We start from the raw sequence: 57671 nt of genomic DNA on the forward strand, positions 1-57671 counted from the left end.
AGGCTTTCGCCAAGAAACAGCCATGCAAATACGATGACGATAGCTACGCTCAACTTGTCGATGGGAGCGACTCCGCTTACAGGACCGAGTTGGAGGGCCCGGAAGTAACACAGCCACGACAGGCCGGTACATAAGCCAGATAGAACCAGGAATATCCAGCTTCGCCGCTCGATGGCAGGCAGTCCGCGATGAGCATTGAGGCCGAGAACGATGGCCCAGGTGAAGAAGAGGACGACCGTCGTCCGGATCGCCGTGGCGAGGTTGCTGTCGATGTGCTCGACGCCTACCTTGGCGAGCAGGGCAGTGCCTGCGGCAAAGACGGCGGAGAGAATTGCCCAGAAGATCCAGCTCATAGTTCATCGCCGCCAGTTTGCAGAAACTACATGGTTATGGCTTCGAGGTCGATTTTTTCCCACTCCCCGCGCTCGATACCGGCGCGAATCTGGGCAGGCGTACGGCCCTTCTTCGTCTCCAGATAGGCGTACACGCCTTCCTTCATGCAGGTGGCGCACTCGGCTCCGTGGGCTACTTCAAAACAGCTATGCAGGCTGTTATGGCCCATTGCGCGATCGCAGTGGCAGTAGCAGGGCTCCTGGTGCAGAACACTGGGAATCTTGGCGGCCATCTTGTAGGCCGTGACCTGGAAGGGGTGAGAGAAGTTGGGGCCGGTGAGTTGCGCTCCCTTCAAGATCGGGGGCAGCGGGTGGCTTGGAGGTGCCGCGTTGTAGGCAGGAACGTCGTTTGCGGGGTCGGAGAACTGAGCTGAGGCAGCTAACGTGACGAAGACCAGGGCGACACAACCGAGGAGACGCTTCATAGCTCCGATGATAACCGCTGGAATGTCTGCTGTGAAAGGGAGGGGGCAGGTTACGGCCGCCTTAAGAAAAAAGGCGGCATGAACGGTATTTTGTCCATGCCGGGAGGCCAGTGACGCAACTTGCTCTCGAACGAAACTTCCGACCGTCCGAGTAATCTTTAGAGTCGCCCCTGTGGGGTTCACTCTTGAAACATCCTAGCACGAGAATTTGCAAATGTACAAATATTTGCATCAGCGCTCTAAAAATATGTAGAAAACTGTAGAAAGTTTTTGGTTGCATTCCTTCAATGTGTTTCGTCGCAGCCCTTAATGTTGTTTCGTTGTATCACTTTAGGCCGTTTTTTGGGTCCCGAGCGCCTCATTGAGGCTGGCTGCCATGTCCGCATCCTTTGCGGTAATGCCTCCGGCGTCGTGGGTTACCAGTGCCAGCCGCACCCGGTTGTAGCGGATATCGATGTCGGGATGGTGTCCGGCGGCCTCCGCCAGGACAGCGACACGGTCCACGAACTCCATCGCCGCGATGAAATCTGCAAACTTCCAGTCCCGAACCAGCTTTCCCTCTTCCAGCTTCCATTGGGAAAGAGCGGCGACTGCATCCCGTAACTCCTGCTCATTCAGCTTTTGCATGGCTACTCCTTCGGCTTTGCTTTTGATTTGCGGGCGGCGACCCAGCCGGGCTTGGTGGTCTGACGGCTGCGGCCTAGCGCCAGGGAGTCGGGAGGAACATCTTCAGTGATGCAGGATCCGGCGGCGATGTAGGACCGGTCGCCGATGGTCAGGGGTGCGACCAGAGTCGAGTCCGAACCGACGAAGACACCATCGCCAATTGTCGTCGTGTGCTTGTGGACGCCGTCATAGTTGCAGGTAATGGCTCCAGCGCCGACGTTGACCCCGGCTCCGATCACGGCGTCGCCGAGGTAGCTGAGGTGGTTGGCCTTGGAGCCGCGCCCCATGCGAACCTTCTTGGTCTCGACGAAGTTGCCGATATGGGCTGCTTCGCCGATCTCGCTGCCGGGCCGCAGGTGAGAGTAAGGCCCGAGCAGGGCGTCAGAGCCAACGACAGCCTCGTCGAGGATGCAGCCGTTGCGCACGAGGACATTGTCCCCAATCACCGAGTTCTGGATGACCGAATAGGAGCGGATGCAGCAGTCTTCGCCGATACGCGTGTTGCCCAGCAACTGCACGAACGGTTCGATGATCGTGTCCGGGCCGACCTGCACGCCGGAGTCGATGACGGAGGTCTCCGGCCGGAAGATGGTTACGCCCTGGGCCATCAGCTTGCGGGCGGTTGCAAGCCGCATCGCCGCGTCGAGCTGCATCATTTCGGCGATGGTGTTGGCTCCGAGCACCTCCTCTATGCTGTCCGCCTTCATGGCGACGACGCGTTTGTGGTCTGCCACCAGCAGCGCTGCGATGTCCGTCAGGTAGTACTCTCCGTGAGCGTTGTCGGTGGAAAGGGAATCGAGGTAGGCGAAGAGGCAGGAGGTGTTGAAGCAGTAGATGCCGGAGTTGATCTCGGGCGCCGCGAGCTGACTCGGCGTCAGCGATTTCTGCTCGACGATGGCGGTTACTTCAGGACAGTCCGCCTTCACTCGCAGCACGCGGCCATAACCGGTTGGATTGGGTGGGACGGCGGTAAGGATCGTCATCGCCGCACGCTCACGCAGATGCAGTTTGCAGAGGTCGGCCAGGGTCTCCGGACGGATGAGCGGCACATCTCCTGAGAGCACCAGCAGTTGTGCGGGAGGAGTCTCGCCGGTTGCCGCGAAGTGGGCTTTTACCTGCTGCAGGGCGTGGCCGGTGCCACATTGCTCGGGCTGCAGCACAAAATCCACCCCGGTGGAGGCAACCGCGGCTCGTACGCGCTTGGCCTCGTGGCCGATGATGCAGTAGATGCGCTCGGGCGGAGCGATCGTTTTGGCTGCGGCGATGACATGCAGCAGCAGGGCTCGCCCGCCGATCTCGTGGAGGACCTTGGGCCGCTTGGACTTCAGCCGCGTGCCTTTGCCCGCGGCCATGATGGCGATACCGAATGCGCTTGTATCCATACGGTGTTTATCCTCTCATGAGGAATCCTCTCCCGTCGTTGGGGAATTGTACGGATTCCGTCAGGCGCGGCAGAGGTCGATGACGGCGGGGCCGTAGGTGTCGATCTTCTCGGGACCGAAGCCTCGGACTGTGCGGAGATCGCTCAGGGATTGGGGCCTGGCAACGGCGATATTGCGAAGGACCGTATCGCTGCAGATGAAGAACGAAGGTAGCCCAGCTTGTTTGGCGGTTTCACCGCGCCATGTCTTGAGCTTGGCATCGAGGGCCTGCTGCGCTTCGGTAAGCTGCTCTGGGACTGATGGGGGTGGAGCGGGCCGCTTGTTTTCGCGAACGGCTGAAACGGTGGTTGTTGCCGGGCGCTCGCGTTCCTCGAGTCGTTCGTGGCGACGTTCCTGTGGACGTTCCAGGGGAAGCCTGGCGGGACGGGGCTGGGCGATTTTAGGGGCCGGTGGAGGGATAGAGGCGACGGCTTCGCCCCGGCAGACCGCAAGAATCGCCGCTCCATAGCGATCGACCTTGGCAGGCCCCATACCGGGAACGGCGTTGAGGCTGGCGAGGTTCTTCGGAGCGTGGTTGGCGATGGCGCGCATCACGGCGTCCGCGAGGATCATAAAGGCTGGTGTCTTGGTGGGTTTGGCCACTTCGGTGCGCCATTGGCGAAGCTGCTCGAAGAGCTGTTCCGCCTGGGGATTCAGTGGCTGCTTCTCCGCTGCCGGTGTGGCGCTGCGAGGTTTGCTGCCGGACTTCTTCTTTGAGGAGGGAGCGTCGGAGAGGCTGCCGCGAATCCAGACAGTGTCGAGGGTCGCATCGTCGGGCTCTCGGCCTTCGTGCGTGATGCTGGCCTTCTTGTACGTGATGTCCTTACCCTCCGGGTTGCGGAAGGTGTCGTTCACGATGCTGATGAGGCCGGAGCGCGCCAGACCGTCGAGAAGGGAGTCGAAGTCCTTGCGATCTTTCATCAGGTGCAGATCGGTGAAGAGTTTGCCGGTGCTGGTGCTGCGCTTGTCCAGCGCGGAGAGGATCTCGCGAAGCCACTCCCGCTCCTGGCCACTGGGTTGATGGGCGGCATTCGCGCCCGCGCCGCTGGGGTTGCAGACGTCGCAAATGCCGCAGCTCTGGGTCTTGTCGCTGGTGTCGCCGAAGTGCTGCACAAGGGCTGCCATGCGGCAGGTGTTGGACTCGGCGAAGGCGATCATGCGGTCGATCTGGGCGCGGCGGATGGCGACCTGCGACTCGTAGCCTGCCTGCCACTTGGTCTCTCCGGTGCCCTGGTCTTCAGAGAGACGAACATCGCCTGCCATGTCCATGAGAGCGACACCCGCGGCGAGAAGTTTTTCGATGGTACGGTCAAGGGTCTCGCGGTCGATCTTCAGCTTGTGTTGGAGCGAATCGACCTGGACAAATTCATTGGTGAGAGCGCCCGCAACGCGTTCGAGATCCGAGGTTGGCGGATAGTTCTTTTCGAGGAAGAACTCCTGCAGGCGGCGGTCGGCGAAGCCGTGGAGCAGCACTGTGCGCGAGGGCTTGCCGTCGCGTCCTGCGCGTCCGATCTCCTGGTAGTAAGCTTCGACGGAGCCCGGCAGAGCGACGTGAATCACGGTGCGGACGTCAGCCTTGTCGACGCCCATGCCGAAGGCGACCGTGGCGACGACGACATCCAGCTTTCCCCCGAGAAAGGCGCGCTGCACGCGGTCGCGCGTACCTGCTTCCAGGCCTGCATGGTACGCGGCGGTGGGGAAGTGTTTGTGGAGTTTTCCGGCGAGCTCTTCCGCCGATTTACGCGAGGAGGCGTAGATGATGGCGGGGCGTGCGGAGGACTCCTTGAGCAGCTTGATGGCGAACTCGTCGCGCTGCGGCTTGGAGAGCTCTACGACCTCTACGGCGAGGTTGTGGCGGCGGAAGCCGGTGATGAAGATCGCAGGCTGCTGGAGGTCGAGCTGCGCCGCGATGTCGCGCTGAACGGTTGGCGTCGCCGTCGCGGTCAGCGCGATGATCGGCGATGGCCGCAGGGCCGGAAGGTGCTGGCCCAGGGTTCGGTAGTCGGGCCGGAAGTCGTGTCCCCATTGCGAGATACAGTGGGCTTCGTCGATGGCGATCAACGCGGGCTTGCGCTTGGCGAGCATCTCGGGAAAGCCGGGGACGCGCATGCGCTCGGGAGCGATGAAGAGGAAGTCGAGCTCGCCGGCGAGGTAGTCGCGGCAGGCCTGGCGGGAGTCGTCCCGGGAGAGGCCAGAGTGGATGCGGGCAACGCGCAGGCCGAGGGCTGAGAGCTTGGAGGACTGATCGTCCATCAGCGCAATCAGCGGTGAGATGACGAGAGCTGTGCCTCCCAAGGCCAGGGCAGGAAGCTGATAGCAAAGGCTCTTGCCCGCGCCGGTCGGCATGACCAGCAGGACGTCTTTGCCGGAAGCGGCGGCTTCGCAGACCTGCTGCTGGTGCGGTCGAAACTCGCGATGACCAAAGACGCTGTGGAGGAGTTTCGGGAGATCGCGAGTTGGCGAAGCGGTAGCCATGTGCCTCGGCTATCTTCGCATATTCTTTGCCTCAGTAAAATGTCACTTCAACTCGTCCGTGCCTTTCCCCATTTGAACAGTGCTGGGAGGGACAAGAGCAGCAAGGCCGTTACGCCTATGGAATAGGCGATGGCCTTCCAACCAGAGACGTATCCCTCCCTGAGGGCTAGCACGACGAGCAGGGATAAGACAGGCAGATTCAAAGCTACAGCCGTGACGACACCCGGCGTATATCTGCGCAGCGCAATAGCGCCTGCAACGTGGGGGATCAGTACGTTAGCTAGCATGGCCACCATGTAGCCAAAGGTTAGATAAGTCCAGACTGTTTGTTTTCCCGAGACCACGCTTAGACCCGTCACAACAAAGGCAATGACAGTCAGAATCGTTGCCGCCAAACGGAAGACACCCGCTGAAACAGGTGTCTTCCAAAGGCCTGCGCGCTCCGACCAGCCCGGAAGCCACAGAGCCTCCTCAGCGTTGTGAAGTGTGACCACAAGCGGGAAAGCCCATGCAAGAGTTCGGAAACTCATCTCCATCCCATGACTTATCGTTCGTCTGCGTTCGATGAGTCAACCCTATCAGGGAAGGTCCCGGTTACGCCTGCATGATTTTGTCCGGGGTCATCGGGTAGTTTCGGACACGCTTCCCGGTGGCGTTGTAGATGGCATTGGCTACAGCTGCGGCTGCTCCTGTGATGCCGATCTCACCGATGCCTCGCGAGCCCAGGGGATTGAACTTTGTGTCGGGGATGTTGAGAACGCTGACATCGATGTCGCCGATGTCGGCGTTGACAGGGACGTGGTAGTCGGCGAAGTTTCCGTTCACTGTACGCCCATAGACCGGATCGATGACCGCTTCTTCATGCAGGGCAAATCCGACGCCCCAGACGATGCCGCCCATCAACTGATTGAGGCCGGTCTTGTTATTCATGAGCGTGCCGATGTCGTAGGTTCCGACAACGCGCCGCACCTGCACCATGTGCGTGTCCTTGTCGACGGCGACCTCCGCAAAGACTGCGCCGAAGGACTGTGTCGTCATCGAGTTCTTGTCCGGGCCGGGTTCCGCAGAGCCTTCGGCTTCGATAGGCGCTGCGCCATTGCGCGTAAGCAGAGCCGTGAAGCTCTCTCCGGTCGCGGGATTCGACTTCAGGAAGATGTGTCCGTCCTTCGTGTCGAGGTCCGTGTCCTTCGCGTTGTAGAGAGGTGAGTGCGCGTCCTGCATCGCAAGCTGGAACAGCTTGAGTTTTGCCTGCTTTGCTGCGGCATCGACGGCAGGAAGTACCGAGGCCGTCGACTGCGACCCTCCGGAGACTGGAGCCTTGGGTAGCGCGGAATCTCCTAGTTTGACGTCGACCAGTGTGGGGGCGAGTCCCAGTGCTGCTGCTGCCGTCTGCGCCATGATGGTGTACATGCCCGTACCGATGTCCTGCGTGCCGGAACCGGCGAAGACGCGGCCGTTGGGTAGGATGCGGACAATCGCCGCCGCAACAGATCGGTTCGCAGGATAGGTCGCTGTCGCCATTCCGTAGCCGATCTGCTTGTTGCCCTCGGTCTTCTGGCCTGGTTCTGCATTGCGCTTTGACCAACCGAAGTTTTCGGCGGCCTGGGTGTAACACTCGCGGAGATGCTTGGAGCTGAAGGGCCGGTTTCGGGAAGGGTCGGTTTCGGCATAGTTCACCAACCGGAGTTGAACGGGGTCCATCTTCAACTTGTGGGCGAGTTCGTCCATGGCGATCTCGAGCACGGCCGTTCCGGTAGCTTCACCGGGGGCGCGCATGTAGGTCCCCATGCCGAGATTCATCTCCACCATCTTTTCCGTGGTGGCGTTGGCTTCGCTGTTATAGAGCATGCGACTGGTGCCGGCGGAGTGCTCCGCGAAGTCGTCCATCACAGAGGTGCTCATGATGGCATCGTGCTGAATGCCGACAATCTTGCCGCTGGCGTCTGCACCGATCCTGATCTTGTTGACCGTGGTGGGCCGCGTGCCGACGGGGCCGAACATCTGGTTGCGTTCCAGTACCAGCTTCACCGGCTTCTGCACGACCTTTGCCGCCATCGCCGCAAGTGTTACATGCGACCATGCCGTGCCCTTGCTGCCAAAGCCGCCGCCGGTATACGGGCACTGCACGTGCACATTCTCCAGCGGAAGATTGAGGATTCTAGCCAGCGACATCTTTACGCCGGAGATGTACTGTGTCCCGTCGTAGACGTTGAGCTCTTCGCCCTCCCACCAGGCGATCGTAGCGTGCGGCTCCATCGGATTATGGTTCTGGAGTGGTGTGGAGTAGGTTTCTTCGACGGTGACGGTTGCCTTTGCCATGGAGGCTGCGAGATCGCCGCGCTGGGTGCCTGGCTGCTCTCTGCCGCCCTGCTTGGGAGGGCGTGCCTCGTCGAGACGGCCCATGAAGTTGAGCTTCGCAGGCTGCTGGTTGTACTTGACCGTCAGCATGCGCGCGGCTTGTCTCGCAAAGGGGAGGGAGCTTGCGAGTACAACGGCGATCGGCTGCCCGTTGTAGTGAACCTCGGTGTCCTGGAGGATGCTCAGGTTGTGCGGCTTGGCGGAGGTTAGTTTGGGGACGTTGAAGGGCGTGAGGATTGCGATGACACCGAAGGCCCGTTCCGCTTCTTTCTGGTCGATGGAGGCGATGGAGCCGCTGGGGATCGTCGAGTGCACAATATAGGCGTAGACCAGATCCTTCTTCGGGAAGGGCTCGGTAAACTCGGCCGCATACTTCGCTTTGCCTGTGACTTTGGCGATGCCGTCATAACGATGCTCGAGCTGTCCTTCAGGTGTGGGGCGTGCCTGGTTGTTTCTAATCATGCTTGAGCTCCTTTGCTGGCTTGTGTAAGGGCATGGACGATACTCTGCTTGGCGAGCTCGACCTTGAAGGCATTGTGTTCGTAGGGCTTGGCTCCGGCAACGGCGAGTTCCGCAGCGTGCTGGAAGGTCTCTCTGGTTGCGGGTTTTCCGGCGAGGGCGTGCTCGGCTTCCGGGGAACGCCAGGGCTTATGTGCCACACCGCCCAGCGCAAGGCCGGCAGATTTGATCGTGTCTCCGTCCATCTCCAGCCCCGCGGCTACGGAGACCAGCGCAAATGCATACGATTGACGGTCGCGAACTTTGAGGTACCAGGAGTTCTTCGCGAACTTTGCCGGAGGCAAGGTGACAGCGACGATTAGCTCTCCGGGATGGAGGTTGGTATCCACTTCGGGAGTTGTTCCGGGCAGTCGATGGAAGTCGGCAAGGGGAAGCGTTCGCTTATCTTTAGCGCTTTGAATCTCAACCTTCGCATCCAGGGCGGCGAGCGCGACGTTCATATCGGAAGGGTTCGTGGCGATGCAGGTATGGGCCGAGGTTGCTCCTTCGTCGGTCTGGCCCAGGATGGCGTGAATCCTGTTGAAGCCCTGGATCGCTGCACAGCCGCTGCCCGGCACACGTTTATTGCAGGCGGGGAAGGCGGTATCCATGAAGTAGAAACAGCGGGTGCGTTGCATCAGGTTTCCGCCGGTGGTTGCCATGTTGCGGAGTTGCGGACTCGCACCCGAAAGTAACGCGTGCGAGAGCAGGGGATAGTGCGCGACGATAGCGGGGTCATTCGCCAGATCGGAGTTGCGAACCAGCGCGCCAATGGTCGCTCCGTTCGCATTGACCAATACCTTGTTCAGGCCGATGTGATTGATGTCGATCAGCGTAGAGGGGGACTCGACGCCATCTTTCATCAGGTCGACGAGGTTGGTGCCTCCGCCCAGAAATTTGGCGTTATGAATAGCGATGGCCTGAAGAGCAGCGTCGGGAGCTTCCACACGTTGATAGGCGAAAGGATTCATGCAGCACCTCCCATGCCGGTAAGGGAGCGTACCGCTGCCACGATGTTTGGATACGCGCCGCAACGGCAGATGTTGCCGGACATGCGCTCGCGAATCTCGTTGTCGGTAAGCTCTGGCTGTGCAGTTTTTCCTGTCTCGAAGCTGATGCGTGAGAGGTTGCCGTGTTTGCCCTCTTCGAGCAGTGCCGTCGCCGAACAGATCTGTCCGGGAGTGCAATAGCCGCACTGAAAGCCATCGTGTTCCAGGAAGGCTTCCTGTACTGGGCTCAGATGCAGGGCGTCGCCGAGGCCTTCGATCGTCGTTACCTCTGAGCCTTGTGCGGCGACCGCCAGGGTCAGGCACGAATTGACGCGGCGGCCATTCAACAACACGGTGCAGGCGCCGCATTGACCGTGATCGCAACCCTTTTTGCTGCCGGTAAGCTCCAGGTTCTCGCGCAGCAGGTCGAGCAGCGTTGTGCGGGTATCGACCGTAACCCGGTGCACCTGCTTGTTGATCGACAGGCTCAAGGGGAACATCTGCGGCGCGGACGGAGACGGCTGCTGGGCCGCTGCGACTCGCGGCAGCCCGGTGGCGATACCGGCAGTCAATACTCCGGAGACAGTTAGGAATTGGCGACGATTTAGTTCAATGTCGTTTCGTTCAACATCGTTTAGTTCAACATTATGGGTGGATAGCTCTTCTGTATCCGGCGTGTCAGCGACTTCAGCGCATGGCGGCATGGCAACCTCATTTCTCTTTCGATGCAGGGAATACGGACTTGCGGTTGTTTGCAAAAGATGGCAGAAAGACTGCGGCCGGAACGCCCGTTCAGGATCTGCGTAGCGTACTGGGAATACGATCCGTCCTGCGGGGTTAGACGCTGGAACTTCGGACTTAGTCTATGCTCAGTAACAATCTGTATTTTCTTTGCCTGGGAGGGCTTGAGTGAAGCTTACGGATCTACGTTTGTCCGCAGCGTTATTAGGGGTAGCATTGTCGCTTGGTTCTATCGCTGGAGCGCAGGAAACGCGCCCGCATCGTCCCGCTGAAGCTGGGGCGGACGCAAAACCGGCATCTGATAACGATGCCAACACTTTGCCCATTCCGCCCGAAACCACAACTATCAGCAAGCACGACTGGAGCGCGGGCGGTCGCACGGTTCACTACACCGCAACTGCCGGCAACCTGCTGATTAAAGACGACAATGACAAGGCCAACGGCAGCATCTTCTATGTGGCGTACACGGAAGATGGAGTTCCCGCGAAGAACCGCCCGATTACCTTCCTCTACAACGGCGGGCCGGGTTCCGCGACGATCTGGCTGCATATGGGCTCGGTGGGGCCTGTCCGCGTCGTCACCGAAAGCCCCAAGGCAACCGGTCCGGCGCCCTTCGAGTGGGTGCAGAACCAGTACAGCCTGATCGATAAGAGCGACCTGGTCTTCATCGATGCGCCGCTATGTGGTTTTTCGCGCGCCGTGGGTAAGGGAACTGCCAAGGATTTCGCGGGCGTAGACCAGGACATCAAGGCGTTTGAGAAGTTCATCACGCGCTATATCACCGTGAACCAGCGCTGGGGATCGCCCAAGTTTCTCTTTGGCGAAAGCTACGGCACGCCACGTTCAGCGGCGCTGGTCGCGGCGCTCAACAATGATGGCATCGAGTTCAATGGTGTCGTTCTGCTCTCGTCGGTTTTGAACTACAACGTTCGCGAACCGGGCTATGACGTTGAGACGAAGACCTATCTGCCCAGCTATGCGGCTATCGCCTGGCACTACAACAAGGTCCCGCACAATGGCGAGATGAAAGACTTCGTCGAGCAAGCTCGCAAGTTTTCACGCGGCCCTTATGCCGAAGCGCTGGAGCAGGGCGATCGTCTGCCCAAGGCGGAGTTCGATGCGATTGCGGCGAAGGTTGCCTCCTTCACCGGCCTCAGCGTGCAGTACGTCAAGGAGTCCAAGCTGCGCATCGCTCCGACGCGCTTCCGCAAGGAGTTGCTGCGCGACGATGAGGAGATCCTCGGCCGCTACGATGCTCGCTTTGAGGGCTTCGATGTCGATGCCGCCGGTGAGAACCCCGGTTACGATCCTTCGGACACAGGCATCAGCGGTGTCTTTGTAGGGGCCTTCCACGACTACATCCAGAGCGAGCTCAAGTACACGAGCTCAGAACCCTACAACCTGCAGGGGCCGGGGATCAATCAGAACTGGGACTGGAAGCATCATCCCTCCGGCGGCGCCCGTGGCGGCGGCGAACAGAGCCAGCCGGATACGGTTATCGATCTGAGCGATGCCATGCGCAAGAACCCGAAGCTGAAGGTCTTTTCTGCTAACGGCTGGTTCGATCTTGCTACACCATTCTTTGGCACGGAACACGATATCGCGCAGATGATGCTGCCTGACACGATTCGCGACAACGTGAGCTTCGGCTACTATCCGGCGGGTCACATGGTCTATTTGAATGTGGACGCGCTCAAAGAGATGCATGCCGATCTAGAACGCTGGTACCCAGAGGCTGCAAAGCACTAGAGTTTGTTTGGTCTGGAAGGTTTGATTGCGCCAGTGTTGTTGTTTCTCGGGTGCGATCAAACCTTCTGACAAGCCGACTTATGAGGGCCTACTTTTTCTGTTTTGTAATGCCCGCTCTTTTGTCTTGGGCACGAGATTGCATCCATCCGATATTTGCCGGAAAGACCCAATTTCTATATGGTGATGGCTTTTGGCGGTAGTGTCTGATTAATCTGTCGATATTTTCTTTGTATCCATATGCAACGATGAATGGGTGGAGAGCCACTTCGCTTTCAATCTTCGCAACCCAATAGCCCACGTCTTGCAAGTCTTCGACAAGAAAAAGCCGCCGGTCCAAAGCACTCGCAACCATGCTCATCCAAGAGAGAAAAGAGTCCATCGACGTCCTGTAAATCTGTATTCTCGGGTCTTCGCTCATTTCAGTGAACCGTAGATTGGGGCTGAGCGCTTTGGCAAAGACTTGCCGATCATGGTCAATTAGCTGCTCACCATCTGTCAGATAAGGTCTGAGACTTTCAGGTAGTATTAGCTTCCCTCCATTCCAGTCGAGGCAACGACCGGCAAAGGAAAGCTCTGGGCTATTGTTGAAATCTTTGAGATACGAATTCGCAAGTTCTGCGCGCTTCCAACAAACGCCTTTCCAGCTATTGAATAACGAGACGCCGCCGCCCACGAGGCCGACAAAAGCTCCAACGTACGCTATTGCAGTGGCTGCATCGCTAGGCATGGTCCATTCAGTCTAAGCCAACTTGGCTTCCACCTGCTGCATCGGCGGTAGTAGCGATTCGACTCGTGCTGCGCAACCGGAAGCGCAACCTTTATTTCGCTGAGCAGTTCTTCGTCCCGGTATCGGCAACGCTCGCGATCATCCACCTTCCGTCGACACGAACCAGATTGAATAGGTCTGTTCCGCAGTGATCAACCTTTCCATCGACCAGGAAGTCGAATGGCGCCCACACCACGGCGAGATCGTTATCGATACGGATCAGTGGATTGTGAATGCGTTCTTCGATCTGTGTGGTGCCGGGTTTCCCTACACGCTCCGCGAAGGCTTCAAAGGTCATCTGCGCGGGTTTTCCGTCGCGCATCAGTACCATCGTGCCACCCGGTAGCGTGGGTGCTTTGATTGCCGCGGCATCTCGTTTCGACATGCCCTCAAACATCGCATGGATCGGCGTCAGCACAGCTTGCTCCTCCGCCGATTGCGCAAAGACGTGGATGGCGATGCTCATTGCCAGAATCATGCCGAAAAAGAATGCGAACTTCCTTGTGTGCCTGTTCATGCTCGCCATTCTATCTTGAGATCAACGGCGAGAAACGCGCCTCTCGTAACTGATGTTTATGACGACGAAAAACAAACAATACCGTCTTTTTTGTCAGTTTCTCTCGTTCTCTTTTGCGGAAGAACGAATGCTTCACCACCCCGGCGCTATTCAATTACCGTTTCCGAACCTCTGGATGACGAGGCGCACGCTCTTTACTTCTTCCGCCGTCGTCGCGCGTTGCAGACCGCCTGCTTGCGGTACCGACAACCGTAGCACGAGCCGTCTGCCGCTCAAAGCCTCTGCGGGCACTGGAATCGTATAGGTTCCGGCGGCTTGACCGGAGCGTATCCCGAAGGGAGAGATGGTACCCAGATCCTTTCCACTCTGTGTCGTGAGCTGGATCTGATTGTGGCCGATCATGCCAACCGCCACAAGCAGCCAGGCCGTCTCGCCCTTCCGCAGTGCATGCGGAAGGACGAGTGTCATCTCGCGAGCTTCACCGGCCTGCTGGGACTGCGCCCTTGGAGCCGGTGTTGAACCAGCTTGCGGTGTGACGAACGCGAGGATGACAGACAACGCTAAGACAGACATGGCCAATAGACTACAGCGATTGCACGGTTACAGCACGAAGCACCGAGGCGCCTCCGCCAGAAGGCACGGCCCGGATGGTCACTGCGACATTCCCAGCCGCTGCGCTCAGATTGGCGAAGGCCTCCTTCCGCTTTGGCAGCGGAACAATGAAGGTCGCATCTTCGGTCATTCCGGACATATGCATCATGCCGCAGAAGAAGGCGACCTTGCCGGCATAGTAAGGACTATCTGGGGTGACGTTCGTCGCGTCCGCCGGTGCGCCTACCAGTACATCGAACTCGCGATTGGGCGATTTCTCCGTCGGACGAGGCACGGTGACCAGCGCGAAGAGGGATGTTTCCGTATCGCTGTCCAGATGGGTTTTGATCGAGGCGGCGCTGAGTGTCAGCGTGGCGGTGTTTGCCTTCATCAATCCTTTCACGGGCGCGGCTGACTGCTTCGCGGCCAAGACTAGGGGCCGTTTCCCGATGATCTCTTCCCCGAAGCCCGGTTCATAGTCGTACCCGAAATGGGACATATTGATGTACTCCCTCGCGATACTAGGACCGACTTGCTTGCCGTTGCCATCCACGTAAAAGAGGAAGGGTTCCTTTTCGTAAGACGGGAGCTGCCGGCTATCGGGAAGATAGGGCAGGTTGAGGGCCTGCTGCTTACGTGTCCACACGTCCCATAGCCGGTCCATGTTGCTGTGGTGCAGGAAAAAGATGGGATCGACAGGGGAGAGGTTGTTGGTCATATTGCCCCAGGGTCCGTTGGGGATGGGCGTTCCCGGTCCCGCGCCGCCGCCGATGTAGTTATGCGTGCTGTTGTGAGGGAGTCCTTCCAGGGTGGAGAAGACAGTGCCTTGACTTGGCGCCGTGTTGTGCGAAGCTGTCGTGGAGCTGTTGAAGCCGATCTTGATCGGGTTTGCGATGGGGATATGTTGGTAGTAGGTCGTGGCGAAGTTCGTTGGCTCAAGTCCGGAGTAGACCGTTTCCTTCGATACGTTCTTTTTGACCGAGGCACTCAGCTGAGCATTTCCGAGAGTGAGATAACGCGCAATCTTGGTCGGCGCGAAGGCCGTGTTTTCAGGATTAAAGTGTCCCGGATGTGATAGATGTCCCGTCATCGGGGTCGGAGTCCAACCCGATACATCGTTCCACATGTCGTCGAAGGTCTTGTACCCGCGGATATTCAACTGCTGGATCTGGGCCTGGCTGAGACCCTTCCAGTAGTTCTTGAGGGAAGGCTGAATGAAAGCTGTAAATGTATCGAGGTCCTTGGTGTACGGCTCGAAGGCGGAGGCGACCGGCGTCAGCACGTCGTTGAACATCGTGTCCGGAATCTGCGACAGTTGGCTCCAATCCCAGTAGGGCATGGCGAAGTTTGGATCGCCGCTCATGGTGCGGATCGTCTGCTCAAAGTAGCCTAAGTACCCGCGGTGCCATACGTAAAACCACCAGTTGCCGTGCGGGCAATCCATTAGATGGATGAAGGCGTTGCGAAACCAATTTTGCGGATGATCCGGCGGCAGCTTCAACATTGCCTGAATGGCCTTTGCATAGCTGTAGAGAGCCTGCTTGCCTTGATTGCTGGTGACGTTGTAGCGGCGGTACTTTGCAGGGGCTTGGGCCAGGGCAAGATGCCGAGAGAGAGCGGCGGTTCCGACGGTGGCGAGAGAGGTCTTCAGGAAGTCACGGCGAGTCGTTTCAAAGTAAATGCTCATTGTTTTTTTCACCTGAAACGGGCGAGCAGCCGAGCCGTGCGATAGGTAGAGTTCCGCAGAAAGCAGCTCTGGTGCGGGGTCCCGTTGTATCGAATTTGGATTAAGTTACCGTGCGCCCCAGGGAAGGGAAGCACGGGGATTTCTGGTTGCCAGAGGCCCGAGCTCACTAAAACTCTGCGAGAGAAGCAAGTGCGACTACAAACGCTTGAAATCCCGGCAATAGATGCCCGGCGAAAGACGAGGCCAATTATGGAAGAGCACTTTCCCAATGTCAAGAAAAGAAATAAGAAGATTGCTTCACTCTATCGGTTTAATCTTCGACCGAGACCTATTGTTACGACATAGCGGAGGAAACTATCAAGACTAGCTAGAGGGACTGCTAAGTGCAGGCCTGCGTTATTAATCGTTCATAAGCAACAAGAAAAAATGTATGAATGGAGATGTTGCGGAAACACCCCTGCTATGTATAATTCGGCACATTCTTACAATTCCAATTTGATGCAACGCTGATTCTGTCCGCACGAAGTTGTTGAACTTTAGCGAATATCGCTTGATAGGCTGCAACCTCTAAGCCTTAGAAACTGCTCCACGCTTGAACACACCAGAGCTTTTCAATCGTTACAGATTCTTCGATTTGATGAGGAACGCCTATGAAAGTGAGAGTCAGAACGATCTGCGTCGTGCTGCTCTATATTGCGGCACTAAGTCTCTACCAACCACAACCTATCTCGGCACAGCTATCATCCCCGCGAGCACCGCAGGTGCGCATGAAGTTACACGACTTCACGAAGGGGCCTGATGGTGTGCGTGTCAGGAGTTCCTAAGCTGCGACTGGCGTGGTAGCACTGCGCGTTACAGTGACAAAGCCGCCATCCCTTGCTGCATTCCGTGCTGCATTCCGTTCCTGGGCCAAGCTTTCCATTGAAGCCGAATTTCGGCAGACCGGGCCCCCATTTATCTGCGCTTCGGCTTTATCTCTATCGCAACAGAACCGGGCGGTCCGCGTTCATCGCGGAGCCGTTCCTTTAGGAGTCAATAGATGAGACTACGCATTTTGTTGTTGTCGATGTTTTCTGTGTTGCTGTGCCAGCCTCTCCTCGCACAGCAGAGCCCCCAACCCTTTGCAGCGCCACCAACGCTCCAGGAAAAAGCACTTCCGGGCAAGACTCTTTCTCTCGCCGCCTCACAACCTAAGCCGGGCTGTAATCCTTCCGGAGATGTTACTCACAACGGGAACCTCGTCACGCTCGATCTCAATGTGGTCAAGCGGCCCAACAAGATCTACAACCCCGGCACCGGATCCATGGATGATGTGAATCTTCGCTCCTACGGCGGATGCCTGACTGGGCCTCTGCTCGAAATAAACCCTGGCAACACGCTGCGTGTGTTTCTTCACAATCAACTGGAGCCGCCGCTACCCGGCGCACCTGAGTGCCCGGATGGCGGCCCGAACTGCTTCAGCATCATCAATCTTCACTTCCATGGCATGCACGTCTCGCCTGCGGGCAACAGCGATAACGTTCTGTTGAACATTGCTCCTATGACGAATTTCCAGTACGAGGTCAATGTGCCGGAGGACCATCCTGCCGGCACCTTCTGGTATCACGCACATCGTCATGGATCGACCGCTTTGCAGGTAGCGAGCGGAGCCTCCGGTGTACTGATCGTGCGCGGCAACCGGCCTTACACGGGCTTTACTCCCGGAGACATCGACACCATTCTGCACGACGCCAACAACAAGCCTTTTACAGAGCAGGTTTTTCTCTTCCAACAGATTCCCTATGCCTGCTTCAGCGATCCCCCAGCGGATCAGAAGATCATCAAAAATCTTGACGGTACCTGGAAGTGTCCTGCCGGAGACACCGGTGTGGTCGAAAACTTCGACAAGCAACTCTCTTCGCCCACGGTCTGGGACAACAACGGACGATTCACGAGTATTAACGGCGTCGTGCAACCTGCCATCACCAACGTTAAGGCAGGGGAGATACAGCGCTGGCGGCTTATCCACGGCGGCATTCACGACACGGTAAATCTGCAGATCGTTCCGATGGTATCGAGGGGACCTGCAGCCGCGCTGGCGCTACGTGGCATCTTCTCCGGAACGCCAGCGCAGCAGGCCAAGACCATCGCGGAAGTCTGTCCCATTACTCAGCCTGACTCAACCAAGCCTGTTGAGTTGGTCCCGCAGTTTGAGATTGCTTCGGATGGCCTGACGCGTACTGCCATTCATCCCATCGGCGTCGCTGAAAAGAGCGTTAGTGGAGGCATTGGCAGTAACTTCCTGCAACCGGGCTACCGCAGCGACGTGCTGATGGTCTTTCCGCACCCCGGCACCTACTGTGTCCTGAACCAGGCGGCAACTCCGGAAGAGCGTGCCAACGCCAGCATCAAGGGCGGTCCCGGTGGTCAGGGACCCAATGAAACACAGTTGCTCGCCACGGTCATTGTGAAGGCTGGAATCACGGTCCCCGCCGATCAACTCACTAAGTATGTCGAGCAGATCCTGGTCAGGAACAACAAAAATCTTCCCGCGAACGCGCTGAAAGGTCTGGCTGATGGCGACCTGACGCCCTGGCGCGGCATGCCGGAGTCCGGTCCAGCCTCTAATGCCTCCGATCCTCTGCAGGTCGCCTTCTATATCGGCGATCTTCCTACTCCTCCTGCCGAGCCCACCACCCCTCCGGGGGCTTTCGGCTTCTACATCAACTCCAAGGAATACAGCCCTAACCGCATCGACTTCACGCGTCAGGTGGGAGCTACCGAGGACTGGGTGCTCACTTCCTATGGCGAGCCCCATATCTTCCACATCCACGTCAATCCCTTCGAGGTCATGGACGTTACCTACAAGGGCAAGAGCATCTATGGAGAACACGGCGAATGCCTGGTTCCACCTGACAGCGTCGGTCTTGTAAATCAGTACTGCGGGATGTGGCACACCTTCAAAGACACAGTCTTCGTGCAGAACGACTACAAGGTCCATATCCGTACCACCTATGACCGCTATATCGGTGAGTTCGTCATCCACTGTCACATCCTGGATCACGAGGATGGGGGAATGATGACCAACATCGAGATCGTTCCCGACCTCGGCGCTCCAGGCAACGGCATAGGCATGCCCGAGATGCACCATATGAACCATAACGATCAGTAATCACTGGCGACAGCCAAAAGGAGGAATTCAATGAGCAATCCTTTCGCAGGTACCTGGACTTATCGCAGTTTTCTCAACGACCCGGGCCTTGTCGGCGACGACAAGGACAAGCTGGAAGCTCTCCTCTTCGCCGAGGGGGTGTGGACCGTAGAAGACACAGCCGTTCCTCAATTCAAAGGAGTGCTGAGTTTCGGGCCGGGTGAAGCCATGGATCTCACCGGCATGATTACCGTTGAACCAGGCCGTCCAGCCCACGTGCACATTAACGGCAAGGGGCGGCCGGGTACAGACACGGAGCACTATTTCTACGACTACGATGGCTCTCTGACGGAACACTGGCCCAACGGTGTGAAGCAGGTGCCTGCGATCACCGGCTCGACCATTCGCGTAAAACCGCATGATGGCAAACCGGCAGGGGTAGTCGCTTCCATCATCGTCGTCAAAGCAGGCCTGGCGCAACAAGGCTGAAGGAGCAGGGAATGAAGCTGGGAATCCTGGCCTATGAAGGTATCGATCTGCTCGATGTCATGGGCCCCTACGAGATGTTTAGCTGGGTCGACAAAAGCAAAGGCCTGGAGACCCTGATTCTCTCCGCCTGCGGAGACATGGTGACCTCGGGAAATGGCGTGCGGTTCCATGCCCACGCCAGCTTCCGGGAGACTCCGAAGTTGGATATCGTCTGGGTGCCGGGAGGCGTCGAGACGGCGCTCCAGGAGATGTTGCAGGATCCAGACTCACACTACTTCACGTATCTGCGCAAAGTATCGGCTCATGCGAAATGGGTTTGTTCCGTCTGTGAGGGGGCAATGCTGCTTGCTCGCACGGGTTTGCTCGACCGCCACAGAGCGACTACCCGCTGGGCGTTCGTGAGATGTCTACAGGAGTTTCGGAAGATTGAAGTCGATACAACTCACCAACGCTTTGTCGTGTCCGGAAATCGGCTGACAGGCGGTGGCATCTCTGCCGGACTGGATGAGGCGTTGAAGCTGATTACGCTGCTCTATGACGAAGCCACTGCGGAGCAGGTCCAGGTAACAACGCAGTACTTTCCCAAGCCTCCGGTCTCTGGGGCCATCCCACCGACGCCTGCCTGCATGTTGACGTGGTAAACAGGTTTGATTCGTGACAATTAGATGACAACTCGATGACAACCCAAGGGTTGGGATCGTCTAGATTTCTTTTATCGGTACTGGATTACGCGCGATTCCGGTACTGAGAAGGATTGGATGTAAGGGCTTCCTCTGGTCCGGGTTCCCTGATTTGCAGCGAAAAGTCAGCATCTTGACGTCTTGTTTACACCGCAAACCGGCGGTAGAATAGGAAGTTGCGGATTTGGTAATGGTTTTCAGTCAGTCCGTTGCGTGGAAAGCGAGGAACCTCTTACATGGCAAAACGCCGTGGCAATCCTAATTGGGGCAAGCCGGAGCCGATTGGCCCCGTCGTCCCGACCATCACATCGTTTGAGCAGGTCGTAAAGGAATACAAGCTGACGCCCGACCAGTACGTCCGGTCGACGCGGTTGCGCGAGTGGGCTCGTCGCAACAAGAACTCCAAGTACATTCCTGAGGCTCTGCTCGAGGCCTGGGGCTTCGAGATCGAGTCGACCCTCTAACGTATCAAACCAACATCAAAGCCGTCCGCAAGGGCGGCTTTTTACTGAAGCGGAGAACGGAAAGACATGGCAGAACACGGCAATGGCTTTGTAGATGTAGCGGAAGCGGTAGCGGAGCTGAAAGCCGGACGGATGATCATCGTGGTCGACGACGAAGACCGCGAGAACGAGGGCGACCTGACCCTGGCAGCAGAGTTCTGCACGCCTGAGGCGATCAACTTCATGGCCAAGTTCGGCCGCGGCCTCATCTGCCTGACGCTGACCGAGGAGCGGGCCGATGCGATGCGGCTCGGGCCGATGACCCAGGACAATACCTCGCGCTTCGGAACGGCGTTCACCGAGTCCATTGAGGCGCGCGAAGGCGTGACGACGGGCATCTCCGCCGCCGACCGCGCTCACACCATTCAGGTGGCGATCAGCCCCACGACGACGGCCCATGATCTGGCGCGTCCCGGCCACGTCTTTCCGCTGCGCGCGCGCAAGGGTGGGGTTCTGGTTCGTGCAGGGCAGACCGAAGCTTCGGTCGACCTGGCGCGCATGGCCGGACTGATTCCGGCGGGCGTGATCTGCGAGATTATGAACGAAGACGGCACGATGGCTCGCGTGCCGGACCTGATCGAGTTCTGCCGCGTGCATGATCTCAAGATGATCACGGTTGCCGAGGTCATCCGTTACAGGCTGCAGCATGAGCGCTACGTGAAGCGCGTTGCGGAAGCTATGTTGCCCACTGCCTTTGGCGAGTTCCGCATGATCGCCTATGAGAGCGAAGTCGAGGGTGGGGAATCCCACGTGGCTCTCGTGTATGGCGACGTGGAAGAGGGAACCGTCGACAATCCCGTGCTGGTGCGCGTGCACACGCATTGCCTGTCGGGCAATATCTTTGCGGCCAGCCTGTGCGACTGCCGTGCGGTCGTCGAAGGTTCGCTACGGGCCATTGCCGAAGCCGGACGCGGGGCGCTGGTCTATCTGCATCACACGCAGCGCGGCTTCGGGATCGATCGCACCGTGCAGCCGGGGCGTCTGAGCTTCCATCGCGAAGAAGGCCGCAGCAACGAAGGGCCGGGCGACAAAGAGCACCGTATCCTGCGCCAGGTCGGTCTTGGCGGACAGATCCTCTCCGATCTTGGGATTAAGAAGATCAAGCTGTTGAGCAACCATCGCACGCATGTGCCGGCGTTGCAGGGGTTCGGCATCGAGATCGTAGACCAGGTGTCGATTCCGGTAGAGACGGTCAAGCGGTAAGAGAAAGAGCTTAACGCAGAAGGCGCCACGAATATCGTGGCACCTTCTGCGTTAAGCTTTGAAACTTCTGAAGAATTAAAGAATATCCAAAAGCGAGCCGAATCCACGCTCGTTCATCGTTTGAACGAACGCGGCATGGTTTGTGTATTGGATGGCATGCATCCCCACGGCCTCTGCCGCTGAGATATTTTCCATGCGATCGTCGATGAATAGAATCTCCGACGGGGGCAGTCCGAGCCCTTCGGCTGCGTGATGATAGATCGCAGGCTCCGGCTTCGCGAGCAGGAGTCTGTGGGACCAGGTATGGTGGTCGAAGTCCGCGACCCAGGCGAAGGTCTGTACGATGCCCACTTCCATCGCGTCGGGCATGTTGGAGAGTATCCCGGTCTTGATCCCCGCGCGCTGCAGGCTGGCAGCCCAGTCGATCATCTCCTGGTTCGGCTGCGTCCAGAGGCCGATATCTGCTGCGACCAGTTCGGCCAAAGCCTCCGGGCTGAGAGGCTGATGCAAGTCGTCGGCGACGATCTGCCAGTAGGCCCGGCTGGTCAGTGTGCCGCGATCGTAGTCGTCGCGATGGCTCCAGTAGGCCTGATGGAAGGTCGTTTCGTCGGCGGCGAAGACGCGCTTCAGGCGCTCCCAGGAGGCTGGGTCCGGGGGGCCGGAGAGAACCATTCCGAAGTCGAAGAGGACGGCGTGGATCGTTGGTTTTGACTGGGGCATCCTTCGGAGATTGTAAGGGAATGGAGGGTGGACGCGTATCCTCGAGAGAGCAACATGAACTTTTCGACACGAACCAATTGGAATCTTGCGGAGAACGATCTCACCGTCGCGGTGCGTGAGGCTTATAGCTCCGGCGCTGAGCTCTTCGATCTGACGGTGTCCAATCCGACGTCCTGCGGCTTTACCTACGACGCTGAAGCACTGCTGAAGCCCCTGGGGCAACTGGAAGCGATGCACTACGAACCTGACCCGCTCGGGATGGCTACTGCCCGCGCGGCTGTTGCTCAGTACTATCGCGACGCAGGGACTGAGATCGCCATCGAACACATCTGCCTGACGACCAGCACCAGCGAGGCCTACAGCTTTCTCTTTCGACTGCTCTGTGACCCCGGCGACGAAGTTCTGATCGCGCGGCCAAGCTATCCGCTGTTCGACTTCATCGCGCGGCTGGACGATGTGCGGCTCGTCGAGTACCCGCTGCTCTACGATCACGGCTGGCACATTGATTTTCATTCGCTGGAGCAGTCCATCACTCCACGAACGCGCGCCATCGTCGTCGTTCATCCGAACAACCCGACAGGGAACTTTGCCTCCGATGCCGAGCGTGCTGCGCTGGACGATCTCTGCGCGAGGCGCAACCTTGCCCTGATCGTCGATGAGGTCTTTCTCGATTATTCGGTGGCCGAGACTACGCCGCCCAGCTTCGCAGCAGGCCACTTGCAAGCGTTGACCTTTGTGCTCAGCGGTCTCAGCAAAGTCTGTGGCCTGCCGCAGATGAAGGTCTCGTGGATTGCGGCAACAGGACCAGATGCGACGGTTGTCGAGGCCATGGCGCGCCTCGAGGTCATTGCCGATACCTTCCTCTCGATGAATGCACCGATGCAGAGGGCCCTGCCGCATTGGCTGGCCGAACGGAGGGATCTGCAACAGCAGATTCGAGCACGGATGCAGGCGAATCTTGCCACGCTCGATGCGCGGCTGCCCGGAACGCAGGCCAACAGGCTTACGATGCAGGGCGGATGGACGGCTGTGCTGCGAGTACCGCGAACCGTGCAGGGAAGGCCCTTTGCAGAGGTCGCGCTGGAGCAAGGGGTGATCGTCCAGCCGGGTGAGTTTTATGGCTTGCCTGAAGGACGGGTGGTACTTAGTCTATTGACGACGCCGTCGACCTGGCAGAGCGGTTTAGAACGCTTGCCCATAGACTAAAGCAAATCTCCTGCACGGAAGAGTGTGGGCATCGTCTTTTCAAACCGCTCCAATGCTTCTGACCCTTCATGGTATTCGTGTTTCATGCTCTCACCCATGTCCATTGTGATGCTTGCACTTCTCGGTGCGTACATTAGGGCCAACCGCGAAATAGCAGATTTCTTTGTGGTATTGTCTTCCCGTTTCATCTTGGTAGGAAATCAGGGCCGCATAATAAACGACATTTCTTCCTTCGGATATGCCAATTCGATCCGAATCATCTACCGGTGATCCGTCTGGACGCAGCACTAATGTATCCCAGACCATCTGCGAGCGCGAATGGGAACCCAGATCTTGACTGGGGACATTTTCTCCCCGGTCACGGTCATGAAGATATAAGAAGCGAAATATAGTGTCTTCAGTAGAGAACCCTTCAGTACCTATAAAAATTGCGAGCGTATTTCTCTGGGCGAAAGCGGGAGCATCGCCGTCATTCCGCAGTTCAAGCCCTGCAACTACTTTCCCAGTTGTAAGGGGCACATCTCTGGGATCGCCCGCTTCGATATCAGGGTGCTTACCGTTTACCTCGAATATCTGCGTGTTCTGAGGAATTTCTGGTTTCTTGTGTTCAATCCAATCTGTCAGATTCCGAACAGCCGAAAGGGTCGGGTCAGTTTTCTGGACGCGAGTGTGTTCGTAACCTGCGTTCACGACTACCGCGAGGAGGAGAACAATAATGGTATTTCCGAACACCTTTGACAAGGTGTTCCAGTTGTGTGTCCAGATGGAACTCCAGAGAAGATGAATAGCGGCACCAGCCATACAGAACGCCATGCCCAGGCCAGCAAAGAAGTTCACTGGAATACCGAAGGCACTCATAACGACATACACTCCAGCGATGATGAAGAAGCCATAGGCTTCGATAGAACTCCTGCCAAGGGCTCCCTTTGAAACTTCCGGTTTTGGGGGCGGGGGTGCCTGCGCCCCACCGCGTTTGATGGCACTGGCGACTGCGGTTTCGACAATCTTCCTTTGGTGTGAGTTGCCAGACATAGGGAGGCTATTTAAGGCGGAAGTTATACTCACAGGAATACCTGCGTCAAGTATGCTGTTGCCCGGGAGATTTGCTCTAACCCATCAAGAAGGGATTCGAGGTCCGCTCCCGCACGATGGTCGTTGTCGGTCCGTGGCCTGGAACCACAAGGGTTGCATCGGGCAAGGGAAGCAGGCGTTCACGAATGCTCTCAAGGATCTTGGCGGTGTTGCCGCCAGGCAGGTCGGTGCGTCCTATGCTGCGTGCAAAGAGGGTGTCTCCTGCCAGCAACAGGCTTTCAGTGGGAATGTACAGGCAGAGGCTGCCTTCGGTGTGGCCAGGAGTGTGCAGCACGGTGGCCTCGATTCCGCGCACGGTGATCTTTTCTTCGTCGGCGGGAGAGTGGTCGGGCGGCTTGACCTCGGGGACGGCGACCTCGATCCAGGCAGCCTGTTCCTCCATGATCGCGACGAGAGGCAGGTCGGCCTGGTTGTATACGATCGGCGCGCCCGTGATCTGCTTGAGTTCGAACGCGCTGGCGATGTGATCGATATGCGCGTGGGTCACGACGATCTGCTTCACGGTGAGTTGATGCTTCGCGAGCACAGCCAGGATGCGCGGGATATCGTATCCCGGGTCGACGACGATGGCCTCGCGTGAAGTCTCATCTCCAAGCACGGTGCAGTTGCAGCCAAGAAGTCCGACAGCCAGGGTCTCGCGAATCAATGTTGTCTCCAAAACAAAAGCGCAGGCGGGTAGCCTGCGCTGTCGATGCTAAAAAATGGTTACTTCTTGGCGGGTGTCGTCTGGCTCGAAGGCGTGCCCGAGAACACGGAGTGGCCGCCGGCGTTGCGCGACATCATGACAGTGAGGCCAATGGAGGTCAGCATGAAGATGATGGCGGACCAAGTGGTCAGGCGAGTCAGCAGGTTGGCTGCGCCACGAGGGCCGAAAGCCGTCTGAGAACCCTGACCGCCGAAGGCACCGGCGAGATCGGCCGACTTACCCTGCTGTACCAGAACAACGCCAATAAGGAACAAGCAGACAACGACGTGCAGAATAACGAGAAGAATGATCATGGTTCGAGCGTTGCCTTCGGGCCGCAACTGCGGCAGAGTCCTGAAATAGTGGATTGGTACGGAGGAGGGGATGTGCCCCATGCCTTGCGGCGTTAGCTCCTCAATCTCGAAGTAAGTTTATCACCGGTTATCGTGCGGTGTCATGTGATTGATTTTATTCGAGGGTGCGTATTGTCATGTCGGCGGGCTACTAGCCGGCGCGACCTGCTACAGCGTTGTTCTCTTTCAAACGAGGTACGACCCGGCTGAAGACGCGCCGTACCGATCGGAAGGGCATGGCTTCAGCTGTTCAGCCATGCCACAAAAGCGGGGTTTAAAGGACTTTCCATTCTGCCGAAGGCTGGAGTGAAGCCCGCAGGGCGCAACGGCTGAATTGCTTTCTTTCGTACTGCCCAAGTTGCACAGAGACCCCTGGGGACATATTCGAGGATGTAGCCACACGTTTCGCCGCAATCAAAGAAAGCAATTCAGTCGCTCCGGCTACGCCTCCACTCCGGCCTTCGGCAGAACGGTAAGCTCCTGCGGAGCAGCTTCTACGGCCTGGCTGAAGCCAGGCCCTTCCGATCCGTGTCTCAACAAGCTGTTTGCATGGCTCGACTTTTCCCCAAGAGCAGCTTGATGACACGCCCTAATGTTACGAGAGCAGAAAACGCTCGAGCTCTGCGAAGAACGCGGGTGTTTCTTCCAGCCAGGGGAAGTGTCCACTTTTCTCAAAGATCACGAACGAAGACTCAGGGATGCCTTCGTGCAGACGTTCCGATAAGGCCACAGGGCAGATAAAGTCATGCCGTCCTACCAGGATGAGTGTCTTTGCCTTGATCGTGTCCAGAGATTTGGTCTGATCCGTTGGAACAGCCCTGTCAGCCGCAAACTGAGAGGTAAAGGCATAGGAAGAGATGGGGTCGGACAGATGCTTGCGGGCCAGAGATAGCGATTTTTCCGGGTTGTAAAGGTAGAGCGGCAGAACCTGCGCAATAAATGTTTCGAGGCTCTCATCGCTTGAGGCGGGGTTGATTTGTCCTGTAAAAAATGCCGAGACAACTTTTGTCGCCTCTTCAAACCGTGGATCGGTAGATCGATCCTGGAGGATTCGTTGTGTGTCTGCAGCTGCGCTCAACCCCAGCACCTGGCTACCGCTGAGCACCAACTTATTTACGCGGTCAGGATAGCGGGTGGCATAGGAGAGAGCAATGGCGCCAGAGTTGGAGTGGCCCAGGATGCTGATTTGTGAGAGGTCAAGATGCTTCCGCAGGGCCTCAAGATCGTCCGCCATATCAATGCTTCGCATAAGCATGGGATCGACTGGACGGCCTGAAAGCCCACTGCCTCGGGTATCGATAAAGACGAGCTTAAAGTGCTTGGATAGGGAACTGAAAGCACGCTGCAAGTAGCCGGAAGCTACTCCCCAGCCCGGAGGTACAAGAAAGAGCGCCGGACCATTGCCGATGGTCCTGTAATGAAGATCGACTCCATTGAGGTTTACGGTGTGATCTTCCGGAAGGCGTTCTTTGGGACTCATGATTCCTGTCTTATATTCCTGCTACGTGATTGTTCCATCGTCGAGGTTTTATTGATTGTCCTCTTGCAGCGTGCCTCTTGTGTGGTGCTGATTACGGAGAGCTTTACACCAGAGGCACACTGCATCAGAAGCCAGGGCCACAACGATTCCGCCTTATTCTTCTTCGTTGGTGCCTGTTGCTTCAAAAGTAACGTCACTATCATTCCACGTTATCTCTATGGGAGTTCCCAGGTTGCGCGATACGCGCTCAGTCATCTGTTTCTTCGCGTGGAACACGGTAAATTCCATAAAAGCCTTGTCGAAACCTTCCTTCCTCAAGACTGCCCTCAAGTCCGCTTCGCTTTTGTCAAGCGCTTGAACGAGGCTCTTCATGTTGTTGGGGCGACCCCATTCGGTTGTTCTGCTTATATGAATTGAATCTGCGGCAGTCAAAATAGAGGGGCCATTATTGTTAATCAGTTTCTGAGCGGCCGAACGCCGGGCAGTCAGATGAAACTGGGTAATCTTCAGATTGAGCGTCGCATCTTTAAAGGAGGTTGGAACACACGTGAAGTTCAGGTGAAAAGCTAATGGGAGGCTGCCGCTCTTGGGTGGAGGAATGTATGCCTTCGAGATGCAGTTACTGCGTCCTATGCAGCCATCGAGGCCTGTAGTGGGAAACCGAAACTCATCAATTGCGAGATCTTTAAATATCTCGTGGAGAAACTCGGTTTTGTCATTATTTTTGTAAAGGTCCATCACGTGGCTGCTTGGATGAAGACCTGCGTTCAATGAATTCGGTTCGATAAGTGGCATTGCTTCTCCAGCTTTAAGAGCTTGTAGATCTCGTTGCTGGAGAAATAACACCTGGCCCCGTGATCTATTCCCATGCGCTCGCATTCGAGAGATCGATGCCTCAAAGCTTCGCGTTTGCCTGAGGGGGAATTGAGCAGGCTCTAAAGGACGAGGTTTGACCCCTTACATCATGCGGTGCATTGCATTCAATCTCCTGCAGCCGTAGTCTTGACGAAAAAAAAGGCCAACCGATTCCGGTTGACCTTCGTAGTACTTGAAACGTTGGATTGGTGCGGAGGAGGGGACTTGAACCCCTATGCCTTGCGGCGCTAGCACCTCAATCCAATTATGGATGTCGCTTGCCCAACATCTTGTCGCGCAACTTACTTGCGTCTGATTTTTTTTTGTTGACTTGCTGGACTCGTAGACGGGTTTACCGTCGACGCGAATCTTGACCCACCAGACATCGCCTCGGAGATAAATCGTTCCAGAACCACTCGACTTAGTTGTCCTTACCCAATGTAACCGTAAAGCTAGTGCGTCTACCGATCAATACTTATTCTTTTCGATCGATCTCACTCATAGTCGATTGTTGTGGGGCTGACAAATGCTCCACGACGGCTAGAGTCAGGGCCAGCAGGATCGCGCCGAACCAGCAGTACCAGCCTGCAAGGGGATGAACCATATACGAAACTAAGACGCCACCCTCGTCCTCGTGGTAAGGCATCGTCATCAGTTGAAACGTCTGCAAAGCCAAGGGCACGGCGAAAGCAAGGCAAAGTATGGCTCCGCGCGTCCTCCTAAGCAGAACCAAAATGCAGCTGAACAGCAGAAGAGGATTCGCGAGAACAGCAAAGTTCCCAAGGAAAGGACCAAGTAGTCCGCCAAGGGCCATTTGTGTGCCCGTTTTGACTACGTGGCCTGCGGGAAACTCGACGCCTCCCGGACCGGTAGACATTTGCCTAAAGAAAATTGCCGGCAGCTGAAGTGATATAGCAAAGAGTGCAATCACACCGATCAGCGGGAGTATTGTTCGGAGGGGGGCTGTCGCATGCGCTACCAGTATATGCGTCAGGACGCTTCACAACAGTTTTGCGAGGATGGCCAGCTAATAGAAAGTGATCGGTACGCTTATTGCCGAAACGGGTATCTGTCGAACGACAACTCCGAAGAAGTCCACGCATATCACTTTCTTTCCGCAATGGTTACAAAAATGGTTATAGTGACGAAAAAGCAAGCCAACCGGAGTCGGTTGGCTTGCTCGTAAGTACTTGAAACTTTGGATTGGTGCGGAGGAGGGGACTTGAACCCCTATGCCTTGCGGCGCTAGCACCTCAAGCTAGTGCGTCTGCCAATTTCGCCACCTCCGCATGGAGCCTGACACACGCGAAAGTGCGACAGGAGTGACGTGCAATCCGTAGTTGAGTATAGCACCTTCGGCGGGGCATTCAACCCCCCTGTGGATCACTGATTTGAAGACGGCAGCGGTGGATATTAAAAATAGCGGGTAAGCTCCGCGATGCGGGCCAGTTCAAGCAGCTTTGCATTGCCGGTGGGGGCGTCGACGGTCTCGTGCTCCAGCACCCAGGTGAAACCGTGTGGAACAAACACGGCATGGAATCCGGCCGCCAGAGACGGATTGATATCTGACTTCGGAGAGTTGCCGATCATCCAGGTATTCGCTTTGTCGAGGCTGTGGCGTGCGGCCAGTTCGCGGTAGGCCGTTTCGTTCTTTTCGGCCAGAATTTCCACGGCTGAAAAGAAGGGCCGCAGTCCCGAGCGCTCCAGTTTGTCGGTCTGCTCTTCCAGATTTCCCTTGGTGACGAGCATGAGCCGGTGGCGACGGCTCAGTTCTTTTAGGGTTTCGGAGACGCCGTCGAGCAGTTCGATCTCTGCTGCCGAGATCGACTCCGTAAAGGACACGATGCGCGCATGCTTCTCCGGGGTGATCACGGAATCCGTGAGTTGCTCAAAGCAGGTGACCAGCGATCGGCGAAAGCTCTGCAGGCCATAGCCATGCGCGGCGATGGTAGCGCGCTCGCAGGTGTTGAGGTGTTCGCGGACCTCCTCCGGCGAATGCACGCGGTGGTCGAGGTAGGAGATGAACGCCGCGATAGCGCGCTCGAAGTAGATGTTGTTCTCCCACAGCGTATCGTCCGCGTCGAAGAGAAGCGTCTGGTTGAGGGCGCGAGCTGGAAGCTCAGCTTGCGAGCCGGTTGGAGTTCCTGCGATGATCGAGCTCATGCGCTCATTGTAATGAACGCGGACGCGCCGTTCGGGTGCGATGGTACTCTCGCCAGCATGGATAAAGCCGCATACGAGGACAGGACAAAGGGCGATGGCGCGTGGCCCCTGGCGTTTCTCCTGTCCCTTGCGGCGATCTTCTTCCTCACCTACTTCAATCGATTTGCCGGGCTTCGCTCGGGAGACGGCGAGTTCAGTGGCGGCGTAGCCTTCCTGGCCGGCAAGCTCCCATATCGCGATTACTACACGGCGGGTCCTCCGCTGAATCAGATCAAGTCGGCACTGGAGCTTGCGATCTTTGGCAAGACGCTTCTGGTTGCCCGTCTTGCCGCGGTTGCGGAGAGATTGGTGATTGCCGCGCTGCTGTATGCGTGGCTGCGGCGAATCTTCAGTTCCTGGGCCTCGGCGATTGCCGCCCTGGTGACGATCATCGTCTCGGCGGGCGATCACACGGACCCGCTGGCTTCCTACAATCACGACGCAATTCTCTTCGCGATCCTGTGCGGCTTTCTGGCGAGCCTCTCGCTGGAAGCCAGACACACACGGCGAGTTTTACTTCTGGCCGCTCTAGCTGGAGTGGCCGCTAGTCTCAGCTCTCTGACGAAGCAGACGGTGGGGCTCGGATCGACGGTCGCTGTGCTGGTTCTTGGGATTGTGGCGATCTTTCAAATGGGTGGAATCAGACGCTCCCTTAGCTGGGCGCTGGCCTACTTGGCTGGCTTTGCCGTGCCTGTACTGGCGTTGGGGATCTATCTCCATCGCCTCGGTCTTCTGCAGGCGTGCCTCACGATGCTCTTTGTGAGCGGCCCCTCGGCCAAGGCCTCCGCTCCGCATGCTTTTTTGACGCGCGAGTTTTCTGTCGCTGCGGACAATCCGGCCTGGGTGATCCCGGCCCTGATTGCGCTGGTACTGAGTGCTCGCGCTATCTGGCGCTCTGTAGCAGATAGCAGAAGGAGTGAAGAGTGTCTTCCCGTGCGCTGGCCTTACCTTTGGCTGATTGTGCTTGCAGTGATTGGGTTGGCTGTGGTTCTCGATCTCACGGCGTTGCCTGCTCTCAACGATTTCTCGAAGTGTTCCGTGTATTACGTTCTGCTGGCCGGTAGTGTTCTGGGGGCTGTGGTCCTTGGGTATGGACTGAAGGCTCGCAGAGTGGATGCGCGCCTCTGGCAGATCGTTTTGTTTGCAGGAGTCGGATGGTCTGTCGCTGTAACGCTTTCGCTCTCGTGGCCGGCGTTTGAAGCCATGACTCTTCCGGGATTGGCGCTTCTGCTCGCTGCGGTTCTGGAAGGCTCAAAGGGCTGGGGCAGGCGGTTTATCTTTCTAGTGATCGCAGCGATGGTCTTTCTTGCGGTGCGCGAAAAGCTGGATCTGCCGTTCAGCTTCGATCATCAGGACGAACCCGCCATCCACTTTGCTACGCAGTCCTCCGCAGAGTCCATGCTGCGCGGTATGCGCCTGCCGCCCGAGACTGTGCGCCTTCTGGATGTGACCGCCTCGACGATGAGAGAGAAGGCGGGAGCGGGCGATACGGTCTTTACCTATCCCGAGATGGGCCTGCTCTATGTCTTGAGCGGAAAGAATCCACCGACGTGGTCGGGGTCGCACAACATCGATGTGGTTCCTGATAGCTTCGCGCGTGAAGAGGCCGATCGTGTGCTGCGGGCCCGTCCTGCTGTCCTGCTCTACGCGCGGCCTACAGAAGCCCAGCTTCGCCTTGAAGAAACTGTCTGGCGTAATGGAAACCGCAGTGGGCAACGCGATCTCGTCGCGGTACTCGATACGCTTGCAGCGGAATATCAACTGGTGGATACCTTCCGTCTCGAGCCCGGAGATAACCCGATACGTTTGTATGTGCGACGCTCCCAGTAGGTTGACACCCTAAGAATTGGATTGCTATAAAGGGCGCTCCACGAACTTACTGCATGAACAACGCCTGCGTGAGAGCCTTTCAGGATCAGCTTTGTGAACGTTATTCGTTCGGGTGGAAGATACAAATCAGTCAAAGAGGTCCCTCGCTGAGGGTCTTTTCTGTATAGAGATCTGAGAAGCCGTAGTGATACGCGGTTAAGGAGAGACTGTGAACTGGAAGGGAATCATCGGTTATTCATCCCTGAAAAAGAGATTTCTGGTGCTGACTGGCGTATGCCTGTCTTCGGTGACTCTCTTTCCCGCCTATTCCCAATCGATTGCTTCTTCTGGCAAGACAAAGACTGTTCTGATTTACGAGCAATCCAATCTGCCTCTCGAAACGCGTTTGGCAGACCTCTTGGGCCGCATGACTCTCGAAGAGAAAGTCCGGCAACTCGACTTCTATAGTGGGACGGACAGTCTTCTTGATCGTGGCTCCAAGAACTCACTGCCGTCCAAACAATCGCCCTTTAGTACCGCAAAAGCTGATGCTCTATTCGGGAGCCTGGGCGCTGGTGCAATTCATGATCTGGACCCCACGCCTGAGCAATACAACACGATCCAAAGATGGGTGATCGAACACAACCGCCTGCATATCCCGGCTCTTTTTATCGAAGAGGGTCTGCATGGTTTTGACACGGGAACGGTCTTTCCTGCACCGCTCAATCTTGCATCTACCTGGGACCCTTCCGTTGCAGAGAAGACAGGATCTGCGATTGCCGCAGAGGCTCGTGCTACCGGCGTAGGGATGATTCTTGCTCCGGTGCTAGATCTCGCGCGTGATCCGCGATGGGGCCGTATAGAAGAGGACTTCGGCGAAGATCCTTATCTTACCGGCCAGATGGGGCTAGCTTATGTTCGTGGAGCCCAGGGCGAAAGTCTCAACACGGATCACAACGTAGTTGCAGAGCCGAAGCATTTTGCCGCTCATGGCTCTCCGGAGGGGGGTACGAACACGTCTCCCGTTCATATCGGCGAGCGCGAGTTGCGCAGCGTCATGCTTAAATCCTTCGAGCCCGCGTTCCGGCAAGGTCACGCGATGGCGACGATGGCGGCCTACCATGAGATCGACGGCATCCCCGTGACTGCGGACCCCTACCTGCTGAAGACCATCCTTCGCCAGGAATGGGGTTTTCAGGGCATGGTGCTCTCCGATCTGGGTGCGATTCGGCGTCTCTACCAACTGCACCAGGTGGCTTCTTCTCCCAAAGCGGCATCGTGCCTGGCGATCAAGTCCGGGGTCGACATGCAGTTTTACGACTTCGACCATGATGTGTTTCAGAAAGCTCTTATCGACTGCGTACACGAAGGCAGCCTGCCTCAGGCCGATGTGGATAGAGCGGCTTCAGCGGTTCTCCGCCTCAAGTTCACGCTGGGTCTCTTTGATCGCCCGTATGTTGACCCAACCCTCAATGCGAAAGCGTATCGTTCGAAGCCGCACCTCGACGTCTCTCTGCAGTCCGCGCGGGAGTCACTGGTGCTGCTCAAAAATGAGAATGGCTTGCTGCCGTTTTCAAAGTCCATCCAACGAATCGCTGTAATCGGTCCGAATGCAGATGTCGCCCGGTACGGTGATTACGAGGAAGAAGCCAATGGCTTGCACATCAGCATTCTGCAAGGCGTAAAGGCCGAAGCGCCTCATGCGCAGGTAGAGTTCGATTCAGGCAAAGATATCGCCGCCGCGGTCGCGAAGGCCAAGTCCGCAGACGTTGTGATTCTGGGGCTCGGAGAGTGGCGCGGTATCTCGGGCGAAGCCTTCGACCGAACCTCGCTGGATCTGCCTGGAGAACAGGAGAAATTACTGGAAGCGATTACGGCGACGAATAAACCAGTAGTGCTGGTGCTCGAAAACGGACGCCCACTTACAATCGGCTGGGCGAAGGCTCATGTTGGTGCGATCGTCGAGGCCTGGTATCCCGGCGAATTCGGTGGTCAGGCTATTGCGGAGACGCTCTTTGGAGACAACAACCCAGCGGGCCGGCTCACCATTACCTTCCCGAAGACGGTGGGCCAAATCCCCGACTACTACAACACGGATCCTTCCAGGGCTTATGACTCGGACCTTACCAGGAGGAAGGTTTACGTTGATAACGACAGTCAACCGCTGTTTCCCTTTGGCTATGGCCTGAGTTACACGACTTTTCATTATTGTGATCTTCAGGTCACGCCGCCGGCTGCAAAATCCAATGAAGACGTCTCCGTCACCTTCACCGTTACGAATACAGGGACCAAGGCAGGAGATGAAGTGTCGCAGGTCTATCTGCGCGAGCAGTTCAGCAGCGTAGAGACTCCGGTGCGATCTTTGAAAGCTTTTACGCGTATGCCTCTACAGCCACAAGAAAGCAGAACGGTCACTCTGAAGATTCCCCGGTCTGAATTGGCGGTTTGGAATGCCGATGAGAAGTGGGCTGTCGAGGGAGGGAAGTACACCGTATGGGTAGGCGGATCTTCTGAGGCAGACTTGGCGAAGGAGTTCGATCTTCAGCCTTGAGGCAGGGTATTAGGGAATGCTCTTCGGACTGCCTAGAGGTGATTGCAGTTGCATTTGTTTTTCTGGTTGTCATTCCGAGCGCAGCGAGCGAATCTGCTGTCTCCCGTTTTTTGCCAGCGCCGCAAACATTGATGCGAAGGCTCCAACCATGCCGCAGTTCCGATTCACATATCATCTGGGTGGTACGAACGAAGAACGGGAGACAGCAGATTTGCTCGCTGCGCTCAGAAGGACAACCAGAAAAGCAACATTGCCGTATACCAATAAGAAAACGGCTTCTAAAGCCATCCGCAGAGCGTCGCCACGCGTTCCGCCCATTCGTCTTCCGTTGGAAGCGAGGGCAGAGGAACCTCGAGTTGTGTTCCGGCAACCGCGCTACCGATAGCGTGTTGAAGCCCTGGTAGCATGCCTTCTTCACCGCCTTCGATAACTGTGGCCCAAGGAGTTGAGCGCAGGATGTCGCTCACGCCGGACTCGCGATGCAGCAGCACCGGCAGGCCGCGTTCGAGGGCTTCAATCGCGGGGATGCCGTATCCCTGAACGGCTGGCATAAGGAACAGGTGAGCCTGCGTGTAAATTTGCTGCAGCTCTGCGTCGCTTACGTATCCGAGGAAGTGAACGCGCTCGGCCAGTCCAAGCACGGAGGCCAGCGATTGCATCGCCTCCATCTGCGAGCCACGACCGGTGATATCCAGCGACCAGTTCAACTGCGATGAGAGTGGGGAAGAGTCACGCTCCAGCGTTGCCAGGGCGCGCAGTATCCAGTCGATCCTCTTGTTGGCTTCGATCCGCGACACGCTCAGCATCCGCAATTCGCTCTGTACCGGCCGCAGATGGAACGCCTGGGGATCGCTCAGACCGCCCATGCGCGCGATGTCGGCTTCCACTCCATAGACGAGCCGAGTCTCATTGCGGAGGTACTCGCTGGTGACGATGGTATGGCCGCCACTGCGCAGGCCGTGCGCAGCGATCTTGTCGGAGACCCAACGCGCAAGGCGTCGTTTGGCGGTGAACTGATTCGTGTCTTCGAAGAGGCTCGGCGTATCGTGCATCAGGCAGTGGAAGCCGCGCATTCCGGCTAGCGTGGCATGCAGCGCTGGCTGAAAGCCTGACATCAGTGGAGCAGGGGCCTTGGGCCTTGCGGAGAAGTACTGGCGCAGGGCGGCGATCTTCTTCGTCGCGCGCATCTCCGGACGAAGCTGCACGACCTCGATAGGATGGCCTGCGTGAGCCGCCATGTCGACATGGTCGATGTAGGTGACGAAGTGGTGCGGAAGATCGTGCTGCATCAGCCAGCGCGACAGCGCGAGGACGCTACGCTCCGCACCGCCCATCGCCTCAATCTCGGTCAGGACGATGGCGCGTGAGTTTATTGGGATCTCTCGGCTCATCGTCCTCCCGGGTTATCGAACGGCCAGTTCGTCGAGATAGGTAAAGAACTCGGGGAACGAGATGCTTGCCGCTTCTGCACCGTGGATTTCGGTCTCGCCCTCGGCACGTAGCGCCGCGATGGAGAAGGCCATGGCGATGCGATGGTCCATACCGGAGTCGACGATTCCGCCGCGCAGGCGCTGGCCGCCGGGGACATCCATGCCGTCCTCGTGCTCCGTAACCTCTGCGCCCATTGCGCGAAGGTTCTTCACGACGAGAGCGATGCGGTCGGACTCCTTCACGCGCAGTTCCTTCGCATCGCGGATGCGGATTCCATCCTGCGTATAGGGTGCGATGGCGGCGATGACGGGCAGCTCGTCGATCAACTGCGCGGAGAGTGCGCCTGCGATATCGATTCCTTTCAGGCCACCACGGCTGCGATTGACCTGGATGGTGCCGGCCATCTCGCCGTACTGTTCCTGCACGTCGAGCACCTTGATCGTGCCGCCCAGAGCGGTGATGACGTCCAGCAGGGCAGCGCGCGTCGGGTTCATTCCCAGCAGGTCGAGCACAAGGTTCGAATCTTCGAACAGCAACGCCGCGCACAGGAAGAACGCAGCAGAAGACATGTCGCCCGGAACGGTTGCGTCGATGGCTTGCAGCTTCTGTCCGCCTTGGATATACAGGCGTTCGTCGCGCCGTTCGAGCTCTACGCCGAAGGCCCGCAGGGCGTGCTCGGTATGGTCACGCGTGCGAACCGATTCGGCGAAGGAGGTAACGCCCTGTGCCTGCAATCCGGCGAAGAGTACGGCGGTTTTGACCTGCGCGCTGGCGATGGGAGCGTCGAAATCAATGGCCTTGAGCGGAGCGCCGTGGACCGTCATTGGGGCGTGGCCTTCGGTCAACTCGATGCGAGCTCCCATGGCCTCAAGCGGCTTGCGAATGCGCTCCATGGGCCGCACGGTCAGCGACTCGTCGCCGACAAAGGTGTACACGCCCTGTTGTGGCGCCACGAGGCCTGCAAGCATCCGCATCGTCGAGCCGGAGTTGCCGCAATCGAGGTTGTGCTTCGGCTGATGCAGGTTGCCGCCCGTGCCGGTAACGGAGATCGTCCGGCCATCGAGCGCAACCTGTGCTCCCATGGCCTTCATGCAGCCCAGCGAGCTGTGGGGATCAGCACCGGTAGAAAAGTTTGTCAGCCGCGAGGTCCCCGCGGCAAAGCCAGCCAGCATGGCGTAGCGATGCGAGATCGACTTATCGCCAGGCAGGGTAAGAGAACCGCGCAGGCTGCGCGCTGGACGAACGATCTGTGTCGTAGAGGCTGAAGCGTGTGAGACAGAGGACATACTTTTATCTTAGAGCCAACATATGAACAGGAAGTAGAAAACAGGAGACGGGAAAGGTAACTCTCGCTCTGTTTCCTGTTTTCTACTTCCTGTTTCCTGCTGCTTAGTGTCCCGGAGGATTCTCCGGCATGATGCGAATGTCTTCTACGCCGCGATAGCGCTCGGCGTAGTCCATGCCGTAGCCGATCACAAAGCTGTTGGGAATCTTGAAGCAGACGTAGTCGGCTTCGATCGGCACGAGACGGCGCTCAGGCTTGTCCAGGCAGGTCGCAATCTTCAGCGAGGCGGGCTTGTGCTGCAGCATGAGGCCGCGCAGGTAGCTCAGGGTCAGGCCGGTGTCGAGAATGTCCTCGACCAGGATGACGTGCTTGCCTTCAATGGGGTTGTCAATGTCCTTGATGAGCTTGACGGCGCCGGAGGAGACACGGGCGCGGCCATAGCTCGAGACGGCGACGAAATCGAAGGTGTTGTCCACCTCGATCGAACGGGCGAGATCGGCGAGAAAGATGGCCGCGCCCTTGAGCACGCCGATCAGCACAATGGCTTGTCCGGCATACTCCTCGGAGATTTCTTTGCCCAGCGCGCGAACACGCTCAGCGATCTGTTCTTTTGAAAAGAGGACTTCCATTGTTCCAGGCGGCACAAACTCGGGCAGATTCGTAGACATGGGCGTAGGTTAGCGCGAAAACATGCTGAGGAAAACGTGTGACTATCTTAAGCTTGACGCTATCCGAACGAGAGTTTGCCCCTCCTCCCGATATACTCGAAGACGACATGTACCCGTTTATCAATATTGGTTCCTTCCATATCGGAACGTTTGGACTGCTTCTCTGGCTGGCGGCCGTCTGCGCCACCGTCGTACTGCATAAGAACTTTGTTCGCAACGGCGTAGACGCCGACGCCCTCACGATCGTCGCCCTGGTCACGCTTGCCGGTATTCTGGGCGCAAAGACCTGGCACGAGCTGGAGAATCCGCGCGAACTCTACCTTGCCTGGCATCAGATCATGCTGCCGGGATGGCATCATCCTGTGGATATCCTTTTCGGCTTTCTGCGTTGGTTCCAGGCAGGTTTTGCCTGGTTCGGCGGGCTGCTGGCCGGGATTATCATGCTGATTGTTCAGGGCCACTTGGCCAAGCCCAACGGTCTGCGCGGACTGCGCGCTGGCCTGCGGTTGATGGATTTCGCAGCTCCTGCTGCCGCTATTGGCTACGGTGTGGGGCGTATCGGCTGCCTGACCTCGGGCGACGGCGACTACGGCATCAACACCACGCTGCCCTGGGGCGTCCATATGGCCTGGAATGCGCTGGTTCCGCCCAATCCTCCGAACGCCCTGGTGCAGCCGACCCCGGTCTACGAGCTGTTATTTGCTCTGGTGATTGGCTGGTGGCTCTGGAAGCGCGGCTCGAAGCCTCTCGCTCTGGGCTTCCTGACAGGGGAGTACCTGGTGCTCAGCGGAATCGGCCGTTTCCTGGTGGAGTTCGTCCGCATCAACCCGAAGCTCTACTTCGGTCATACGATGTCGAATGCGCAGGTCGCAGCACTCGGAACGATCGTCGTCGGTGCCCTGGTTATGTTTGCGACGCGCAATAACGAGGCGATTGTGTCTTCGCCGTTACCTGAGAAGGCACAGACCAACCCTGCAACGGCTTAGCTGGCTTAGCGCTCAGGGCGGGTTCAGGCATGTTCTGAGCGCTAAGATCATCGCTAGTTCTCGGAAGGTTTCTCGATGTGGTCGATTACGAGAAACTGTACAGAGCCCTTCGATGGTTCCAGCTTGAGCCCAAGTTGATCCTGAATCGCCACATCCAACGTTGGCAAGGGATCCATATCGCCTGCATCTCTATCGCTTAGCCGGGCACCGTGGTATCTCAGGATGAAGTCATATTTGCCGGTAAGTCCAGTCTTGTCTGTCACCGGATGGCCAAATTGTCCGGCCAACATATTCGTTATGTCTTTGATCGCACATCCATTAGCGATGAAATCAAAGCCAAGGTCGCTATCCCCTTGCTGGTAAAGCGGGGGGATGGGTCTGCCGCCCCACTCTTTAATTTGCTCAGGATTTGGTGGCTTGCCTTTTGTCGCCGACATCTTCGGTCCATTCTTGGCAACGACCAGATTGTAGGTAGGGCCTTCTCGCGTCTCCCAATGGGTCTTCAGCTTGAAGCGATCGGCGAGGAGCACCTGCATCATATGCTGCTGCTCCAGCTTTTCTTGAGCTTTGCTTAACTTTGCTAAACGTTCATCGGCAGCGCTGTCTGACTTTGCCTGAATATTGAACATCGCGTGCCAGTTCGGCATACCTACTATCTGGTCCCACCGGACATCATAGGCCATGCTAAGAAGGTTCATGGCGTCGAAGTTTACGATACGGATTGAGCTGGAATGAGGCTGAAAACCGCCCGTGACCGTATAAGAGTTCGCTTCCGGGCTCTGCCGGATTGAGGCGACATCAAACGTCAGTGTAGGCACATAGCCCTCGCTCGCAGGGGCAGCTTTACTCGCGTCGACCTGCGCGAATGCCGTTAGCACGGCGAAGATCATACATCCCCAGGCAAGCAACAATCGTTTACGAGCGAAGCTTCGTTTGCGTCCCAAAGGGTTCACCATAAGGCACCTTCTACACCTGGCCAGCCGGATGTCAGACGAGATGGATAGCGCTTTCCCTTATAACCTCTTCAGGTACTCCCGCGCTAGATCCAGTTCGGGAAACAGCCGCTCCTCAGCCTGAAACTCCTTGGAGTGCACACACCGCCGCCCGGCGCGTACGCGTACCGGGTGCTTCAAGTGCAGCATCTCGTGGTACAGCAGGTATTCGATGGCATAGCGCGGCGTTCCGGGCCTGTCGAAGACGCGGCTGACCACAATGGTGTTGTGCGCCGCGTCGTAGTGACCGAGCATGCGTTTAGCTACGTGGGCACTCCAGGTCAGCGTGGGGCGTCCCAGCAGGCCGTGGAAGAAGCGTTGATTGACGGCTTCAAAGACCTCATCCAGGTCGTAGAGATGCCCTTGAGCCGTGCTGATGCGCTTGCGGCCGCGGTCCTGCCGGATGCGCTCCGCCTGCTTGGAGACCACCTCCGACTGCGTATAGCGACGATAGCGGTCGGCGTGAACGGGGAAGATCGGTTTGCGGTACAGCTTGGCCAGCAGGATGTGCGCGATGGCGTGGTGGATCGTGTCGGGTGCGTAGATCAGCAGATCCGAGAGCCGGACGATGAGTTTGCCATCGCGCAGCCGGATCGTCGTGTTGAGGCTGGTGAAGCGGCGAAACTTGATCTCCAGCGCAGGAATGGGAGCGCGCGGGCGAATCTCGCGGTACTCCTGCTCGAAGATCGAGAGGAGCTCGGGTGAAACAGATGGCAAAGCGGTAACAGACACGGCTTTGGTCAGCTTAACACGCGGAGGCTCAAACGCTATGGGGAGACTGGTTGTGAAGGCTAATTCTCCGTGGGCTCTCTATCGACATGGTCGATCACCAGCATGTTGACAGGCACCTGTTGGGTTTCCAGCTTGAGTCCCAACTGTTCTGTCAATGCTGTAAAGATCGAGGGGAGCGGGGAATCCGTTGATTCGTTGGGGGAGTAGTCGAGCTTGAAGTCGTAACTGCCTTGAATGCCTGTCTTATCGACGACCGGACGTCCCACCGGATGCGACAGAAGTGAGGCAAGGTCCTGGAGCGACAGGTTCTGCCCCTGTAACCCGTTGGGGAGAATATTGGCATTATGGTTGGCCTCCCCTTTACTTGTCTGTAGTTTGGGGCCGCCCTTGGCTACTAACAGTGCATACCCTTTGAAATACTTGGTCTCGTGATGAACCGTCAGATGAAAGCGCTGTTCAAGGAGCTGCTGCAATAAGGGCTTGAGCTGCTCATAGGTAAGAGAAGTTTCTCCTTCGGGCTTCGCCGAGACATCGTAAAGCGTTGAATCAGACCAACTGGGCTTTTGCAGAATCTGGTAGTCATCGACTCCGAATGCCAACTGCAGAAGAAGGGGAAGAGATATATTGGTCGCGGTAAATCGAGTCGTCCCCAAATAGTTGAATGAGGTAAGCCCGTTCCCGCCTGGCGGGCTGAGTCGTACCGATGCCACTTCAAATGTAGTTGGTGCTTGCGCGTGGCTATAGGGAACAGCCTTGCCGCACAGCGCGAGAGCTCCAATGAGCATGACAAAGATGAACAGCCTTTTGACGATCCAGTTGCACCCGGCCATAGAACGCCTCGCAGACACCGCCGTAGTTTACTTCACGTTCTGCAACGCGATCAGTCGGTGGCGCGCCTGGAATTCCTGATCGGGAAACTTGCCGTTGGCCGCGGTGAGAAATGCGCGGTAAGCCCGCGCTGCTTCCTTGGACTCGTGTAGCGTGTCATGCGCGGTGGCTTCGAGGAAGAGCGACGACGGCGAGTTGGGCAGGACGGTAGCGCGTGCTGTGAGCGCCCGCAGGGTGACGTGAGGATCATGGTTCTTGGAGGCTGCAAAGGCCAGATGGCCGGCAGCCTCACCCCAGTCCTCAGGCGTAGCAAAGTTCGAACGCATGCCGACAGCCTTCTCTAGCAGAACCTGGGCCTCAGGATAGTGCTGTTGCTGGATGAACGCGTCCGCAAGATCGTCCAGCAACGACGGGTCTTTGGGGTTGCGGTCGACGAGCGTCTTGTAGATCTTTTCGGAGTCCTCGAATTGACCGTTCATGCCATACAGCCGGGCGAGCAGGCGGGTGGTGCTGTCGTCGGCGGCGAGCTGGGGATCCGCCGCGCGCATCTGCTCCACCAGCGGAATCGCCTGCTGCGCCTTGTCTTCCGAGACATAGACCGACGCCAGTTGCGATACGAGCCGCGGATCATTGGGATGGGCCTTCAGGGCCGAGGTTAAAACTGTCTCTGCCTCTTCCGACTTTTTCTCTTGCACGAGCACGTGAGCGAGTCCAGCGACGGCATCGATGTTCTGCGGATCGGCAGCGATCGCGCGGCGGAACTCTGTCTCTGCATCGTCATTGTCTCCCGCGCGAGCGGCGAGATCCGCAGTGGCTAACGTGTCGCTGGAAGCTTCTCCCGTCAACTTCACTGCCGCCAGTAACTCATCGCGTGCTGCGTCCGGGTGCGATGACTGGTCCATCGAAGCTAAGGCCCGCAGCGCGCGGCCGCGCAGCTCAGGCGCCGCTGAGGTCAGTGCAGCGGCATCCTGCAACTCCTGGTGGGCCTTCTCCAACCGGCCGGCGCGCGCATCCAGCAGTCCGAGAGCGACACGAGGCTCGCCCAGCGTTGCATCCGCTGTGATCGCATTCGCATAGGCCAGCGCTGCGGCATCTTCTTCACCGTTTCGCTCTTCCGCAAATCCCAGATCGTAGAGCACGTGCGCATCCTTCGGCAGCTCTGCGGCCAGGACCTTGAGTTTGGCTGAGGCGTCCTTGTAGTCCTGATGTTCGAGCGCTGTCTCCGCCTCCTGAATGCGAGCGCTGGCGGCATCTTCGCGGGAGTGGTCATCGGCGGCGTGGGTGCCCGCTGGCAGCTGCTGCGCCTGCGCTGTTCCCAGCGCTATACCAAAGGCGATGGTGAAGAAGATCGAAGGCCGAATCATGCTCTCTCGTTTCCGTCGCCCAGCACCGTAGCGAGCCACTTTCCTGTGTGCGAACCCGTCACTTTGACGATCTCTTCGGGGGTTCCGGTAGCGACGACGTGTCCGCCACCCGAGCCGCCCTCAGGGCCCATGTCGATGACCCAATCGGCGCTCTTGATGACATCGAGATTATGCTCGATCACCAGCAGAGATCCACCGCCATCGATCAGCTTGCGAAACGCGGAGAGCAGAGTGGCGACATCTTCAAAGTGCAGGCCAGTCGTCGGCTCATCGAGGATGTAGAGGATACGGCTTGCAACCCGCTTGGCTTCGCTCTTGACGCCACCTGCACCGCCGGAGGCTCCGGAACGCGCCGAGGCGAGATGCTGTGCCAGCTTCACGCGTTGCGCCTCGCCACCGCTGAGCGTCGTGGCGCTCTGGCCGAGCCGCACATAGCCCAGGCCAACTTCATCCAGCACCGCGAGCTTGTCGACGATCTTGGGATGGCCCGCAAAGTACACGAGCGCCTCTTTCACCGTCATGCCAAGCACGTCGTGAATGTTCTTGCCCTTGTACTTGACCTCAAGCAGAGAGGCCTTATAGCGGGTGCCGTTGCACTCCTCGCAGGGAAGCTCGACGTCGGCAAGGAACTGCATTTCGACCGTGACGGTGCCGTCACCTTCGCAGACATCGCAGCGTCCGCCGGGGACGTTGAAGGAGAAGGAGCCTGCCGACAGCCCTTTGCGTTTGGAATCAGGCTGTGCCGCAAAGAGTTCGCGGATGGCGTCGAAGGCCTTGATGTACGTCACGGGATTCGAGCGGGGCGTGCGCCCAATCGGCGACTGATCGACCAGAACTACATCGTTCAGGTACTGCGTGCCCGAAAGCTCGCGATAGAGATGCGCCGGGTCGCCGCCTTCGGTTTGTCCTAGCGCCTGCATCAGCGCGCGATACAGCACCTGATGCACGATGGTCGACTTGCCCGAGCCGGAGACGCCCGTCACACAGCACAACAGGCCGAGCGGGACCTCGAGGTCTACGCCGCGCAGGTTATGAATGCGCGCGCCCTTGAGCAGCAGCTTCTCGCGGCCCGGTTCACGGCGATGCTTCGGTATGGCGATCTTCGCGCGGCCGCTCAAATACTTGCCTGTTAGCGATGCCGGATTGTCGCGAACCTCGTCAACGGTTCCTGCCGCGAGCAATCGACCGCCAAGCTCGCCGGCGCCCGGTCCAAGATCCAGCAGGTAGTCGGCGGAGCGAATGACGTCGGGATCGTGCTCGACGACGAGGATCGTATTGCCGAGGTCGCGGAGCTCTTCCATGATCGTGACGAGCTTCGCGGTATCGCGTGCATGCAGGCCGATGGAGGGCTCGTCGAGCACATAGAGTGCACCGACCAGCCGCGAACCCAGGCTCGTCGCGAGTTGAATGCGCTGCGACTCGCCGCCGCTCAAGGTGGAGCTCAGGCGGTCGAGCGTCAGGTACTCCAGCCCGACCTGCTCGAGAAAGTGCACTCGCTGGCGCACCTCTTCGAGGATCTTTCCTGCGATCTCAGTCTGTGCAGGCGTGAGCTTCAACCCGTCAAAGAACTCTTCGGCAGCTGTGATCGTCAGAGCGCTGACTTCACAGATATTCCGGCCTTCGATCAGCACGGCACGAGCTTCGGCGCGGAGACGCTGGCCCCGGCAATCAGGGCAGGTGGCGTAGCCGCGATAGCGCGACAGGAAGACGCGCACATGCAGCTTGTACTTCTTGCGTTCGAGGTCGGCGAAGAAGCCGCGGATGCCGGACCAACTGCCTTGTCCGTCTTCGATGAAGCGCTGCTGTGCCTCGGTCAGGTCGTACCACGGCACGTCGGTCGGAATGCCGGCGGTCTTAGCCGCGCGCTTCATCTCTCCGTGGTGGGCGCGATACTTCGGCTTCGTCCACGGATCGATCGCACCTTCATCGAGGGTCTTCGACTTGTCGGGAATGATGAGCCCGGGATCGAAGTCGATGGTGTTGCCGAAACCCTGGCAACGCGGGCACGCGCCGAACGGGTTGTTGAAGCTGAACAGTCTCGGCTCCGGCTCGCGATAGGCGCGATGGCAGGTGGAGCACTCGAATGCTGCTGAGAACCGCAGTGTCTCGGCCTGCTCGTCGTCCTCGCGCGGAACGGTGCGGAAGACGATCTCGCCGGCCTCGCGATAACCCGTCTCGATGGCATCGACCAGGCGGCTGCGAATGTCGATCGACAATGCGAGCCGGTCCGTGAGCACGTAGATCGGCCGCTTTTCTACAGCACGGAAATCGAGTTCCAGCAGCGATTCGGGGGTAGAGAACTCAACGATACGACCGGAACCTTCACCATCTTCAGAGGCCTGCCAGAGCCGGTTGTAGCCACGGCGGCGAAGCTCTCCCAGCCGCTCCTTGATGGCATCAGTTACATCGACCGCGACGGGTGTGGTTTCTTTCTTTGCCTTGGCTGTTTTCTTTGGAGCCTTCTTTACAGGCGCTCCAGCAGCGGCTTCGGCATCTACAGAAGGCCCCTGCATGGGCTCGAACTTGATCTCGCGTCGCACGACAGGGAAGAGTGCATAGACGCGTGTGCCTTCCGGCTGTGCGAGTACGCGGGTTACGATCTCATCCACCGTGTCGTGGCGAACGATGCCGCCGCAGTGCAGGCACGTTACCGTTCCGCAGCGGGCATAGAGCAGGCGCAGATAGTCATAGATCTCGGTCGCAGTGGCTACCGTGGAGCGAGGATTGCGAGTCTGGTTCTTCTGCTTGATCGCAATCGCCGGAGCGAGGCCGTCCATGTGGTCGACGTCGGGCTTTTCGATGCGTTCAAGAAACTGACGAGCATAGGCCGACAGGCTTTCGACATAGCGGCGCTGACCTTCGGCATACACCGTGTCGAACGCGAGCGAGGATTTGCCCGAGCCGGAGACGCCGCTGACCACGGTCAGCGAGTTATGCGGAATATCGACGTCGATGCTCTTCAGATTGTGCGTTCGCGCACCGCGAATGACGATCTTGTCGTTAGCTGCCGGTGTTGCCATGGATTAGTTTGCCCTCTGGGGCCGCAGGATCTCAATCAGCAACAGGCACGCGCCCACCACGATGGCCGAATCGGCCACATTGAAGTCCGGCCAGTGATAGTGCACGATGTGGACTTCGAGAAAGTCCACGACATGCTTATAGAGAATGCGGTCATAGAGATTGCCGATTGCGCCGCCCAGGATCAGCGCCAACGCAACGGACGTAAGTGTGAAACTGCGCCCCAGCTTCCACAGGAGCACGAGCACGAGCACGATAGCCGCAACCGAGAAACCGACGAGCAGGTTTCTTACGAACAGGGGAGACTTGGCGCTCTCAAACATGCTGAAGGCCGCGCCCGTGTTCAGTACATGTGAGAGCCGAAAGACCTTCGGGATGACAACAATCGTGTGACCAATCTTGATATGGGCTTCGATCCAGGCCTTGGTCAAGCGATCGACAAGAACCACGAGTGCCGACAGTATTAACAGTAACCAGCGCGAGTCGCGCCCCACTGTGCGAGTCGTCATTACACAGCCTCCCCGGACATTGCCGGAAAATCAATTGCTTCAAGCGCCTCAGCGCAACGCCCGCAGACCGCGGGCCAACGGGCATCAACACCCACATCGGGAACGACGCGCCAGCAGCGGCCGCACTTGGTGCCTTCGGCAACAGTGGCCCGGATGAGGATCACTTTGTCTTCATTGGTCGCGCCCACAACCTGCACGCTGGCTTGCGACACGTTGAAGAACTCCGGCAGAGCCTCTTCGTATTTCACGAGCAGGATGGCATCCGCAGAGCCTTCTTGCGCCATGATTTGGATGCTTGCTTCGAGAGATTTGCCGATAGCCTTCGATAGTCGCAGAGCCTCGAGTTCGACCATGACAATCGAACGAATGGCCAGCAGCCGTTCCCAGTCAGCCTCGATTCCCGAGACGGTTCCGGGCACGATCTCCTGCATGGCCGGAAACAACGCCAGATGAACGCTGGAAACACGATCCTCCATCTTCGGCAGGTACTGCCAGACCTCCTCGGCGGTGAACGAGAGGATCGGTGCGATGAGACGGGTCAAGGCTTCGGCGATGCGCCACAGAGAGGTCTGCGCGCTGCGCCGAGCCTGGCTGTTGGGGGCAAAGGTGTAGAGCCTGTCCTTGATGACATCGAGGTACATCGCGCTGAGATCGGTGTTGATGAATTCATTCAACGCCTGGTAGGCACGATGGAACTCGAAGTGGTCATAGGAGTTGCGAATCTTCGCATCGAGCTCGGCCGTACGCGCCAGAATGTACTGATCGAGCGGCTGCAGCGCAGCCCACTCCACCGCGTTCTTTGCTGGATCGAAGTCGAACAGGTTCGAGAGCAGGAAGCGCAGCGTGTTGCGGAGCTTGCGATAGTTCTCACTCACGCGCTGCATCAGACCTTCGCTGGCGGCAACATCCTCACGGAAGTCGACGCTTGCCACCCAGAGCCGAATGATCTCGCCGCCCAGGCGGTTCGCGACATCGACGGGATCGACGCCGTTGCCCAGCGACTTGGAGAAGGCGCGGCCCTGCTCATCGAGCGTCCAGCCGCTCGTTGCCACGTACTTGTAAGGCGCGGAGTCGCGAATGCCTACGGAGCTCAGCAGGGAAGAGTGGAACCAGCCGCGATGCTGGTCGCCGCCTTCGGTATAAAGATCGGCGGGCCAGTGCAGTTCAGGTTCGACGTCGAGCACGGCATGCCAGCTCGCACCGCTCTCGAACCACACGTCGAGAATGTCCATCTCCTTGCGGAACTGCATGACAGCGCCGCAGCTCTTGCATGAGGTTCCCGCCGGAAGCAGTTGCTCGGCCGAGTGGGAGTACCAGGCGTCGGCGCCTTCGCTCTGAAACAGCTTGACGATGCTGGCGTTGATCTTTGCGTCGTTCAAGGGCTCGTGGCACTTCTCGCAGAGGAACACGGCGATGGGCACACCCCAGATGCGCTGCCGCGAGATGCACCAGTCGGGTCGCGTGGCGATCATGTTGGAGATGCGTTCTTCGCCCCACGATGGGTCCCAGACCACGCGTTTGATCTCGTCGAGCGCACGCTCACGGAACGTCGTGCCCGCGCCCTTGGGCGAGAGTACGGGCGTCTCCATGCCGATGAACCACTGCTCCGTTGCACGGAAGATCAGCGGATTGTGGCAGCGCCAGCAGTGCGGATACTTGTGCTCCAGGTTGTGTCGGCCCATCAGCGCGGTTTTTGTCGCCACCAGCTCGATGATCGGCGCATTCGCCTTATGGACGAACAGGCCGTCGTACTCCGGAAGGCCGTTGCGCAGCTTGCCGTGAGCATCGACGTTGCAGGTCAGAGGCAGATCGTAGCGCTGGCCTGTTGTAAAGTCGTCCGGGCCGTGCGCGGGAGCGGTATGTACGGCTCCGGTGCCTTGTTCGGTGGTGACGTAATCGGCGTTGACACCGAGAATCTGGCGATCGAGGAACGGGTGCGCGAAAGTCACGCGGTCCAGCTTCGATCCGGGGAAGCTGGCGATCTCGACTGCGGTCTTCAGATCACCGATGAGATTGCACGGTAACCGCACGTCTTCCAGGAGGGCTTTTGCGACAATGTAGACGCCTGAAACGTCATCAATCGCGACGTACTCAATCTCCGGATTGAAGGCGACAGCCACCGAGGCGGGCAGAGTCCAGGGCGTCGTCGTCCAGATGATGGTGTAGACCTCTTTGCCCGCCAGCCGGGGATCGATATTCTCGGGGGCGCTCGTCAGCTTGTAGCGGACATAGACGCTGGGCGAGGTGTGCATCTCATACTCCACCTCGGCCTCAGCCAGCGCCGTGTGGTCATGAGAGCACCAGTAGACCGGCTTCAGTCCCTTGTAGACGTAGCCCTTTTCGTAGAACCCGTAGAACGTCTCGAGGATGCTGGCCTCATAGGGGAAGTCCATGGTGGCATAGGGTTTAGCCCAACGCCCGAAGACCCCCAGCCGCTTGAACTGCGAGCGCTGCAGGTCGATAAACTTCGCCGCGTACTCGCGGCAGGCCTTGCGGACGGCGACCGGGTCCATCTCCAGCTTTTTGCCGCCCAGCTTCTCGTCGACCTTGATCTCGATGGGAAGGCCATGGCAGTCCCAGCCGGGAACGTAGGGGGCATCGAAGCCGGCCATCGTCTTAGTCTTGACGACGAAGTCTTTGATGCACTTATTCAGGGCGTGGCCCAGGTGAATCGCGCCATTGGCGTAGGGCGGGCCATCGTGCAGGATGTACTTCGGGGCGCCTTCGCGCGCGGCCCGAATCTTGGCATACAGATCGTCGGCGTCCCACTGCGCCAGACGTGTAGGCTCATTCTGCGGAAGGTTCGCCTTCATGGCGAAATCCGTCTTCGGCAGGTTGAGCGTGCTCTTCAAGGTCTTCGTTTCAGGAACTTCCGGCATCCAGCTCTCCATCATTCGCGCGGCACCCATAGAACAGAGCCAGGCAACCCAACGCGCAAACTCTTATTGTAAAGTCAGCGGAGACATAGTTGCTGCGAGGGAGACCTCTTGCGGGTACTCTGCGTCTAAAAGAAAGCAGGAACGGGGACATAGTTTGTAGAATGAATCCCTGTGTGCGAATACCTTTCCGGTGCGGCATGGCAGACCGCAGTACACAAAATATTGTTTCAGTCTGGAAGAAGCTTCTCGTTTTGTAACTTATGGCCGATACCGATATCCTCCCCCCCGACAACCCCCAACACGCTGACGCGTCCCTTCGTCCAGCCGATGAAGCACTGCATCTGACCGGCGAGATCAAGGAAGAAGGCGTCTTTGCCTCTCTCGTATCCAGCTTTCGCGATGTTTTTTTTCCGGTTAAACTGCCTCCTCTCGTGCTCCAGTCCAAGCCGGTGGCCGTCGTGGATCCCATGGCTACCAAGCGGAGCCCTGCCTCGACCGCGGGTGCGGTGGCCCTTCACGTCGTCGCTATTCTTCTGATCGCGCTCCTGATAGCGCATCAGGTCCATATCGCGCCGCCGGTCAAGAAGACGATGGTTCTGACGGATATCGTCCCACCCCCACCGCCCCCTGTAGCTCCGAGACCCTCCCAGATTGGCGGCGGCGGCGGACAGCATGACCTTGCACCGGTGACGCAGGGGCATCTGCCGAAGCTGGCTCAGCAGCAGATTGTTCCACCCAAGGCTCCTCCCACCATCGCTCCCAAGCTGGCTGTTGAGCCTACGGTCGTCGTTCAGCCCGACCTGAAGATGGCCAACAACACGATGCCGAACATTGGCGCGCCTAATTCGACGCTCAAGGGCTTTTCGATGGGCAACGGCAACGGCTCTGGCATCGGTTCAGGCAATGGCAACGGCATTGGGCCGGGTTCCGGAGGCAATACGGGCGGTGGCGTTATGCATCCGGGCGGCGCGGTCAAGGCTCCCATCCCAATCTTTACTCCTGACCCCGAGTTCTCGGAAGAGGCCCGCAAAGCCAAGTTTTCAGGCAATGTTGTGGTCTATCTGTGGGTCGACGAGCAGGGAAATCCGTCCCATATCAAGGTCTCTCGCGGCGTAGGCATGGGACTGGATGAGAAGGCTATCGAAGCCGTTCGCCAGTACAAGTTCAAGCCGGCGATGCTCAACGGCAAGCCTGTCAAGGTAGATATGTACGTTGAGGTGAACTTCCAGATCTTCTAAGGTATTGATGCCAGTACAAGAAAAAGCCAGGTTTCGCCATACCACGATGGCGAAACCTGGCTTTTTCAGGGAATCTATCCGTGAGTTACGAGGGCTCCGGCCTCTGCGAAGGTCAGGTTTTCAGCAGGACTGCCCGTTGCTTCCTTCCAGGCGTTGAAGAGTGCCCCATAGCTCAGGGTGGAGCAGGTCTCGGGATCGATGCCTAGTTGCTGCAGTACAGCATCAATCCAGGCCGGCTCGCCCTCCAGTTCGGCCCACACGCCGATAGGGGTTTCGTCAAGCACAAGGTGTCCGCCGCCTTCCGCTACCCACTCGGTTCGGTACTTCTCATAACGGAATACCGAAGCGTAACCCAACTGGTTGAAGATCTCTGCAAGCGCCTCGGCATCTTCTACGACACTCTCGGTCTCGATCCGCGTCTTATAGCGCGCACCCGCGTCCCCATTGGTCGATTGCCGTTTGTGGGTCACCGTATTGCGAGTGCCGTATTGCCGCAATCGCAAGAGTTGTTTGCCGGCACGCAACGTGCGTTCCGGGGTGTCATAGAGAGTGTTGCTCTCGAAGGTTCGTTCCGTTTCGAGCCGAAAACCAAGCTCACTTGCGGATGACCGGAACCTCCGTTCATCCGTCACAGGAAACTTCAGTTCGATCTCCGCACCGTGCATGCGGTTCAGTATACGTTCGGTTGGGGCATGATAGGCCCACTATCCTAAAAGAAACATAGAGAGCCGGATATCCTGAAAGAACCTATGACGACGCTCCACCTCCACGCCGAAGACCCAGGGGATGTCTCCCGTGCCGCCGACCTGCTGCGTTCCGGCGGAACGGTGGCCTTTGCCACGGAGACGGTCTACGGCCTGGGCGCCGATGCGCTTTCCGAGGCGGCTGTGGCCAGGATCTTCGAGGCCAAGCAGCGCCCCTCCTGGGATCCACTCATCGTTCATCTTGCCTCTGCGACGGAGATTTCTTCGATTACAAACGTGGAAGGGGAATTGCAGCGCCGTGTCAATCTTCTGGCGGAGACGTTCTGGCCTGGGCCGCTTACGCTTCTGCTGCCGCGTAAAGTTGTTGTGCCGGACTCGGTTACAGCGGGCAGGCCGCTCGTAGGAGTGCGCGTCCCCTCGCATCCAGCGGCACTTGCTTTGCTTCAGGCTGCTGGCTTACCCATCGCCGCCCCCAGTGCCAATACCTTCGGTCATACGAGCCCTACGACGGCTGCCCACGTCCTGGCCGATCTGGAGGGGCGCATCGACGCGGTGCTCGACGCAGGCCCCACGTCCGTTGGGTTGGAATCTACAGTGCTCGATCCGGCACAGACGCCGATGGTGCTGTATCGCCCGGGTGCCGTCACGGCAGAACAGATTGCTGCTGCGACGGGCGTGCCCGTTGAAATCTTTCGCGTGGCTGGAATGTCGACAGCGCAGCCGAAAGAATCCCTGCCTTCTCCGGGCGTCGGTATTCGGCATTATGCCCCGCGGGCACGGTTGATCCTGGTGGAAGGTTCTGAGGAGGCGTTGAGGCAGACGTTGCGGGAGGTGTTGTCTCAAGGGGGAGAACGGGTCGGCGTGCTTCTACCCGATGGCTGGCGGCTCGATGCCGTAGCCCTGGTTGAACCCTGGGCTGCGTGGGAGGATCAGGCTGCTCTGGCTGCTGCGTTGTTTGCCGGTCTGCGGGCGCTCGACGATCGTGGAGCCACGATCATTCTCTGCCCGCTGCCGCTCTCCGGTGGTCTCAAGGACGCGATTCGCGATCGGTTGGAGAAGGCGGCGCGACAGGCGTAGAGCAAATCTCCTGGAGGTGTATCGCGAAACCACGATACTTATGGCCGTTTTTCCCCAGAAAAACGGTACTGCACGCCCGATTCAACTTCCCAGCCACAGGAGATTTGCTCTAGACGCTACTTCATGACGCTCTTGCCCGCCAAGGCTTCACTGGCCTTGTACATGTACTTGATGCCGCTCTTGTAGATCATCATCCGCCGCCGTCCGGCCTTGAGCTTTACGACGCACTTGTCGTACCACTCAATGACACCGTTGATCTCCTCGCCATCTTCGAGCACGACGGTCATCTCGGTGTGCTGCTGCACCTGCTTCTGGAAGTAGAAGACTTCGGCGTGGGAGCTCTCAGGAACGCTATGCGTATCGGACATCGCATGGGTTAACGGATCGTCGCTGTGCAGGGAATCGCGCCGCTGATTGCCAATCGGCAGATGGGGGCGCACGAGCTTGCGTGTCCCATTGAAGGCGCTAGCTTCGGCCTTGCGTGCGATCTCGGTCAAATCGTTCAATATCCTCTCCGGTTCAAAACCTGCCCGCGTCTGGAGCGACGCGAAGCGGCGTGTTTCAGCACGGCGCGGGGCCGCACAAGATTAACGTTGTAGAGCAATCGTTGTACGGAAGACGCGCTACAGCGTCGAATGGTTTCGCAGAAAATGCGAAGTCTATACAAGGATATTCCTATAACCGGCCAGCTACTCCCAGCTCAGCCGCGAAGGCATCCAGGCTCAGGCTGCGCAGCAGGTTACGCCGCATCCCGCTCTGCACCGCGTCCAGACCTCGGACAGCCTCTTCAAGCCACGCAAAATCAATGCTTTCTGAAAATCTCCGAAGTTCTTCTCGAATATCGGTATTGCGAATACGCTCGGGGGAACCGCCTTGCAGCAGCAGAACGTCCTCCAGCACGCTTGCCAGCGCCCGCAGCAGGGCCGTGGTCTTCGCCTGCCCCTCCGCCCCGGCGCGATAGGTCTCGGTCATCCGGAACAGGGAGGAGTGATCGCCGGTCTGCACCGCTCCGCGCATGATAATCAGCGCATCCGCTCGTGCTGCGACATATTCGGCAAGATTGAAGCCCAGGGCACGTCCGACAGCCCCTTCGCTCAGCCGCGCCAGCAGGGCACGTTCTGTCTTATTGCTCTCCGGCCGGAGCCGTGTCAGCAGGGTCTCGATCTCCTCTGCGGGAAGGGCCCCCAGGCGCACGATGGCACAGCGCGATCGGATCGTCGGAAGCAGCTCGCCGAGGTTCTCCGCAAGAATCAGAATGTGCGCATAGGTCGGCGGCTCTTCCAAAACCTTCAGCAGGGAGTTGGCCGCCTCTTTCATGAAGGAGGCCGTGGTGATGATGAACACCTTTGCCGGGGCCTCGGAAGGCATGCGCTGGGAGCGGCCGATGAGTGTCCGCACCTGTCCGAGCTTGATCAGCAACTGCGGTGGATCGGGCGGCAGGATCAGCACGTCAGGATGCGTCTGCACCAGCACGCGCGTGTCTTTCTTGTCGGTCTCGCGCATGTCCTCGCGCGCAGCGACGGCCTCTTCGACCTTCTGTTCCAGCTCCGCGCTTTCGGCGATGCGGGTGCAGTTGCGGCAGACGCCGCAGAAGTTTGCCAGGGGACGTCCATCGGGTGCGATCTCACGCGGTTGCTGTTCGCACTGCAGGGCCATCGTCAGCATGAGCGCGAGAGTGTACTTGCCCGCTCCACGCGGACCGGCCACGATCATCGAGTGCGGCAGACGTCCGGCAGCAATGGCCGCGCGCAGGCTTTCAACCGTCGAGGGGTTGCCGAGAAACTCCGCAAAGCTGGAAGGAATTGCCATCCCTTCCAGCCTATCGCACCTGGCCGGGGTGTTCCGGCGCGGCTTGAGGAAAGCGCTCGCGCGGAATCATGATCATCGGAAATTTGGGCCGCAGCGTAATCTTTGCCTGGGCCACGACGGGATAGCGATTCACGAACTCCAGCCGCCACTTCTGCGCGATGGTCGCGAGAGAAAGTACCCCCTCCATCCACGCAAAGCCTTCTCCGATGCATTGCCGGCGGCCGCCGCCAAAGGGGAAGTACACGAATCGCGGTCGCTCCGCCTTGGCTTCAGGAGTGTGGCGCTCGGGCCGAAACGCCTCGGGTTCGTCCCAGAACTCGGCGGAACGATGCATGACATATTGGCTGAAGAAGAAATGTGCTCCCGGAGGAATCTTGTACGGGCCAAGCTCAACGGCCTTCGTCGATCTTCGTCCCATTGCCCAGGCTGGAGGATAGAGCCGCATCGCCTCCGCAAAGACCATCTCCGTATAGCGCAGGTTGGGATACTCCTGCATCGTGACGGGCCGGCCTCCAAGCACCTGGTCAATCTCCGCCTCCATACGCTCGGCGACATCGGGATTCTGGCTCAGGAGATACCAGGTCCAGCTCAGTGCATTGGCAACGGTTTCGTAACCGGCAAGAAAGATCGTCAGCGTCTCATCGCGGAGCTGCTTGTCGCTCATGCCGTCGGGATCGCCTTCTGCCGCCGCTTCATCTCGCGCGGCCACCAGCTCGGAGAGCAGATCGCCCCGGCTCTCCAGATCTTCCCTTGAGAGCGCCCTGCGACTGGCAATCATGCGCTCCACAATCACATCCAACCGTGCGCGCGAGCGGCGAAACTTCATGACTCCCGGAATCGGCCAGTGCAGCACCCTCTCCAGTCTTGGAAAGGCGACCAGGTAGTTGTAGAGGCCCATGATTGTGTCGACCTCATCGGCCACAGACAGGACCTCCGGTGTTACCTCGGTATCGAACAGGGTGCGCGCTACGATGCGCAGGCTGAGCTGCATCATCGACTCGGCGATATCGAACTCCGTGTCTTTCTTCCATCCTTCGCGCGTCGTGGCCGCACTGGCGGCAATCTGTTCGGCGTAGCCCGCGATCCGCTGGCGATGAAAGGCCGGCGCGGCGATGCGCCGTTGGCGCATGTGGATCGGGTCGTCGGAGGTGATCAGCCCTTCGCCCAGCAGGATCTTCATCCGTTGCAGCGTCCGCTCTTTGACGAAGCTGCCTGCCTGGTTGATCAAGATCTCCTGAATCCAGGCGGGGTCGTTCACAAAGACGATCAAGGTTCCCATGAACCGGTAGTGCGCAATCGGTCCGAAGGTTTTATGCAGGTGCTCGAACAGGGGAATGGGCTCGCCAAAATTGACCCAGGCGCGCCGCATATAAAAGGGAAGCGCCTTGCGCAGGCCAGGGGGCAGCCGCCAACTGCCTTCTTCCTTCGCCTGAACGTAATCGTTATTTTCAGCCATTTACTGTGCCATGCGCTCGCGAACGATGGCGCGGATACGCTCTGCAATCGTCTCGATGCTGGCTTCCTCCGCAATCGTTACGACACGCTCGGAGTCTCGCCGGGCGATCTCGACGTATTGGTCATAGATCCGCCGATAGAACTCGTCGCCTTCGCGTTCAAAGCGATTCTCGTCCGTACCGCGAGTCCGGACGTTGCGTTCATTGCGGCGTCTGGCGCGGGCCAGGGAGCCTTCCAGCGGTGGAAGGAGAAGAATGGTCAACTCTGGCTGGAAGCCGTCGCAGACGGCAGTATGCATCGCCCGAATCCGCTCGCTCCCGAGCCCACGCCCCGCTCCCTGGTAAGCCTCGGAGGAGTCGGTGTAGCGGTCGCAGAGCACTACCGCACCCTCAGCCAGTGCAGGATGAATCACGTGTGCCAGCGACTGTGCACGGTCGGCGAACATTAGCGCCATCTCGGCTGTCGGAGCGATGCCGCCCAGTTCGGATTCGGTGCGGGAGTCCAGCAGGACGCTGCGAATACGATCTCCCAGGGCCGTTCCTCCCGGTTGGCGCAGTGTAACGACGCGAAGGCCTTCGGCCTCCAGCGCTGCGGCCAGACGCCGCAACTGGGTCGTCTTGCCTGACCCATCCAAACCCTCAAACGTAATGAAAAAACCTCGGCTCACGAAGCTGAGTTTACTGCACAGGAGTCGAAGGGCTTGTTTTTCTGGTTGTCATTCCTCGCTACGCTCGGAATGACAACCAGAAAGGCAAAAGCTATAAAGCTAAGGCTTCTCACTGTTGTGGGTAAGGCCTTAAGAGGAAATGCTTTTAGCGATGCAGCTGCGTGTTCCACGTTGCGCTGCTAGCAGAGAGAGCCACCGTGAGACGGCCCTGCAATCCCTCCTGCAACTCCGGCCCTGCCACGGTGTGTTCCTGCCGTGCAGAATCCGTCCAAATCACCTTGGTGGGACCATTGCCAAGAATCTTGAACCGGTAGTGATACTCGCCCCCTGCGGCCAGGGTTTCGGTCCCAAAGCTGGCGCTTGGATAGTCCAGCTCAACCAGCGATACGGCAGCGCCGGAATCGTTCCGCACTACAGCTTCGACGTAGGCTGAATGGCAGCCTGAAGCCGCCAGCAAAACAAATCCCGCAAGCCCACTGATTGCAAAAGATCTCCGTCTATCCATAGCCACAAGCCTACCAGTCACTTCGGATCTCTTTCGCTGGACTTCAGGCGGCGCAGCAGTTCGGGCAGTCGATTCACGGCAGCTACCGTTCGCAGCCATGCCCGGTTGTCCATCGCAGGATATCCGCTCACCACGGCTCCCGGTGCGACATCCGAAGGAATCCCACTCTGTGCTGTGGCCACAGCCCCATCGCCAACCGTCAGATGTCCGGCAACTCCCACCTGGCCGGCAAGAATGACGTTCTTGCCGATGGTGGTCGATCCGGCGAGCCCTACCTGGGAGCAGAGCAGCGTATTCTCGCCGACAGTGGAACCATGACCGACCTGCACCAGGTTATCGACCTTGGCGCCTCGCGCGATCCGCGTCTCGCCGATGGAGGCCCGGTCGATGCAGGCGTTGGCTTGTACTTCAACCGCGTCTTCCAGAACGGCAGGTCCGGACTGCACGATCTTGACCCAACGTCCCTCTGCTCCCTTGGCAAAGCCGAAGCCGTCCGCTCCCACGATCGCTCCGTTCTGGAGCACGACGTCATTTCCCAGCCGGCAACCCTCGCGGACCACGGCATGCGCATGTGCAAAGAAACGGTCGCCGATCGTCACCTCCGGATAGATCACCACATGGGGAAGCAGAACCGCATCATCCCCGATGACGCATCCGGCAGAGATTACGACATAGGCCCCAATATGCGCTCCGCTACCGATGCTGGCGCTGGGATCGATCACCGCTGTCGGATGAATGCCGGGGGCATACACCGGGGGCTTGTAGAAGACCTCAATCGCTTTGGCAAATGCCAGATAAGGATTCTTGATCCGCAGCGTGGGAACGCCGATGGAGGCAAACTCCGGTTCCACGATCACGGCCGCTGCCCGGGTCGAGCGGGCCAGTCCGGCGTACTTGGGATTGGCGACAAACGTCACGTGGCCGGGACCGGCCTCTTCTATGCCGGCGATTCCCGTAATCTCTACTTCGCCTGGAGCTTCCTGCCCGTCGCCCACTACCAGTTCCGCGCCCAGACGCTCTGCCAAATCCTTCAGCTTCATGTTGGCGATTGTATCGAAGGCTTGGGTCTACTCTCCGAAGAGCTGGGTCTGGATCGTGCTTGAGGCGCGCGCCATTGTCTTCTGCTTGGAGGCGGCACCGATAAAGCCCAGCACCTGAACCGAAATCAGGGCCGCTCGGGGAACGAAGAGGCGCTGGGTGTTCGACCGTGCATCGGGCGGTGAAACAGTAAGTCCGCGATCATCGAGAAGAGACTCAATAAAACCCAGATCGAAGTTCGCCAGCCCTTCGA

Annotated in this window: 50 protein-coding genes and 1 tRNA gene (2 of these 51 running past the window's edge); 12 read left to right on the forward strand and 39 right to left on the reverse strand. The window is 58.3% G+C overall.

Features of this window, described 5'->3' with window-relative positions; translation table 11 throughout:
* The 9 genes from ACIX8_RS11785 to ACIX8_RS11825 form a co-directional block, all read right to left on the reverse strand.
* Positions 1-353, reverse strand: partial view of an EamA family transporter gene (locus ACIX8_RS11785; protein ID WP_014265564.1) — the 5' portion only. 67 nt of this gene lie to the left of the window's left edge; the window shows 353 of its 420 coding nt (coding positions 1-353); it begins with the start codon at positions 351-353; its stop codon lies beyond the left edge, outside the window.
* 26 nt (positions 354-379) lie between these two features.
* Positions 380-817, reverse strand: coding sequence for a CYCXC family (seleno)protein (locus ACIX8_RS11790; RefSeq protein ID WP_044176626.1), 438 nt, complete (start codon positions 815-817; stop codon positions 380-382).
* Positions 818-1147: 330 nt separating this feature from the next.
* Positions 1148-1444: a 4a-hydroxytetrahydrobiopterin dehydratase gene (locus ACIX8_RS11795; protein ID WP_014265566.1), complete on the reverse strand. Its 297-nt coding sequence runs from the start codon at positions 1442-1444 to the stop codon at positions 1148-1150.
* Between the two features lie 2 nt (positions 1445-1446).
* The gene (glmU, locus tag ACIX8_RS11800; RefSeq protein WP_014265567.1) at positions 1447-2865 is read right to left on the reverse strand and encodes a bifunctional UDP-N-acetylglucosamine diphosphorylase/glucosamine-1-phosphate N-acetyltransferase GlmU; all 1419 of its coding nucleotides are present in this window, start codon (positions 2863-2865) and stop codon (positions 1447-1449) included.
* Between the two features lie 60 nt (positions 2866-2925).
* Complete coding sequence (locus ACIX8_RS11805) at positions 2926-5379, reverse strand: RecQ family ATP-dependent DNA helicase (RefSeq protein WP_014265568.1); 2454 nt, start codon at positions 5377-5379, stop codon at positions 2926-2928.
* 47 nt (positions 5380-5426) lie between these two features.
* Positions 5427-5909, reverse strand: a complete 483-nt coding sequence (locus tag ACIX8_RS11810; protein WP_014265569.1) for an HXXEE domain-containing protein — start codon at positions 5907-5909, stop codon at positions 5427-5429.
* 64 nt (positions 5910-5973) lie between these two features.
* A complete protein-coding gene (locus ACIX8_RS11815; RefSeq protein WP_014265570.1) occupies positions 5974-8199 on the reverse strand; it encodes a xanthine dehydrogenase family protein molybdopterin-binding subunit in 2226 nt (741 codons plus the stop codon).
* Positions 8196-9206, reverse strand: coding sequence for an FAD binding domain-containing protein (locus tag ACIX8_RS11820; RefSeq protein WP_014265571.1), 1011 nt, complete (start codon positions 9204-9206; stop codon positions 8196-8198). Before ACIX8_RS11820 ends, ACIX8_RS11815 begins: the two co-directional genes overlap by 4 nt.
* Positions 9203-9928 (reverse strand): 2Fe-2S iron-sulfur cluster-binding protein, encoded by a 726-nt coding sequence (locus ACIX8_RS11825; RefSeq protein WP_014265572.1) that lies wholly within the window; start codon positions 9926-9928, stop codon positions 9203-9205. Before ACIX8_RS11825 ends, ACIX8_RS11820 begins: the two co-directional genes overlap by 4 nt.
* A 205-nt stretch (positions 9929-10133) precedes the next feature.
* Between ACIX8_RS11825 and ACIX8_RS11830 the strand changes: the two genes are divergently transcribed.
* Positions 10134-11714, forward strand: coding sequence for a S10 family peptidase (locus ACIX8_RS11830; protein ID WP_014265573.1), 1581 nt, complete (start codon positions 10134-10136; stop codon positions 11712-11714).
* Between the two features lie 88 nt (positions 11715-11802).
* Here ACIX8_RS11830 and ACIX8_RS11835 read toward each other — a convergent pair whose 3' ends face one another.
* The 4 genes from ACIX8_RS11835 to ACIX8_RS11850 all read right to left on the reverse strand — a co-directional run bounded on the left by ACIX8_RS11835 (position 11803) and on the right by ACIX8_RS11850 (position 15275).
* Complete coding sequence (locus ACIX8_RS11835; protein ID WP_014265574.1) at positions 11803-12441, reverse strand: hypothetical protein; 639 nt, start codon at positions 12439-12441, stop codon at positions 11803-11805.
* 91 nt (positions 12442-12532) lie between these two features.
* Positions 12533-12946, reverse strand: a complete 414-nt coding sequence (locus ACIX8_RS11840) for a nuclear transport factor 2 family protein (RefSeq protein ID WP_223295525.1) — start codon at positions 12944-12946, stop codon at positions 12533-12535.
* 201 nt (positions 12947-13147) lie between these two features.
* Positions 13148-13570, reverse strand: coding sequence for a hypothetical protein (locus ACIX8_RS11845; protein WP_014265576.1), 423 nt, complete (start codon positions 13568-13570; stop codon positions 13148-13150).
* A gap of 10 nt (positions 13571-13580) precedes the next feature.
* Positions 13581-15275 carry a tyrosinase family protein gene (locus tag ACIX8_RS11850; protein ID WP_014265577.1) on the reverse strand — a complete coding sequence of 565 codons (1695 nt, stop codon included), beginning with the start codon at positions 15273-15275 and terminating at the stop codon, positions 13581-13583.
* A 1039-nt stretch (positions 15276-16314) separates the two neighbouring features.
* Here ACIX8_RS11850 and ACIX8_RS11855 point away from each other — a divergent pair.
* The 5 genes from ACIX8_RS11855 to ribB all read left to right on the forward strand — a co-directional run bounded on the left by ACIX8_RS11855 (position 16315) and on the right by ribB (position 21280).
* The gene (locus tag ACIX8_RS11855; protein ID WP_014265578.1) at positions 16315-18426 is read left to right on the forward strand and encodes a multicopper oxidase family protein; all 2112 of its coding nucleotides are present in this window, start codon (positions 16315-16317) and stop codon (positions 18424-18426) included.
* A 30-nt stretch (positions 18427-18456) separates the two neighbouring features.
* Positions 18457-18894, forward strand: coding sequence for a hypothetical protein (locus ACIX8_RS11860; RefSeq protein ID WP_014265579.1), 438 nt, complete (start codon positions 18457-18459; stop codon positions 18892-18894).
* An 11-nt stretch (positions 18895-18905) separates the two neighbouring features.
* On the forward strand, positions 18906-19535 hold the full coding sequence (locus ACIX8_RS11865; protein ID WP_014265580.1) for a DJ-1/PfpI family protein: 630 nt from the start codon (positions 18906-18908) through the stop codon (positions 19533-19535).
* 275 nt (positions 19536-19810) lie between these two features.
* Positions 19811-20038: a hypothetical protein gene (locus ACIX8_RS11870; protein WP_014265581.1), complete on the forward strand. Its 228-nt coding sequence runs from the start codon at positions 19811-19813 to the stop codon at positions 20036-20038.
* Between the two features lie 66 nt (positions 20039-20104).
* On the forward strand, positions 20105-21280 hold the full coding sequence (gene ribB / locus ACIX8_RS11875) for a 3,4-dihydroxy-2-butanone-4-phosphate synthase (RefSeq protein WP_014265582.1): 1176 nt from the start codon (positions 20105-20107) through the stop codon (positions 21278-21280).
* Between the two features lie 75 nt (positions 21281-21355).
* Here the strand turns inward: ribB and ACIX8_RS11880 are convergent, their stop codons facing one another.
* Positions 21356-22000, reverse strand: a complete 645-nt coding sequence (locus ACIX8_RS11880) for an HAD family hydrolase (protein WP_014265583.1) — start codon at positions 21998-22000, stop codon at positions 21356-21358.
* 54 nt (positions 22001-22054) lie between these two features.
* On the opposite strand from ACIX8_RS11880, the gene ACIX8_RS11885 reads away from it, so the two are divergent.
* On the forward strand, positions 22055-23206 hold the full coding sequence (locus ACIX8_RS11885; RefSeq protein ID WP_014265584.1) for a pyridoxal phosphate-dependent aminotransferase: 1152 nt from the start codon (positions 22055-22057) through the stop codon (positions 23204-23206).
* Positions 23207-23296: 90 nt separating this feature from the next.
* On the opposite strand, the gene ACIX8_RS11890 is transcribed toward ACIX8_RS11885, so the two are convergent.
* From ACIX8_RS11890 to ACIX8_RS11930, 7 genes are all read right to left on the reverse strand, one after another.
* Positions 23297-24238 carry a hypothetical protein gene (locus tag ACIX8_RS11890; protein ID WP_014265585.1) on the reverse strand — a complete coding sequence of 314 codons (942 nt, stop codon included), beginning with the start codon at positions 24236-24238 and terminating at the stop codon, positions 23297-23299.
* A 76-nt stretch (positions 24239-24314) separates the two neighbouring features.
* The gene (locus ACIX8_RS11895; protein ID WP_014265586.1) at positions 24315-24944 is read right to left on the reverse strand and encodes an MBL fold metallo-hydrolase; all 630 of its coding nucleotides are present in this window, start codon (positions 24942-24944) and stop codon (positions 24315-24317) included.
* A 59-nt stretch (positions 24945-25003) separates the two neighbouring features.
* Entirely contained in the window at positions 25004-25297 is a 294-nt protein-coding gene (gene secG / locus ACIX8_RS11900; protein WP_044178490.1) for a preprotein translocase subunit SecG, read from the reverse strand.
* Positions 25298-25931: 634 nt separating this feature from the next.
* A complete protein-coding gene (locus tag ACIX8_RS11905; RefSeq protein WP_014265588.1) occupies positions 25932-26816 on the reverse strand; it encodes an alpha/beta fold hydrolase in 885 nt (294 codons plus the stop codon).
* A 153-nt stretch (positions 26817-26969) separates the two neighbouring features.
* The gene (locus tag ACIX8_RS11910; protein ID WP_014265589.1) at positions 26970-27611 is read right to left on the reverse strand and encodes a hypothetical protein; all 642 of its coding nucleotides are present in this window, start codon (positions 27609-27611) and stop codon (positions 26970-26972) included.
* A gap of 1264 nt (positions 27612-28875) precedes the next feature.
* A tRNA-Leu gene (locus tag ACIX8_RS11925) sits at positions 28876-28960 on the reverse strand.
* 124 nt (positions 28961-29084) lie between these two features.
* Complete coding sequence (locus ACIX8_RS11930; RefSeq protein ID WP_014265592.1) at positions 29085-29834, reverse strand: HAD family hydrolase; 750 nt, start codon at positions 29832-29834, stop codon at positions 29085-29087.
* A 57-nt stretch (positions 29835-29891) separates the two neighbouring features.
* On the opposite strand from ACIX8_RS11930, the gene ACIX8_RS11935 reads away from it, so the two are divergent.
* Both ACIX8_RS11935 and ACIX8_RS11940 read left to right on the forward strand, forming a co-directional pair.
* Positions 29892-31703, forward strand: a complete 1812-nt coding sequence (locus tag ACIX8_RS11935; protein ID WP_190273772.1) for a glycosyltransferase family 39 protein — start codon at positions 29892-29894, stop codon at positions 31701-31703.
* 208 nt (positions 31704-31911) lie between these two features.
* A complete protein-coding gene (locus ACIX8_RS11940) occupies positions 31912-34233 on the forward strand; it encodes a glycoside hydrolase family 3 N-terminal domain-containing protein (protein WP_014265594.1) in 2322 nt (773 codons plus the stop codon).
* Positions 34234-34511: 278 nt separating this feature from the next.
* On the opposite strand, the gene ACIX8_RS11945 is transcribed toward ACIX8_RS11940, so the two are convergent.
* From ACIX8_RS11945 to hpt, 3 genes are all read right to left on the reverse strand, one after another.
* Positions 34512-35624, reverse strand: coding sequence for a glycosyltransferase family 4 protein (locus ACIX8_RS11945; protein ID WP_014265595.1), 1113 nt, complete (start codon positions 35622-35624; stop codon positions 34512-34514).
* Between the two features lie 12 nt (positions 35625-35636).
* The gene (aroA, locus tag ACIX8_RS11950; protein WP_014265596.1) at positions 35637-36950 is read right to left on the reverse strand and encodes a 3-phosphoshikimate 1-carboxyvinyltransferase; all 1314 of its coding nucleotides are present in this window, start codon (positions 36948-36950) and stop codon (positions 35637-35639) included.
* Positions 36951-37053: 103 nt separating this feature from the next.
* A complete protein-coding gene (gene hpt / locus ACIX8_RS11955) occupies positions 37054-37617 on the reverse strand; it encodes a hypoxanthine phosphoribosyltransferase (RefSeq protein ID WP_014265597.1) in 564 nt (187 codons plus the stop codon).
* Between the two features lie 38 nt (positions 37618-37655).
* On the opposite strand from hpt, the gene ACIX8_RS11960 reads away from it, so the two are divergent.
* Complete coding sequence (locus ACIX8_RS11960) at positions 37656-38603, forward strand: prolipoprotein diacylglyceryl transferase (RefSeq protein ID WP_014265598.1); 948 nt, start codon at positions 37656-37658, stop codon at positions 38601-38603.
* 53 nt (positions 38604-38656) lie between these two features.
* Here ACIX8_RS11960 and ACIX8_RS11965 read toward each other — a convergent pair whose 3' ends face one another.
* The 7 genes from ACIX8_RS11965 to ileS all read right to left on the reverse strand — a co-directional run bounded on the left by ACIX8_RS11965 (position 38657) and on the right by ileS (position 48925).
* Positions 38657-39493 carry a TIGR03435 family protein gene (locus ACIX8_RS11965; protein WP_223295526.1) on the reverse strand — a complete coding sequence of 279 codons (837 nt, stop codon included), beginning with the start codon at positions 39491-39493 and terminating at the stop codon, positions 38657-38659.
* 123 nt (positions 39494-39616) lie between these two features.
* A complete protein-coding gene (locus tag ACIX8_RS11970; RefSeq protein ID WP_014265600.1) occupies positions 39617-40327 on the reverse strand; it encodes a M48 family metalloprotease in 711 nt (236 codons plus the stop codon).
* 59 nt (positions 40328-40386) lie between these two features.
* Entirely contained in the window at positions 40387-41157 is a 771-nt protein-coding gene (locus ACIX8_RS11975; protein WP_014265601.1) for a TIGR03435 family protein, read from the reverse strand.
* Between the two features lie 27 nt (positions 41158-41184).
* Complete coding sequence (locus ACIX8_RS11980) at positions 41185-42519, reverse strand: tetratricopeptide repeat protein (RefSeq protein WP_014265602.1); 1335 nt, start codon at positions 42517-42519, stop codon at positions 41185-41187.
* The gene (gene uvrA, locus ACIX8_RS11985; protein ID WP_014265603.1) at positions 42516-45539 is read right to left on the reverse strand and encodes an excinuclease ABC subunit UvrA; all 3024 of its coding nucleotides are present in this window, start codon (positions 45537-45539) and stop codon (positions 42516-42518) included. The genes ACIX8_RS11980 and uvrA overlap by 4 nt, the downstream gene beginning before the upstream one ends.
* Positions 45540-45542: 3 nt before the next feature.
* Positions 45543-46046 carry a signal peptidase II gene (gene lspA, locus ACIX8_RS11990; protein WP_014265604.1) on the reverse strand — a complete coding sequence of 168 codons (504 nt, stop codon included), beginning with the start codon at positions 46044-46046 and terminating at the stop codon, positions 45543-45545.
* Entirely contained in the window at positions 46046-48925 is a 2880-nt protein-coding gene (gene ileS / locus ACIX8_RS11995; protein ID WP_014265605.1) for an isoleucine--tRNA ligase, read from the reverse strand. The genes lspA and ileS overlap by 1 nt, the downstream gene beginning before the upstream one ends.
* Before the next feature lie 260 nt (positions 48926-49185).
* On the opposite strand from ileS, the gene ACIX8_RS12000 reads away from it, so the two are divergent.
* Positions 49186-50163 (forward strand): energy transducer TonB, encoded by a 978-nt coding sequence (locus ACIX8_RS12000; protein WP_014265606.1) that lies wholly within the window; start codon positions 49186-49188, stop codon positions 50161-50163.
* Positions 50164-50237: 74 nt separating this feature from the next.
* Here the strand turns inward: ACIX8_RS12000 and ACIX8_RS12005 are convergent, their stop codons facing one another.
* On the reverse strand, positions 50238-50828 hold the full coding sequence (locus ACIX8_RS12005; protein ID WP_014265607.1) for a class IV adenylate cyclase: 591 nt from the start codon (positions 50826-50828) through the stop codon (positions 50238-50240).
* Between the two features lie 84 nt (positions 50829-50912).
* On the opposite strand from ACIX8_RS12005, the gene ACIX8_RS12010 reads away from it, so the two are divergent.
* Entirely contained in the window at positions 50913-51944 is a 1032-nt protein-coding gene (locus tag ACIX8_RS12010) for an L-threonylcarbamoyladenylate synthase (RefSeq protein ID WP_014265608.1), read from the forward strand.
* A gap of 116 nt (positions 51945-52060) precedes the next feature.
* Here ACIX8_RS12010 and ACIX8_RS12015 read toward each other — a convergent pair whose 3' ends face one another.
* The 7 genes from ACIX8_RS12015 to ACIX8_RS12045 form a co-directional block, all read right to left on the reverse strand.
* The gene (locus ACIX8_RS12015) at positions 52061-52450 is read right to left on the reverse strand and encodes an RNA chaperone Hfq (RefSeq protein WP_014265609.1); all 390 of its coding nucleotides are present in this window, start codon (positions 52448-52450) and stop codon (positions 52061-52063) included.
* 169 nt (positions 52451-52619) lie between these two features.
* Positions 52620-53753, reverse strand: coding sequence for a DNA polymerase III subunit (locus ACIX8_RS12020; protein ID WP_014265610.1), 1134 nt, complete (start codon positions 53751-53753; stop codon positions 52620-52622).
* A 10-nt stretch (positions 53754-53763) separates the two neighbouring features.
* Complete coding sequence (locus ACIX8_RS12025) at positions 53764-55209, reverse strand: cytochrome P450 (RefSeq protein ID WP_014265611.1); 1446 nt, start codon at positions 55207-55209, stop codon at positions 53764-53766.
* Positions 55210-55875 (reverse strand): dTMP kinase, encoded by a 666-nt coding sequence (tmk, locus tag ACIX8_RS12030; protein WP_014265612.1) that lies wholly within the window; start codon positions 55873-55875, stop codon positions 55210-55212.
* 145 nt (positions 55876-56020) lie between these two features.
* A complete protein-coding gene (locus ACIX8_RS12035; RefSeq protein ID WP_014265613.1) occupies positions 56021-56380 on the reverse strand; it encodes a hypothetical protein in 360 nt (119 codons plus the stop codon).
* Positions 56381-56397: 17 nt separating this feature from the next.
* Positions 56398-57420: a UDP-3-O-(3-hydroxymyristoyl)glucosamine N-acyltransferase gene (gene lpxD / locus ACIX8_RS12040; RefSeq protein ID WP_014265614.1), complete on the reverse strand. Its 1023-nt coding sequence runs from the start codon at positions 57418-57420 to the stop codon at positions 56398-56400.
* 27 nt (positions 57421-57447) lie between these two features.
* On the reverse strand, positions 57448-57671 hold the end of the coding sequence (locus ACIX8_RS12045) for a DUF6982 domain-containing protein (protein ID WP_014265615.1). 286 nt of this gene lie beyond the right edge of the window; the window shows 224 of its 510 coding nt (coding positions 287-510); its start codon lies off the right edge, out of view — the gene reads right to left on this strand; it ends in the stop codon at positions 57448-57450.

The organism is Granulicella mallensis MP5ACTX8 (assembly GCF_000178955.2).
Classification (GTDB): domain Bacteria; phylum Acidobacteriota; class Terriglobia; order Terriglobales; family Acidobacteriaceae; genus Granulicella; species Granulicella mallensis.

Coding starts and splice junctions, on each gene's coding strand:
- ACIX8_RS11790 (WP_044176626.1), bottom strand. CDS start 817: ATGAAGCGTCTCCTCGGTTGTGTCGCCCTGGTCTTCGTCACGTTAGCT.
- ACIX8_RS11795 (WP_014265566.1), bottom strand. CDS start 1,444: ATGCAAAAGCTGAATGAGCAGGAGTTACGGGATGCAGTCGCCGCTCTT.
- glmU (WP_014265567.1), bottom strand. CDS start 2,865: ATGGATACAAGCGCATTCGGTATCGCCATCATGGCCGCGGGCAAAGGC.
- ACIX8_RS11805 (WP_014265568.1), bottom strand. CDS start 5,379: ATGGCTACCGCTTCGCCAACTCGCGATCTCCCGAAACTCCTCCACAGC.
- ACIX8_RS11810 (WP_014265569.1), bottom strand. CDS start 5,909: ATGAGTTTCCGAACTCTTGCATGGGCTTTCCCGCTTGTGGTCACACTT.
- ACIX8_RS11815 (WP_014265570.1), bottom strand. CDS start 8,199: ATGATTAGAAACAACCAGGCACGCCCCACACCTGAAGGACAGCTCGAG.
- ACIX8_RS11820 (WP_014265571.1), bottom strand. CDS start 9,206: ATGAATCCTTTCGCCTATCAACGTGTGGAAGCTCCCGACGCTGCTCTT.
- ACIX8_RS11825 (WP_014265572.1), bottom strand. CDS start 9,928: ATGCCGCCATGCGCTGAAGTCGCTGACACGCCGGATACAGAAGAGCTA.
- ACIX8_RS11835 (WP_014265574.1), bottom strand. CDS start 12,441: ATGCCTAGCGATGCAGCCACTGCAATAGCGTACGTTGGAGCTTTTGTC.
- ACIX8_RS11840 (WP_223295525.1), bottom strand. CDS start 12,946: ATGAGCATCGCCATCCACGTCTTTGCGCAATCGGCGGAGGAGCAAGCT.
- ACIX8_RS11845 (WP_014265576.1), bottom strand. CDS start 13,570: ATGTCTGTCTTAGCGTTGTCTGTCATCCTCGCGTTCGTCACACCGCAA.
- ACIX8_RS11850 (WP_014265577.1), bottom strand. CDS start 15,275: ATGAGCATTTACTTTGAAACGACTCGCCGTGACTTCCTGAAGACCTCT.
- ACIX8_RS11855 (WP_014265578.1), top strand. CDS start 16,315: ATGAGACTACGCATTTTGTTGTTGTCGATGTTTTCTGTGTTGCTGTGC.
- ACIX8_RS11860 (WP_014265579.1), top strand. CDS start 18,457: ATGAGCAATCCTTTCGCAGGTACCTGGACTTATCGCAGTTTTCTCAAC.
- ACIX8_RS11865 (WP_014265580.1), top strand. CDS start 18,906: ATGAAGCTGGGAATCCTGGCCTATGAAGGTATCGATCTGCTCGATGTC.
- ACIX8_RS11870 (WP_014265581.1), top strand. CDS start 19,811: ATGGCAAAACGCCGTGGCAATCCTAATTGGGGCAAGCCGGAGCCGATT.
- ribB (WP_014265582.1), top strand. CDS start 20,105: ATGGCAGAACACGGCAATGGCTTTGTAGATGTAGCGGAAGCGGTAGCG.
- ACIX8_RS11880 (WP_014265583.1), bottom strand. CDS start 22,000: ATGCCCCAGTCAAAACCAACGATCCACGCCGTCCTCTTCGACTTCGGA.
- ACIX8_RS11885 (WP_014265584.1), top strand. CDS start 22,055: ATGAACTTTTCGACACGAACCAATTGGAATCTTGCGGAGAACGATCTC.
- ACIX8_RS11890 (WP_014265585.1), bottom strand. CDS start 24,238: ATGTCTGGCAACTCACACCAAAGGAAGATTGTCGAAACCGCAGTCGCC.
- secG (WP_044178490.1), bottom strand. CDS start 25,297: ATGATCATTCTTCTCGTTATTCTGCACGTCGTTGTCTGCTTGTTCCTT.
- ACIX8_RS11905 (WP_014265588.1), bottom strand. CDS start 26,816: ATGAGTCCCAAAGAACGCCTTCCGGAAGATCACACCGTAAACCTCAAT.
- ACIX8_RS11910 (WP_014265589.1), bottom strand. CDS start 27,611: ATGCCACTTATCGAACCGAATTCATTGAACGCAGGTCTTCATCCAAGC.
- ACIX8_RS11930 (WP_014265592.1), bottom strand. CDS start 29,834: ATGAGCTCGATCATCGCAGGAACTCCAACCGGCTCGCAAGCTGAGCTT.
- ACIX8_RS11935 (WP_190273772.1), top strand. CDS start 29,892: ATGGATAAAGCCGCATACGAGGACAGGACAAAGGGCGATGGCGCGTGG.
- ACIX8_RS11945 (WP_014265595.1), bottom strand. CDS start 35,624: ATGAGCCGAGAGATCCCAATAAACTCACGCGCCATCGTCCTGACCGAG.
- aroA (WP_014265596.1), bottom strand. CDS start 36,950: ATGTCCTCTGTCTCACACGCTTCAGCCTCTACGACACAGATCGTTCGT.
- hpt (WP_014265597.1), bottom strand. CDS start 37,617: ATGTCTACGAATCTGCCCGAGTTTGTGCCGCCTGGAACAATGGAAGTC.
- ACIX8_RS11965 (WP_223295526.1), bottom strand. CDS start 39,493: ATGATCTTCGCCGTGCTAACGGCATTCGCGCAGGTCGACGCGAGTAAA.
- ACIX8_RS11975 (WP_014265601.1), bottom strand. CDS start 41,157: ATGGCCGGGTGCAACTGGATCGTCAAAAGGCTGTTCATCTTTGTCATG.
- ACIX8_RS11980 (WP_014265602.1), bottom strand. CDS start 42,519: ATGATTCGGCCTTCGATCTTCTTCACCATCGCCTTTGGTATAGCGCTG.
- uvrA (WP_014265603.1), bottom strand. CDS start 45,539: ATGGCAACACCGGCAGCTAACGACAAGATCGTCATTCGCGGTGCGCGA.
- lspA (WP_014265604.1), bottom strand. CDS start 46,046: ATGACGACTCGCACAGTGGGGCGCGACTCGCGCTGGTTACTGTTAATA.
- ileS (WP_014265605.1), bottom strand. CDS start 48,925: ATGCCGGAAGTTCCTGAAACGAAGACCTTGAAGAGCACGCTCAACCTG.
- ACIX8_RS12000 (WP_014265606.1), top strand. CDS start 49,186: ATGGCCGATACCGATATCCTCCCCCCCGACAACCCCCAACACGCTGAC.
- ACIX8_RS12005 (WP_014265607.1), bottom strand. CDS start 50,828: ATGCACGGTGCGGAGATCGAACTGAAGTTTCCTGTGACGGATGAACGG.
- ACIX8_RS12010 (WP_014265608.1), top strand. CDS start 50,913: ATGACGACGCTCCACCTCCACGCCGAAGACCCAGGGGATGTCTCCCGT.
- ACIX8_RS12020 (WP_014265610.1), bottom strand. CDS start 53,753: ATGGCAATTCCTTCCAGCTTTGCGGAGTTTCTCGGCAACCCCTCGACG.
- ACIX8_RS12025 (WP_014265611.1), bottom strand. CDS start 55,209: ATGGCTGAAAATAACGATTACGTTCAGGCGAAGGAAGAAGGCAGTTGG.
- ACIX8_RS12035 (WP_014265613.1), bottom strand. CDS start 56,380: ATGGATAGACGGAGATCTTTTGCAATCAGTGGGCTTGCGGGATTTGTT.
- lpxD (WP_014265614.1), bottom strand. CDS start 57,420: ATGAAGCTGAAGGATTTGGCAGAGCGTCTGGGCGCGGAACTGGTAGTG.